Source organism: Sporosarcina sp. P1, from assembly GCF_002743155.1.
GTDB classification, from domain to species: domain Bacteria; phylum Bacillota; class Bacilli; order Bacillales_A; family Planococcaceae; genus Sporosarcina; species Sporosarcina ureae_B.
The window spans coordinates 346,029-388,042 of sequence record NZ_PDYS01000002.1; the positions used below are offsets into that span (position 1 = coordinate 346,029).

Annotated in this window: 46 protein-coding genes (1 of these 46 only partly in view); 32 read left to right on the top strand and 14 right to left on the bottom strand. The window is 41.5% G+C overall.

The window, feature by feature from the left end; genetic code table 11:
- The 4 genes in view from CSV73_RS04635 to CSV73_RS04650 are tightly spaced (at most 51 nt apart) and all read left to right on the top strand, a layout consistent with a single transcriptional unit that may run on beyond the window.
- On the top strand, nucleotides 1–251 hold the final stretch of the coding sequence (locus CSV73_RS04635) for a uracil-DNA glycosylase (RefSeq protein ID WP_099626751.1). It extends 412 nt beyond the left edge of the window; 251 of the gene's 663 nt are visible here — the last part of the coding sequence; its start codon lies off the left edge, out of view; it ends in the stop codon at nucleotides 249–251.
- 20 nt (nucleotides 252–271) lie between these two features.
- Entirely contained in the window at nucleotides 272–2,008 is a 1,737-nt protein-coding gene (locus CSV73_RS04640; RefSeq protein ID WP_099626752.1) for an ABC transporter ATP-binding protein, read from the top strand.
- 21 nt (nucleotides 2,009–2,029) lie between these two features.
- Nucleotides 2,030–2,626 (top strand): DNA-3-methyladenine glycosylase, encoded by a 597-nt coding sequence (locus CSV73_RS04645; protein ID WP_085131947.1) that lies wholly within the window; start codon nucleotides 2,030–2,032, stop codon nucleotides 2,624–2,626.
- Between the two features lie 51 nt (nucleotides 2,627–2,677).
- Nucleotides 2,678–3,727, top strand: a complete 1,050-nt coding sequence (locus CSV73_RS04650) for a YkvI family membrane protein (protein WP_085131946.1) — start codon at nucleotides 2,678–2,680, stop codon at nucleotides 3,725–3,727.
- 43 nt (nucleotides 3,728–3,770) lie between these two features.
- On the opposite strand, the gene hmpA is transcribed toward CSV73_RS04650, so the two are convergent.
- Complete coding sequence (gene hmpA, locus CSV73_RS04655; protein ID WP_332308459.1) at nucleotides 3,771–4,982, bottom strand: NO-inducible flavohemoprotein; 1,212 nt, start codon at nucleotides 4,980–4,982, stop codon at nucleotides 3,771–3,773.
- 190 nt (nucleotides 4,983–5,172) lie between these two features.
- Between hmpA and CSV73_RS04660 the strand changes: the two genes are divergently transcribed.
- The gene (locus CSV73_RS04660) at nucleotides 5,173–5,619 is read left to right on the top strand and encodes an RrF2 family transcriptional regulator (RefSeq protein ID WP_085131944.1); all 447 of its coding nucleotides are present in this window, start codon (nucleotides 5,173–5,175) and stop codon (nucleotides 5,617–5,619) included.
- A gap of 52 nt (nucleotides 5,620–5,671) precedes the next feature.
- Nucleotides 5,672–6,598 (top strand): manganese-dependent inorganic pyrophosphatase, encoded by a 927-nt coding sequence (locus CSV73_RS04665; protein ID WP_085131943.1) that lies wholly within the window; start codon nucleotides 5,672–5,674, stop codon nucleotides 6,596–6,598.
- 50 nt (nucleotides 6,599–6,648) lie between these two features.
- Here the strand turns inward: CSV73_RS04665 and CSV73_RS04670 are convergent, their stop codons facing one another.
- Nucleotides 6,649–8,028, bottom strand: coding sequence for an FAD-dependent oxidoreductase (locus CSV73_RS04670; RefSeq protein WP_085131942.1), 1,380 nt, complete (start codon nucleotides 8,026–8,028; stop codon nucleotides 6,649–6,651).
- 98 nt (nucleotides 8,029–8,126) lie between these two features.
- Between CSV73_RS04670 and CSV73_RS04675 the strand changes: the two genes are divergently transcribed.
- A complete protein-coding gene (locus tag CSV73_RS04675) occupies nucleotides 8,127–8,837 on the top strand; it encodes a DsbA family oxidoreductase (RefSeq protein WP_099626753.1) in 711 nt (236 codons plus the stop codon).
- 168 nt (nucleotides 8,838–9,005) lie between these two features.
- On the opposite strand, the gene CSV73_RS04680 is transcribed toward CSV73_RS04675, so the two are convergent.
- On the bottom strand, nucleotides 9,006–9,524 hold the full coding sequence (locus CSV73_RS04680; protein ID WP_099626754.1) for a YceI family protein: 519 nt from the start codon (nucleotides 9,522–9,524) through the stop codon (nucleotides 9,006–9,008).
- A gap of 166 nt (nucleotides 9,525–9,690) precedes the next feature.
- Here CSV73_RS04680 and murB point away from each other — a divergent pair, with 166 nt between their 5' ends.
- A complete protein-coding gene (gene murB / locus CSV73_RS04685; RefSeq protein ID WP_085131939.1) occupies nucleotides 9,691–10,611 on the top strand; it encodes a UDP-N-acetylmuramate dehydrogenase in 921 nt (306 codons plus the stop codon).
- A 215-nt stretch (nucleotides 10,612–10,826) separates the two neighbouring features.
- On the opposite strand, the gene CSV73_RS04690 is transcribed toward murB, so the two are convergent.
- Nucleotides 10,827–11,501 carry an adenine nucleotide alpha hydrolase family protein gene (locus CSV73_RS04690; RefSeq protein WP_099626755.1) on the bottom strand — a complete coding sequence of 225 codons (675 nt, stop codon included), beginning with the start codon at nucleotides 11,499–11,501 and terminating at the stop codon, nucleotides 10,827–10,829.
- Nucleotides 11,502–11,796: 295 nt separating this feature from the next.
- Here CSV73_RS04690 and CSV73_RS04695 point away from each other — a divergent pair, with 295 nt between their 5' ends.
- The 9 genes from CSV73_RS04695 (at nucleotide 11,797) to CSV73_RS04735 (ending at nucleotide 19,158) form a co-directional block, all read left to right on the top strand.
- Complete coding sequence (locus CSV73_RS04695) at nucleotides 11,797–14,211, top strand: Na+/H+ antiporter subunit A (RefSeq protein ID WP_199092940.1); 2,415 nt, start codon at nucleotides 11,797–11,799, stop codon at nucleotides 14,209–14,211.
- On the top strand, nucleotides 14,198–14,623 hold the full coding sequence (locus CSV73_RS04700; RefSeq protein ID WP_099626756.1) for a Na(+)/H(+) antiporter subunit B: 426 nt from the start codon (nucleotides 14,198–14,200) through the stop codon (nucleotides 14,621–14,623). Before CSV73_RS04695 ends, CSV73_RS04700 begins: the two co-directional genes overlap by 14 nt.
- A complete protein-coding gene (locus tag CSV73_RS04705; RefSeq protein WP_085131936.1) occupies nucleotides 14,623–14,949 on the top strand; it encodes a Na(+)/H(+) antiporter subunit C in 327 nt (108 codons plus the stop codon). Before CSV73_RS04700 ends, CSV73_RS04705 begins: the two co-directional genes overlap by 1 nt.
- On the top strand, nucleotides 14,942–16,426 hold the full coding sequence (locus tag CSV73_RS04710; RefSeq protein ID WP_099626757.1) for a Na+/H+ antiporter subunit D: 1,485 nt from the start codon (nucleotides 14,942–14,944) through the stop codon (nucleotides 16,424–16,426). The genes CSV73_RS04705 and CSV73_RS04710 overlap by 8 nt, the downstream gene beginning before the upstream one ends.
- Before the next feature lie 15 nt (nucleotides 16,427–16,441).
- Complete coding sequence (locus tag CSV73_RS04715) at nucleotides 16,442–16,924, top strand: Na+/H+ antiporter subunit E (protein WP_085131934.1); 483 nt, start codon at nucleotides 16,442–16,444, stop codon at nucleotides 16,922–16,924.
- Entirely contained in the window at nucleotides 16,921–17,205 is a 285-nt protein-coding gene (locus tag CSV73_RS04720; RefSeq protein WP_029054753.1) for a Na(+)/H(+) antiporter subunit F1, read from the top strand. The genes CSV73_RS04715 and CSV73_RS04720 overlap by 4 nt, the downstream gene beginning before the upstream one ends.
- Nucleotides 17,183–17,554 (top strand): Na+/H+ antiporter subunit G, encoded by a 372-nt coding sequence (locus CSV73_RS04725; protein WP_085131933.1) that lies wholly within the window; start codon nucleotides 17,183–17,185, stop codon nucleotides 17,552–17,554. Before CSV73_RS04720 ends, CSV73_RS04725 begins: the two co-directional genes overlap by 23 nt.
- A gap of 95 nt (nucleotides 17,555–17,649) precedes the next feature.
- Complete coding sequence (locus CSV73_RS04730) at nucleotides 17,650–18,012, top strand: ArsR/SmtB family transcription factor (RefSeq protein ID WP_085131932.1); 363 nt, start codon at nucleotides 17,650–17,652, stop codon at nucleotides 18,010–18,012.
- Nucleotides 18,013–18,060: 48 nt separating this feature from the next.
- Complete coding sequence (locus tag CSV73_RS04735) at nucleotides 18,061–19,158, top strand: GNAT family N-acetyltransferase (RefSeq protein ID WP_099626758.1); 1,098 nt, start codon at nucleotides 18,061–18,063, stop codon at nucleotides 19,156–19,158.
- A gap of 26 nt (nucleotides 19,159–19,184) precedes the next feature.
- Here the strand turns inward: CSV73_RS04735 and CSV73_RS16325 are convergent, their stop codons facing one another.
- Nucleotides 19,185–19,340 carry a lmo0937 family membrane protein gene (locus CSV73_RS16325; RefSeq protein ID WP_143560424.1) on the bottom strand — a complete coding sequence of 52 codons (156 nt, stop codon included), beginning with the start codon at nucleotides 19,338–19,340 and terminating at the stop codon, nucleotides 19,185–19,187.
- A 119-nt stretch (nucleotides 19,341–19,459) separates the two neighbouring features.
- On the opposite strand from CSV73_RS16325, the gene mntR reads away from it, so the two are divergent.
- From mntR to CSV73_RS04760, 5 genes are all read left to right on the top strand, one after another.
- Nucleotides 19,460–19,867 carry a transcriptional regulator MntR gene (gene mntR, locus CSV73_RS04740; protein WP_029054749.1) on the top strand — a complete coding sequence of 136 codons (408 nt, stop codon included), beginning with the start codon at nucleotides 19,460–19,462 and terminating at the stop codon, nucleotides 19,865–19,867.
- Between the two features lie 15 nt (nucleotides 19,868–19,882).
- A complete protein-coding gene (locus CSV73_RS04745; RefSeq protein WP_099626759.1) occupies nucleotides 19,883–20,737 on the top strand; it encodes a CvfB family protein in 855 nt (284 codons plus the stop codon).
- A gap of 63 nt (nucleotides 20,738–20,800) precedes the next feature.
- Complete coding sequence (locus CSV73_RS04750) at nucleotides 20,801–21,688, top strand: DUF1002 domain-containing protein (protein ID WP_099626760.1); 888 nt, start codon at nucleotides 20,801–20,803, stop codon at nucleotides 21,686–21,688.
- Between the two features lie 91 nt (nucleotides 21,689–21,779).
- Nucleotides 21,780–22,061 carry a GNAT family N-acetyltransferase gene (locus CSV73_RS04755; protein ID WP_085133586.1) on the top strand — a complete coding sequence of 94 codons (282 nt, stop codon included), beginning with the start codon at nucleotides 21,780–21,782 and terminating at the stop codon, nucleotides 22,059–22,061.
- 116 nt (nucleotides 22,062–22,177) lie between these two features.
- On the top strand, nucleotides 22,178–22,651 hold the full coding sequence (locus CSV73_RS04760) for a DUF4064 domain-containing protein (RefSeq protein WP_099626761.1): 474 nt from the start codon (nucleotides 22,178–22,180) through the stop codon (nucleotides 22,649–22,651).
- A 188-nt stretch (nucleotides 22,652–22,839) separates the two neighbouring features.
- Here CSV73_RS04760 and CSV73_RS04765 read toward each other — a convergent pair whose 3' ends face one another.
- Complete coding sequence (locus tag CSV73_RS04765) at nucleotides 22,840–23,337, bottom strand: GNAT family N-acetyltransferase (RefSeq protein WP_085131927.1); 498 nt, start codon at nucleotides 23,335–23,337, stop codon at nucleotides 22,840–22,842.
- A gap of 268 nt (nucleotides 23,338–23,605) precedes the next feature.
- Between CSV73_RS04765 and CSV73_RS04770 the strand changes: the two genes are divergently transcribed.
- From CSV73_RS04770 to CSV73_RS04785, 4 genes are all read left to right on the top strand, one after another.
- Entirely contained in the window at nucleotides 23,606–23,998 is a 393-nt protein-coding gene (locus CSV73_RS04770; RefSeq protein WP_232319232.1) for a hypothetical protein, read from the top strand.
- A gap of 169 nt (nucleotides 23,999–24,167) precedes the next feature.
- Nucleotides 24,168–24,950, top strand: coding sequence for a helix-turn-helix transcriptional regulator (locus tag CSV73_RS04775; RefSeq protein ID WP_158232279.1), 783 nt, complete (start codon nucleotides 24,168–24,170; stop codon nucleotides 24,948–24,950).
- A 57-nt stretch (nucleotides 24,951–25,007) separates the two neighbouring features.
- Nucleotides 25,008–25,790, top strand: a complete 783-nt coding sequence (yidC, locus tag CSV73_RS04780) for a membrane protein insertase YidC (RefSeq protein WP_085131924.1) — start codon at nucleotides 25,008–25,010, stop codon at nucleotides 25,788–25,790.
- 63 nt (nucleotides 25,791–25,853) lie between these two features.
- Nucleotides 25,854–26,102 (top strand): hypothetical protein, encoded by a 249-nt coding sequence (locus tag CSV73_RS04785; RefSeq protein ID WP_085131923.1) that lies wholly within the window; start codon nucleotides 25,854–25,856, stop codon nucleotides 26,100–26,102.
- A 39-nt stretch (nucleotides 26,103–26,141) separates the two neighbouring features.
- Here the strand turns inward: CSV73_RS04785 and CSV73_RS04790 are convergent, their stop codons facing one another.
- Nucleotides 26,142–27,302 carry an MFS transporter gene (locus CSV73_RS04790; protein ID WP_099626762.1) on the bottom strand — a complete coding sequence of 387 codons (1,161 nt, stop codon included), beginning with the start codon at nucleotides 27,300–27,302 and terminating at the stop codon, nucleotides 26,142–26,144.
- Nucleotides 27,303–27,474: 172 nt separating this feature from the next.
- On the opposite strand from CSV73_RS04790, the gene CSV73_RS04795 reads away from it, so the two are divergent.
- Entirely contained in the window at nucleotides 27,475–28,425 is a 951-nt protein-coding gene (locus CSV73_RS04795) for a M15 family metallopeptidase (RefSeq protein ID WP_085131921.1), read from the top strand.
- A gap of 45 nt (nucleotides 28,426–28,470) precedes the next feature.
- Here CSV73_RS04795 and cls read toward each other — a convergent pair whose 3' ends face one another.
- From cls to CSV73_RS04820, 5 genes are all read right to left on the bottom strand, one after another.
- Complete coding sequence (gene cls / locus CSV73_RS04800; RefSeq protein ID WP_085131920.1) at nucleotides 28,471–29,922, bottom strand: cardiolipin synthase; 1,452 nt, start codon at nucleotides 29,920–29,922, stop codon at nucleotides 28,471–28,473.
- Between the two features lie 99 nt (nucleotides 29,923–30,021).
- Nucleotides 30,022–31,197 carry an MFS transporter gene (locus CSV73_RS04805; RefSeq protein WP_099626763.1) on the bottom strand — a complete coding sequence of 392 codons (1,176 nt, stop codon included), beginning with the start codon at nucleotides 31,195–31,197 and terminating at the stop codon, nucleotides 30,022–30,024.
- Nucleotides 31,198–31,520: 323 nt separating this feature from the next.
- A complete protein-coding gene (locus tag CSV73_RS04810) occupies nucleotides 31,521–33,926 on the bottom strand; it encodes a heavy metal translocating P-type ATPase (RefSeq protein ID WP_085131918.1) in 2,406 nt (801 codons plus the stop codon).
- A 20-nt stretch (nucleotides 33,927–33,946) separates the two neighbouring features.
- Nucleotides 33,947–34,156, bottom strand: coding sequence for a copper chaperone CopZ (gene copZ, locus CSV73_RS04815; protein ID WP_085131917.1), 210 nt, complete (start codon nucleotides 34,154–34,156; stop codon nucleotides 33,947–33,949).
- A gap of 12 nt (nucleotides 34,157–34,168) precedes the next feature.
- On the bottom strand, nucleotides 34,169–34,498 hold the full coding sequence (locus CSV73_RS04820) for a metal-sensitive transcriptional regulator (RefSeq protein ID WP_085131916.1): 330 nt from the start codon (nucleotides 34,496–34,498) through the stop codon (nucleotides 34,169–34,171).
- Nucleotides 34,499–34,738: 240 nt separating this feature from the next.
- Between CSV73_RS04820 and CSV73_RS16560 the strand changes: the two genes are divergently transcribed.
- Nucleotides 34,739–34,879: an Lmo0850 family protein gene (locus CSV73_RS16560; protein ID WP_198166092.1), complete on the top strand. Its 141-nt coding sequence runs from the start codon at nucleotides 34,739–34,741 to the stop codon at nucleotides 34,877–34,879.
- A gap of 69 nt (nucleotides 34,880–34,948) precedes the next feature.
- Here the strand turns inward: CSV73_RS16560 and CSV73_RS04825 are convergent, their stop codons facing one another.
- Together CSV73_RS04825 and CSV73_RS04830 are read right to left on the bottom strand one after the other, a co-directional pair.
- Nucleotides 34,949–35,293 carry a zinc ribbon domain-containing protein YjdM gene (locus tag CSV73_RS04825; RefSeq protein WP_085131915.1) on the bottom strand — a complete coding sequence of 115 codons (345 nt, stop codon included), beginning with the start codon at nucleotides 35,291–35,293 and terminating at the stop codon, nucleotides 34,949–34,951.
- Nucleotides 35,294–35,367: 74 nt separating this feature from the next.
- On the bottom strand, nucleotides 35,368–36,552 hold the full coding sequence (locus CSV73_RS04830; protein WP_085131914.1) for an FtsW/RodA/SpoVE family cell cycle protein: 1,185 nt from the start codon (nucleotides 36,550–36,552) through the stop codon (nucleotides 35,368–35,370).
- 217 nt (nucleotides 36,553–36,769) lie between these two features.
- Here CSV73_RS04830 and CSV73_RS04835 point away from each other — a divergent pair, with 217 nt between their 5' ends.
- From CSV73_RS04835 to cshA, 4 genes are all read left to right on the top strand, one after another.
- The gene (locus CSV73_RS04835) at nucleotides 36,770–37,831 is read left to right on the top strand and encodes a D-alanine--D-alanine ligase (protein ID WP_085131913.1); all 1,062 of its coding nucleotides are present in this window, start codon (nucleotides 36,770–36,772) and stop codon (nucleotides 37,829–37,831) included.
- A 14-nt stretch (nucleotides 37,832–37,845) separates the two neighbouring features.
- Nucleotides 37,846–39,216: a UDP-N-acetylmuramoyl-tripeptide--D-alanyl-D-alanine ligase gene (locus CSV73_RS04840; protein WP_099626764.1), complete on the top strand. Its 1,371-nt coding sequence runs from the start codon at nucleotides 37,846–37,848 to the stop codon at nucleotides 39,214–39,216.
- Nucleotides 39,213–39,905: an alpha/beta hydrolase gene (locus tag CSV73_RS04845; protein WP_099626765.1), complete on the top strand. Its 693-nt coding sequence runs from the start codon at nucleotides 39,213–39,215 to the stop codon at nucleotides 39,903–39,905. Before CSV73_RS04840 ends, CSV73_RS04845 begins: the two co-directional genes overlap by 4 nt.
- A gap of 429 nt (nucleotides 39,906–40,334) precedes the next feature.
- On the top strand, nucleotides 40,335–41,855 hold the full coding sequence (gene cshA, locus CSV73_RS04850) for a degradosome RNA helicase CshA (RefSeq protein WP_085131910.1): 1,521 nt from the start codon (nucleotides 40,335–40,337) through the stop codon (nucleotides 41,853–41,855).
- The last annotated feature ends 159 nt before the right edge of the window (nucleotides 41,856–42,014 follow it).

Consider the following 42,014-nt stretch of genomic DNA (forward strand, 5'->3'; position numbering starts at 1 on the left):
GCTTGCAGCGATTGCTAGGTAAACATGCGAAGGTCACGGTTCTTCATGGACAAGTACTGACGCAACCAGTGCAATATTTAGCAAAATTAGAAGATAAACAATATAGCCTAACAGATGAATCGTACACTATAATACCGACATTCCATCCGGCTTCAGTGTTTTATCGCCCATCCCTTAGACCTGAACTGGAAGCCGATTGGCGTCGCATTGGTGAATATCTTCAAGGGGAAATGAACTATTCGTTTGAATGAAGTAGAAAAGAGGATACATCATGAATGCACAAGTAAAACCTAAAGGATCCGTTAAAAACTTTATGAGTCTAGTCAAGACATTGCATTGGCCAGTAGCCGTAACCATCGTTGCCCTAGTGCTATCTCTCGTTGAAACGGCTGCAGGACTTGCTGTGCCATTAATAACCAAAGATTTAGTAGACTCATTCACCAGTGAGCTATTGAACTGGAAGACCGGCATTTTCCTGCTCGTTTTATTCGTGGTACAAGCAATTGCCGGAGGTTTCTCCTACTATATGCTTGCCTTTATTGGCGAGACAGTAGTTGCGGACTTGCGTAATCAGTTATGGCAAAAAGTACTGCGTTTACCTGTGCCGTATTTTGATCAAAATGAAACGGGCGAAACGATGAGTCGGATTACACAAGATACAACCATATTAAAATCACTTGTCTCAGAGCACTTAGTCTCGTTCATCTCGGGTATGATCTCGATTATCGGAGCGGTCATTATTTTACTGGTGCTCGATTGGAAAATGACGATCATCATGTTGATCAGTGTGCCTGTTAGTATGGCAATTTTATTTCCGCTTGGACGCTTAATGCACAAAGTAGCGAAAGCGACACAGGCTGAAATGGCAAAGTTTTCGGGACATCTCGGCCGTGTGCTTGGGGATATTCGGTTAGTGAAAGCATACCGCGCGGAACCTATTGAAGGAGAGAAAGGCAAAAATGCAATTCAATCCCTATTTCGTTATGGGTTGAAAGAAGCGAAAATCCAAGCTGTTATTTCACCTATCATGATGTTGACGATGATGGGCATCCTAGTAGTGATTCTCGGGTATGGAGGAGCGCAAGTTGCAAAAGGAGCATTATCAGCTGGAACATTGGTTGCAATTATTTTCTTGCTGTTTCAGATTATCATTCCGTTCGCACGAATGGCTCAATTTTTCACTTCATTCCAAAAGGCGATAGGGGCGACAGAAAGAATTCAAGGGATTCTACGAATGGATTCAGAACCGGCAGATGGTGTACGTACATCGAAAATGGAAGGTGCCATTACATTTTCAAATGTTCATTTTTCATATGAAGATGGAAAAGGTGTAGTGAACGGAATTTCATTCACTGCAGAGCGAGGAACAGTAACGGCATTCGTCGGACCAAGCGGTGGAGGGAAGACGACGATTTTTTCATTGATGGAGAGATTCTATCAACCGACTTCGGGGGAAATACGGCTTGGAGAAGATCCGATCCAAACGATTCCGTTATCCGACTGGCGTCGGCGTATAGGCTATGTGTCGCAGGAAAGCCCTTTATTAAGCGGAACTATCTTAGATAACATTGCGTATGGTCTTGAAAAGAGACCGCCTCTTGAACAAGTCATTGAAGCTGCAAAAGCTGCCAATGCGTATACATTCATAAAAGGTATGCCGGATCAATTCGATACGATGGTTGGGGAGCGCGGTATGAAGTTGTCTGGCGGTCAGCGCCAACGTATTGCAATCGCGCGTGCTTTATTGCATAACCCTGAGATTCTATTGTTGGATGAAGCTACGTCGAATTTGGATAGCGGTTCGGAAACACATGTACAAGAAGCATTGCACCATTTGATGCACGGTAGAACTACGCTTATTATTGCACATCGGTTGGCTACCGTACTGCATGCAAACCAGTTACTGTTTTTAGAGAATGGCCAGATTACAGGTAGAGGAAATCATGCAGAACTATTGGAAACACATGAGCTCTATCGTGAATTCGCAGAAGGACAAGGATTGGCATAAGAACTGAAAGGAGAAGATCATATGTATGAACCAATTGATTCATCTTTCTTCAATGTACCTGTACTAGAGCTTGCCCGTAATCTAGTCGGACAATATATTGTACATGAGCAACCCGAAGGACTGTCAGTGGTCAGAATTGTGGAAACTGAAGCGTATCACGGAGCTGAAGACCGTGCTGCGCATAGTTATGGTAACCGTAGAACGAAGCGAACGGAAGTCATGTTCGGTAAGCCGGGATCCGTATATACATATCAGATGCATACCCACACGCTAATGAATGTCGTCTGTGCTCAAGAGGGGACGCCGCATGCCGTGTTACTACGGGCAGGTGAACCAATAGAAGGAGTAAGTCATATGCAACAACGCCGTGGCATACACATTAAGAGAGAAACCGATCTTACAAATGGACCCGGGAAACTTTCCAAGGCTCTCGGGGTGACGATGTCATACTACGGACATCATTGGACACAGAAGCCTCTCTACATAGCTGAAGGCTTTCCTCAGGCTGAAATAGAAGCAGGTCCGCGGGTAGGGATTGGCAACACGGGTGAAGCCGTGCATTACCCTTGGCGTTTCTATGAAAAGGACAACCCGTTCGTCTCAAAGTATAGAAAATAAATTAATGAACATCTCGAATATATTTGGTTACAGAGAAGAATAGGGGAAATTATGAAAAAAATATTGAGAATGGGCAGTGCATTTATTGGAATTATCGTAGGGGCGGGATTTGCTTCCGGTAATGAAATCATGACGTATTTTACGAGTTTCGGTTATTTAGGTATGATTGGCGCAGTGATTTGTACGGCACTCTTCGCTTACTTAGGAATGACATTAACGCGTCTTGGAAGTCGATTGCGAACAACTTCACATAAAGACGTGATCTACAAAATCAGTGGACGCTATTTAGGTGTAATAGTAGATGGTATTATCATCTTTACACTATTTGGCGTAGGTGTAGTTATGCTAGCGGGTGCGGGGGCTAATTTACATCAGCAATTTGGCTTGCCGACATTTGTAGGTAGTTTGCTTATGATAGTTTTGGTGTTCTTGACGATATTATTAAACGTAGATAAAGTAGTCGCTGTAATCGGCAGTGTAACACCGTTTTTAATTATTATGGTAGTTGTTGTCTCTGTTTACAGTATCATCACGATGGATACAACCTTCGCAGTTCTTGATCCTGTTGCCAAAGCATTGCCGACGACATTGCCTAACTGGTTCATATCTGCAATTAACTATGTGTCATTTAATATTGCGGTTGGTGCTTCGATGGCTATTGTCATGGGAGGTGCGGAAGAGGATGAAAAGATTGCGGCGCGAGGTGGATTTGTAGGTGGTCTTGGATTAGGTATTTTAATTCTGTTAAGTCATTTGGCACTTTTTTCACAAGTGGAAAACGTGGCGGGGGCAGATTTACCGATGCTTGCCATCATCAATAATATTTCACCGATCTTTGCAATTTTCATGGCGGTTATTTTATACGGTATGATCTTTAATACAGCAGTCAGTATGTTTTATGCGTTTGGTGCTCGATTCATCCAAAGTGGTACGATGAAGTTTAAGCTATTCGTAGCCTGTTCATTAGTAATTGGCTATGCACTGAGTTTTTTTGGATTCACAAATTTGGTCAGTACACTGTATCCGGTTGTCGGCTATTTAGGTCTGTTTTTAGTAGTTGCACTCATTATGGCTTCGATCCGTATGCCGAATAAAATATAAAAACAACCCCCGCGAATTTAAAATTCGTGGGGGTTGTTTCTGCTTAAACAGATTGTAACTGAAGGGCTACAGCTGGGCCGAAGAACTCGAAGTGAATTTTCTCTTCTGGAATACCCATTGCGTGAAGTTGTTGAAGTACGAACTCCATGAAGCCAGTTGGTCCGCATACATAGACATCACTGCCTGCAATCACGTTGTCTTCTAAGAATTCACGTGTGAACATGCCGTCTCCCTCTTCTGAATAAAGCGTTTTGTACGTAGAGTTTGGCAATTTAGCATTTAATTGCTCTAGTTTATTCGCAAATGCTTGTTGGCTGCGTGTACGTGCAGAGTGCAAGAATGTCACTTCACGTTCAGGAGACAAGTCTGCAATAGTTGAATACATAGCTTTCATTGGTGTAATACCCACTCCACCGCTGATTAATGTGACAGGTGCTGTACCAGTAGGATCCAAATAGAAGTCGCCTGCTGGTGCGCTGACTTCGACGATGTCGCCTACACTTGCATTTTCATGCAAGTAGCAAGATACTACGCCATTAGGTGATAATGTATCTTCACGTTTAACCGAGATACGGAAAGTCTCATCGTTTGATTTTTGAGACAAGCTGTACTGACGGTTGACAATATTTTTCGCACCTGGGATTTCCAATCGAATCGTAATGTATTGTCCTGGTAAATAGTATGGCAACTTTTTGCCGTCAACAGGTTTTAAGTAAAACGACGTAATGACGTCACTTTCTTCCACTTTGTCGATAATTTCGAAGTCTTTAAATAAATGCCATCCGCCATCAGCTTGTTCTGTATTCTCATACATATCTTTTTCTACGCCGATGAAAGCGTCAGCGATTACGCCATAAGCGGCTTCCCACGCATCCATAATTTCAGGTGTTGCTGCATCGCCAAGCACTTCTTTGATCGCTTTCAATAAATACTCTCCGACAATTGGATAATGTTCTGGCAAAATTCCCAGAGATACGTGCTTGTGCGCGATTTGGACAACCACCGGTAAAATGGCTTCTAGGTTATCGATATGTTGCGCTGCTGCGTATACTGTGTTTGCAAGAGCTGTCTGTTGACGACCTTGAGATTGGTTAGCATGGTTAAATATATCTAGTAATTCGGGATGAGCCACAAACATGTTTTTATAAAAAGCCGTAGTAATCGCGGTGCCGTGCTCTTCTAATACTGGTACTGTGGATTTGATAACGTCGATAGTTTTTTGATCTAACATTGATAATGCACAACCTCTCCGTATTTGATATCTCTATCATAAATCATTTAGAATTCAAAAGCTATATATTAAATACATGTTTAAAAATATAATGTGAATATTGTCACATTCTATTCAAAAATTAGTTATTCTTTTACGTGTAACGCCTGGTGTCAATCCATGATTTTTCAATTGAAAATGGTATAATGATGAAAGAGTAGAAAGTGGTGATATTATGCGTTTAACGATGTATACAGATTATTCGCTGCGTGTTCTGATTTTTTTAGCTTCCAAGCAATCGGATGAACTGTCCACAGTTCAAGAAATCTCGGATGCTTATCAAATATCGAAAAATCACCTCACCAAGATAGTCCATGAGTTAGGAAAACTGGAACTCATCGAAACCACTCGTGGGCGGGGTGGCGGAATCCGTCTCAGTGTAAATCCAAATAGCATTAATGTAGGCGAACTAGTTCGAAAAACAGAAGATGATTTCCACTTAGTCGAATGTTTTGATCCCAGTAAAAATATGTGCGTATTGTCTCAAGCCTGTCAGCTAAGGGGTGTCTTATACGAAGCACTTCAAGCTTACTTTGCTGTGCTAGATCGTTACACGATTGCAGATTTCCTTCATAACAAGGAAGAAATACAATCTTTACTATTTCCTACTAGTCAATCCTGAATAGTGTGATAGAATATAGTTAGTAAACATAGTGAAATAGGAGGAATTAAACATGTCAAAAGTGTTAGTCATTGGACATAAAAACCCGGATACAGATTCCATCGCATCAGCGATTACGTATGCATATCTTAAACAACAAATCGGTATGGACGCAGAAGCTGTTCGTCTAGGGACTATTACGAAAGAAACAGCGTATGCGCTTGAAACTTTCGGTTTTGAAGCACCACGCTTAATTGAAAGAGCAGCACCTGAAACATCTCAAGTCATCTTAGTCGATCATAACGAAAGACAACAAAGTGTCGATGACTTGGATGAAGTACAAGTGTTAGAAGTAATTGATCATCACCGTATTGCGAACTTCCAGACAAACGATCCATTGTATTATCGCGCAGAGCCAGTAGGCTGTACGGCAACTATATTGAATAAATTATTCAAAGAGCATGGCGTTGAAATTCCGAAGAACATTGCAGGCTTAATGCTTTCTGCGATCGTATCGGATTCGTTATTATTCAAATCGCCAACATTCACAGATCAAGATCAGGTAGCAGCCAAAGAACTAGCTGCCATTGCAGAAGTAGATGCTGCTGTTTACGGTTTGGACATGTTGAAAGCTGGAGCAGACTTAAGCTCTGTACCTGTAAAGGATTTGGCTAGTCTGGATTCGAAAGAATTTATATTCGGCGATGTGAAAATGGAAATCGCACAAGTAAATGCAGTAGACTTGCAAGATATTCTTGGTCGACAAGATGAACTGGAAGCGGAATTAAATGAAGTAATCGAACAAAAAGGGCTAGATTTATTCCTGTTTGTTGTGACGGATATCATCAATAGCGATTCCGTAATCATTGCGCTAGGAAAAGAAGCCGAACGTGCAGGTTCTGCATTTAATGTAGCATTCAATAATAATACGGCTTTGTTAAAAGGTATCGTTTCACGTAAGAAGCAAATTGTACCTGTATTGACTGAAGCACTTTCATAATAACCAGACTGTCATGGAAATCGGTAGCCCGATCTTCCGTGACAGTTTTTTTATCCTAAATCGAGGGGCTGTGTGGCAGGACCTTCCAATACGGTTCCATCCGCACGAAAACGTGATCCGTGACATGGACAGTCCCACGTTTGGTCTCCTTTATTCCAACGGGTACGACATCCCATATGCGTACAAATTGGGGAGTCAGTCCGGGCGATATGTCCACCGGCAAATTCCTTTACGGTACGCCCGGCTAATAGTAAAGCCCGGCTGGATAAAGAGCCGAAATCGGTTCTACTAGGAGAAAATAATTCGCTTGCGGCATTCGGTCGACCGATAATCGCATCCGAGATAATTTCTGCACAGGCTAAGGAATTAGATAATCCCCATTTTCGATAGCCTGTACTAATGTAGACATCCGGCGAAGAGTTTGAAATAGCTCCTGCATAAGGCACTAAATCAGGTGTGGACGGATCCTGAGCCGACCATTTGTAGACAACTTCAGGATGCCCCAATGTCGTTTTTATATCCTCTGTCAAGCTGTCATAATGTAGTTGGGTTTCTTTTTCCGAACCAGCAGGATGAGATTGAGCGGCTAGCAACAAGTAAGACTGGTCATCGATCGTCACTGTCCGTATCGAGCGTTTCGGCTCATCTACCGAGATATATTGATGATCAAATACAGTATCGGTTTTAGCCGCAGCAATATAGGAACGCTGGACGTCCAGTTTAAGAATTTGCATGCCTTCGAGTGCTTCAATGGGATAATGTGAGCAGATAACTAGTTGTCGATAACTCACTATTTTAGATGAAGAGAGTTTGACGAAATGACGATCAGTATCCAGAGCGGCTACTTGTGCATGTTCAAAAATTCGTGCACCTTCTTTTACAGCGAGCTCTGCCAATTGTTGTCCAAAACGCACTGGATGAATTTGTGCTTCGTCTTCAATCAGTAAAGTGTGAGCTGTTTCAAAAGGTAAGTAGGGTGCATTGCTCGCAAGTATAAATGGAATCCCAATCGCTTCATACGCTTTCTTCTCCGCAAGTAATCGTTCCGTACCTTCAGTTGTTTGAGAATATAGTACGGAGTGTGCATTTTGCAGTTGATCTGCTTCCGCAATGGATCGCGCAAAATCAACAGCTTGTTCATTTGCATTAAAATATTGTTTTGCGCTTTCCACACCAAACTGTTCAATCATGTCTGCATAGACTACATCATGTTGTGCGGTTAGTTTACCTGTAGAATTTCCCGTTGCCCCATGCAGCAAACTGTTTTTTTCGAGCAACACAACGTCCTTTCCTTGCTTAGACAAAAAATAGGCATTTGCTATGCCGCTCAGTCCGCCTCCGATGATTAACACATCACAAGTTAAATCATCATCTACAGTTGGATAGGTAGATTTCGGATAAGCAGTGGCGAGCCATAAAGATTGATTCATTCTGACACCTCATTCTATAAAATTATATAACCCAAGCATTAACATTGTTGCCAACTTTACTTGAATCTAAAATAGAGAATAGAAAGGTGGGGGAAAAAATGAAAATTGAAGTATGGTCAGATTATGTTTGTCCGTTTTGCTATATTGGAAAAAGACGTTTGGAGCATGCATTGAAGCAATTAGGGCTCGAGGGGGAATCGGAAGTTGTATTCAAGGCGTTTCAATTAGATCCGAATACACCCGTGGCTTCAGAGCAATCATTATTGGACGGATTAGCTAGTAAATTTAAAGTCACCAAACAAGAAGCAGAAAACATGATGAGTAATATAGAAGAGCAAGCAAAAACCGTTGATCTTCACTATCAAGTAGATCGAATGAAAACATCTAACACGCTTGATGCACACCGTTTAGTGAAATTTGCAGAGAAGCACAATGTAGAGAAGGAAGTGACAGAGCGTCTCATGCACGGTTATTTCGTGGAAGGGGAGCGTATCGATACGGAAGAAGTACTTGTAGGGATTGCAACAGAAGCTGGATTGGACGCAAAGGAAACCAAAGACATGCTTCATAGTAATGATTACGAGGATGAAGTAAAAAAAGATATCGAAGAAGCGCGGGAAATTGGTGTTCAAGGTGTACCATTCTTTGTAATTAATCGTAAATTTGCTATAAGTGGAGCGCAGCCTACTGAAGCATTTGTCGAAGCGTTTAAAAAGATTGTTGAGGAAGAGAAGGGTACAAAACCTAAGTTGCAAGTACTTGGCACAGATAATGGCGGGCAGTGTGATGATGGAGCTTGTGACATCTGAAGAAAAGTTAAATAACTGAATGGTTTTTCAGACTGAAGAAAACTCTAGAAAATTAAGAGGAGTTTTGTCTTCAGTCTTTTTTGATAGGTTTCTAGTCCGTTTGAAGTAGTGCAATAGTTGAATGAAAATGGAATGGGTCCCAGTGAAATATCAATCAATGGTGCTTTTCTATTGTCTTTTTTCCTTGCAAATTACAACGGACATCTTGATATCAATAATATCGCCAACCATTACACCACCAGCTTCAATTGCACGGTTCCACATTAATCCGAAATCTTTTCGTTTGATTTTACCCTCGACGAGATACGTAGCACCGAAGACGGTGACTTCTTGGGGAGTGATGCAGAATAGGGCTCTTTTGGTCGTATTTTTAACAGTCAAGTCACCGGACGTTTGATATCTACCATCTGTATCGTTGTAAATTGTGCGGGAAGAGAATGTCATTTCGGGGAAAGTTTCGGCATTAAAAAAGTCCGCGGAGCATAGATGTAGATCACGGTCTCTATTCTTCGTCTGGATTGAAGAAACGATTACTTGAAAACTAATCTTTGTTTTAGTCAAGTCCGCAATGTTTCCTTGTAATTCTCCTGAAAACTCTTCAAACGTTCCCGTGACAGTTGATACCATCATATGTGGAACAGAAAAGCCAACAGTGGACGCCGTAGGATCTACCTTCCAAGTATTCACTTTCACTCCTCCTTACGGATATTTAGTTAGCTAAACTGTAATTGAAAAAACATAAAAAGTCAAAATGAAAAACCTTGTCAAAAGGACTGATTGCAAGCATACTAATAGATGGATAAGATTGTTTCCGTAAAACTGGAGACACGTATAGTGAAAGGACTTGATGTAGATGTCAAAACATCGATGGTTTGAAGATCTTCAAAATAACATAAAAAGCGGTTGGTTATTACTTGATGAGCCATTAAACAAATATACGAAAACACGTCTAGGTGGTAAAGCGGATGTCTTCGCGGCACCTGGCACAATAGAAGAAGTGCAAGCGGTTGTTAGCTATGCTTATCAGCATGAAATTCCTATTTTGTTGCTAGGAAACGGTTCTAATATGGTCGTTCGTGACGGTGGTGTTCGTGGAATCGTAATGTATATGGCAAACCTAAACCATATTGAGATTGTTGGTACTCGAATGATTGCGGAAGCTGGAGCAAATATTATCGATGCCTCTAAAGAAGCAGCGATAGCTTGTTTAACTGGTCTGGAGTTTGCTTGTGGAATACCGGGTTCAATCGGTGGTGCAATGGCAATGAATGCAGGCGCATACGGTGGAGAAATCAAAGATATTATTCATCAAGCGACTGTAATGGATGACAAAGGAAGAATTTTCGTACTTTCAAAAGATGAGTTGGAGCTAGGGTATCGTAAAAGCATCATTACTACAGAAGGTTATTACGTCCTATCAGCAGAGTTCTGGCTCACACAAGGTGAACAGTGTGAAATTGATGCGGCAGTTGCCGACTTAACGTTTCAACGTGAATCAAAACAACCGCTTGAATATCCATCAGCAGGAAGTGTGTTCAAGCGTCCACCCGGTTACTTCGCTGGAAAGTTGATCCAAGATAGCGGCTTGCAAGGTAAAGGTTTTGGTGGAGCGGAAGTGTCTACTAAACACGCGGGGTTCATCGTCAATAAAAGTAATGCCACTGCGGCAGATTATATTCAGACGATTGAGATGGTCAAAGCGGAAGTGAAGAAGAACTTCGGGATTGATCTGGAAATGGAAGTGAAGATCGTAGGGGAAGAACTTTCTGAATAATAGAAGTTACAGGAGCTGTCCGCGAAATCATTATTTAATGACTACTCGGGATAGCTCTTTTTGATGTGAAAAGTTGGGGAGAAAGGCCGGCAGGGGGATGGGGGATTGCGTCCCCTCGTACTTACCACTTAACTCCCACTGTATAAATTCTTAGATCTTGTACTTAAATCCATGTAAAAAAAGAGAAGCCCCATTTCAGGACATCTCTCGTGATATTAATTTTGTATCTTGCACTGGATCTTGCTTGAGTCGAGTACTTGGTCATCTTCTATCTGTACCTGGCATATCTTACTGTTTTGCATGAACTTAAAAATCCCGTTATTGAAATCGGTCCCAATTTCCTTAAAGAAGATTCCTTCATACTGCGCATGCTTGGTAAGCGTGAAATTGATGCGGAAGTTGTCGCCATCGGGAATCAAATACGCACGTACGCCTTTTTCAAACGATCCTTCTATCTCACTTTTAATCGCACGATCAACCGATACGACATGGAAATCAACAAATGGAATTTCTCTTAACAAGACGTTCATGAAAGAGCCTTTTGTAATTTCCTCCCAGCGGCTTTGCGCGGTCTGTCCGATGATGATTTGTGTAATGCCAAATTGGTGAGCCACTTCTTTAATGACTTTTGCAGTTGGGCGCTTCTCATCGTCGCGGATAATGAATGCTTCAACATCCAATTCTTTTGCAAGTTCTTTCCAACGATCTACATACTCGGACTTCTCGACATCAAAATCATCGAGTGGTGCAGGGTCGATTGTCAGGATATACAGCGGACAGTCCATGATTGTTGCAATTTTATATCCTCTATTAATGAGACGTTCACCATTTGGACCGTAATACACACAAACGAGAATACTCTCGTCCATACGGCTTTTCATTTTGCCCATAATGACTCATCACCTCTTCAAATTCTATAAACTAATTGTAACCGGTTCACACTTTAGGGGGATGCTTTCCGCTGCAATTCCGCCAGAGAACCTCATCCTGTATAGGATTACGAACGTGGACTTACTGTATACTGACCGCGCTTTTTATGCGGTTTTCGATAAAGTAGTGTATACTTTTGAGTAGAGATTGTACACTTTGCTTAGAGTCCCATTATGCATAACGTACAGTGTTCAGTCAAGAGTCTCTGAGCATTCTATTGACACTAACAATCGATTAATTCTGGGAGGTGTTAGATTGATTACTGTCTTACTGGCAATATTCATTCCATTTATCGCAGCAGGTTTAGTTCCATTTATACATAAATTTTTGACCGGAAGTCGGATCGGTTGGTTTGTAATCACCATTCCATTATTCTTGTTTGCCTTACTAATTCGTCTTGTTCCTTCGCTTTCGGAAGGGGCGTCTTATTTATACACGTTGCCTTGGATACCTTCTGCAGATATCTATTTTTCCACGCATTTAGATGGGCTAAGTATGATTTTTGCTTTATTGATTACAGGAATTGGTAGTCTAGTTGTATTGTATTCCATTTACTATCTTTCTGAACGGGAAGCGATTGGTCGTTTTTATACATATTTGCTATTGTTCATGGGAGCTATGCTAGGTGTCGTGTTATCCGATAACCTGATTGTTCTGTATGTATTTTGGGAATTGACGAGTATTTCTTCTTTCTTATTAATTGCTTTCTGGTATCACCGAAAACAGTCAAGGTACGGAGCAAAGAAATCCATGCTGATTACTGTCACAGGTGGTATTTTCATGTTGGTTGGATTTTTAATGCTTTATACGATTACAGGAACGTTCAATTTACAAGAGTTAATCGCTATGCGAGAAGTGATTGCAGCAGACTCATTGTTCATCCCTGCTATGTTACTTGTTTTAGTTGGTGCGTTCACTAAGTCCGCACAGTTTCCATTCCACATCTGGCTACCTGACGCAATGGAAGCCCCTACGCCTGTTAGTGCCTACCTACACTCCGCTACTATGGTTAAAGCGGGTATTTATTTAGTAGCTCGGTTCACCCCAATCTTCGCAGGTGATACGACATGGTTCTTCGTCGTATCTTGTGTTGGATTATTGACGATGTTGTGGGGATCTGTCAACGCGGTGAAGCAAACGGATCTGAAAGCGTTACTCGCGTTTTCAACAGTGAGTCAGCTGGGTATGATCATGAGTTTGCTTGGTATCGGCTCATTGGCATTCGCTTCCTCTGAAAGCACGCACATCGCGTTATTCACCGCTGCTACATTCGCTGCATTATTTCATATGATTAATCATTCCACCTTTAAAGGTTCTTTATTTATGGTCGTCGGAATTTTAGATCATGAACTGGGAACACGTAATATTCAACGACTGGGTGGCTTGGCAACGATCATGCCCATTACATTTACCATTGCACTGATTGGTAGTTTTTCCATGGCAGGATTGCCACCATTTAACGGTTTCTTAAGTAAGGAATTATTTTTTGAAGCGATGCTGTCATTAAAAGAAGCCAATCTATTATCAATGGATTCGTTGGTTTTGTTGTTCCCAATCGTTGCATGGGTCGGCAGTATATTTACATTTATTTATTGTATGATCATAGTATTTCAGACGTTTTTCGGCAAAGTACATGCACCGGTTCCCGGACAAAGACCTGCTCATGAAGCACCGATCCAGATGTTGATTTCACCTATGGTACTTGGCAGTCTGGTCGTACTCATCTTCATCTTCCCGAATCTGCTCGGAACGTATATTTTAGGGCCAGCAATGAATGCGGTATATCCACAATTTGTGGGGATGCCTGGTCTAGTACCAGAAATACAAGTGTGGCATGGTTGGGGGATGCCGATCTTTATGACGATCGGTGTGGTTATCACAGGGGTTTTATTGTATTGTTTCTTGCGTTACTGGAAAGGGATTTACAGTTTAGGCTTTTTACAATGGACGCTCGATCGCTCATATAATGCATTATTACAACGGATTGAACGAGTGGCTTCTGTGGTGACGAAAACGTATATGACCGGATCGGTACGGGATTACGTTGCATATATCATGCTGTTTTTCCTTGCACTTGTCGGTATAGGTTTGCTAGGTTTTCAGCAATTCATTTTCGACTTTTCAAATGATGCTGTGATTGAAATTAATGAAAGCATCATTATTTTCGTTATGATGTGTTCAAGTGTAGCGATTTTATTTGCCAAATCCAGAATTACTGCCATTATTCTTAACGGTGTGCTGGGCTATTCCATCGCCATTCTATTTGTAGTATTCCGAGCGCCGGATCTGGCGTTGACGCAAATAATTGTCGAGACGGTTACAACGGTGCTGTTCTTATTGTGCTTCTATTATTTACCGGAATGGAAAAACGAGCATAAGTCGATTTCCATGCGAGTACGTAATGGATTGATCGCGGTTGCATCCGGAGTCGCTGTTACCGTTATCGCTTTGCTCGTGCAAGGCCATTCCTTGTATCCGTCTATTTCCATTTACTATGAAACGGCATCACGGCTTGCAGGCGGTTTGAATGTAGTGAATACGATACTCGGTGACTTCCGCGCATTCGATACGATGCTTGAAGTATTAGTATTATTCATCGCAGGTCTTGGTGTCTATTCATTAGTCAAGTTGCGTCGCAAGAAGGGAGTGGATCACCCTGAAGAAAAATGATGTAATCTTACAGACGGTGACGAAGATCGTATTCTTTATCATCTTGACGTTTGGTGTGGAACTTTTTTTATCAGGACATAATAATCCGGGAGGCGGGTTCATTGGTGGACTTGTGCTCTCTTCTGCGTTTGTATTATTGTATTTAGTTTATGACATAGAAACGGTTCACCGAGGCACGCCATTTGATTTTAAGCGAGTGGCGGCGCTTGGTGTGTTGCTTGCGGTAGGTACGGGAATGTTCTCGTTAGTGTTTGGCGAGCCCTTCCTATCACAGGAGACATGGCTCGTGGACTTACCGGTTTTTGGTGAGACAGAACTTGGAACGATGACGATTTTCGAAGCAGGAGTCGCACTGACTGTCCTCGGTGTTGTCGTGACAATTATTTTGGGAATCAGTGAGGATGTGGAGTAATGGAGACATTAATTACCCTTCTGGTAGGTGTGCTAGTGGCAGTAGGCGTTTATTTACTTTTATCAAAAGAGATGTTGCGAATTATTTTAGGGACAGCGATTCTGTCGCATGCCATCCATTTATTATTATTGACAATGGGTGGTTTAAAAAAGGGCGATGTTCCTTTGCTAACAGAGACGGCTGCTGAATATACAGATGCACTGCCGCAAGCGTTGATTCTGACGGCGATTGTTATCAGTTTCGCGGTGACAGCATTTTTACTCGTATTGTCTTACCGTGTGTATCAAGAGTCTGGACCTGGATTGCGAGGGCAAGAAGATGAATAATATATTGGTATTGCCTATGATTTTGCCTATTTTGGTAGGTGTGATTTTAGTATTCTTACGTCCTTATATTCGTGTGCAACGTGTACTTAGTGTACTGACGACGATCGCTTCTGCTGCTGTGGCGGCCTATTGTCTCCAACATATACACCTGAACGGCATCATGCGTTTGGATTTTGGAGATTGGTTACCACCGCATGGTATTTTGTTTGTGGGCGATTCATTCGCAATGTTATTAGTATTGGTTGCGTGCATCGTTTCCAGTATTATTTTGCTGTATGCATTCGCTACGACAGGGATTGAGACAGAGGCGATGTTTTTCTATCCATTCTTCCTGTTTTTAGTGGCGGGAGTCAATGGCTCATTTCTGACTGGCGATTTATTTAATCTGTTTGTTTGTTTTGAAGTCATGTTACTGGCTTCCTATGTGCTGCTGACTCTTGGCGGACGTAAAACACAGTTAAAGGAAGGTATTACTTATGTATTGATCAATGTGCTGGCTTCTTGGTTCTTCTTATTGGGCATCGCGTATTTATACGGTGTACTCGGTACGTTAAACATGGCACATATCGCTGCGCGCGTAGCAGAAACGGGACAAGGACCTCTACTGACATTGATCGCAATTATTTTCTTAATTGTCTTTAGTTTGAAAGCGGGCTTGCTACTTTATTTCTGGCTGCCGGGTTCTTATTCCGCACCCCCTATTGCGGTCGCGGCACTGTTTGGTGCGTTACTGACAAAGGTCGGTATTTATGCGCTGTACCGCATGTTCACATTAATATTCATACATGATCCGATTATTTATAAAATCATTGGCGTGCTAGCCATTGTCACAATGGTTGCGGGTTGTCTCGGAGCGATTGCCTATTCAGATATACGTCAGATCGTCTCGTATAACGTCATCATTTCCGTTGGTTTTGTGTTGACGGGTCTTGCGGTTGCTACGAATACTGCATTTCAAGGTGCGAGCTATTATTTGATTCATGACATGGTCAGTAAAGCATTGCTGTTTTTATTGGCAGGTACTGTCGTGTATTTGACAGGACGTTCAAAGTTCAATGAAATCAGCGGCCTAATCCGAAACTATCCGCTAGTCGGTTGGTTATTTTTCTTGACGATGCTAGCGATTGCCGGAATACCACCATTTAGCGGATTTATCGGTAAAGTGTACATAGGATTAGGTGCAATTGAAACAGGATCTTACGTGTTACTTGCAGTGGCGTTTTTATCGAGTATCGGTGTATTGTATTCACTTCTTCGTATTTTCCTCAATAGTTTTTGGGGGGAAACGACAATTAGTGAAGATGATCAGAAGCCGTTTCAAAAGAAGGTCGGCTTGCCGCTCGTATTGCTTGCAATACTCGTAGTTGGATTAGGTATAGGTGCAGAACTGCTGTCGCCTTATATCCAGGACGCAGCCGATGCATTAGCAAATCCGGAACAGTATATACGTGCTGTGATGGGTGACGATTTAGAGTAGGGAGGGGGAGACGACATGCCGTTACAGCTTCTGCTGAATTTATTCATCGCATTTTTGTGGATGACGCTGATGGATGAAGATGAACTGAGATTTACGACATTTTTCATGGGGTTTTTAGTCGGGCTTGGCATTATCTTTGTCATGAGCCGTTTTTTCGATACGCATTTCTATTTGCGCAGAGTATATGCTGCCTGCAAGCTCTTGTTAATCTTTATAAGGGAACTGACGCAGTCAAGTATTGTGGTCATCTCCCAAATCATGAGACCTACACTGCGTATTAAGCCTGGTATCTTTAAATATAAAACTATTTTGACGAGTGATGTGGAAGTGACTATGCTGTCTATGCTTCTCACCTTAACGCCAGGCTCGGTTGTGATGGAAGTATCCTCTGAGGGCAATGAGTTATATATTCACGCAATGGACGTTGAAGAGTCACGCGACGGATTGATTAAGCAACTGAAGAATTTCGAGAAAGCGATTATGGAGGTGACACGATGATAGCAGGTATGCTGACAATATCGGTCATACTATTCGCGCTGACCATTTTGGTGGCAGTCATCCGGATTATCTTAGGTCCTTCACTACCGGACCGTGTGGTGGCACTCGATGTAATCGGTGTGAATTTGATTGCTACAATTGCCGTCGTGTCGGTGATTTTAAATACAAAAGCATTTTTGGAAGCCATCTTGATCCTAGGGATTCTTTCCTTTATCGGAACGATCGCATTTTCCAAATTTATTGAGAGGGGGAAAATAGTTGAACGTAAGCGAGATCGGTGAATTTATAGGGGCTTTATTGATTTTGACAGGGGCTGTTGCCAGTATGTTAAGTGTCTTTGGGTTGATCCGTTTACCGGATGTCTATACTCGGTCACACGCCGCAACGAAAAGTTCGACATTGGCAGTATTATTGACATTATCCGGCGCATTCGTCTATTTCCTCTTCTCTGAAAACTTTATCAGCGTACGGTTGCTTCTTGGTATCGGCTTTGTGTTTTTGACAGCACCGGTGGCGGGGCATGTAATCATCCGTGCTGCTTATCGATCGAAAGTTAAGCTAGCGGATATTTCTACGGAAGATGAATTATATGAAAAAATCCATGGACAAAACAAAGACGATATCCAGTAAGTGTTGATTGAAATGAACAGAAGAGTCAATTGATTTTTTACTATCATATCTATTATAATTGCCGTAATCTATAGTCGACTGAATGGGGTGAAAATGTGGTAAATCAAGATGCTTGTGAAGTAACGATTGTGCATGAGGATGTCGTTCGTAAAATTCGAAAAGAGCTCCCTGATGTAACGAAGATGGTACAAATATTCAAAGCACTGGCTGATGAAACACGTTTGCGAATTGCTTATTCACTGACATTGGAATCGGAAATGTGCGTCTGTGATGTAGCGGCAGTGATTCAATCTTCATCCGCTACCGCTTCCCATCATTTACGTTATTTACGGGATCATTCATTGGCTAAATCAGAAAGACGTGGAAAAATGGTATACTACTCTTTGGCAGACGAGCATGTCGCGGACTTAGTGAAAATTGCATATGAACATGCAATTGAAGCAAAGCAAACGTTATAATGTCATGTGAGGCGCCTGCATACAGGCAGTCATGATGGAGGAATTTTAATGCGCTTACAAGAATGGACGATAGAAGAACAAGATTTACTTATTCAGTTTATGACGACAAACTCATGGCCTTATCATGATAGTAGTCAGCCAGGTCGCGAGTTGCTTGAAAAGTCGATAGAAGAGGGCGGCTATGCATCTGATGACGTAAAGACCTTCTGGATTGAAAATAATGAAAACGAAAAAGTGGGAATCGTAAAAGTCTATGACTTACAGGAAGACGTTCCATTATTCGACTTGCGGATTGCTGATCATTTTCGAGGGTATGGTTATGGTTCGCGAGCGCTAAAAAAACTCACACAATACGTCTTCGAATTACCGGAGCATAAGATTCGTATAGAAGGACATACACGCCATGATAATGCAGCTATGCGTAAAGCGTTTGAGCGGGCCGGCTTTGTAAAAGAAGCACACTTGCGTCAAGCATGGTTCCTTCCGAAAGAGAACACGTATTATGATGCGGTAACATATGGAATGACGAGAGAAGATTATGAGGCCGGTACGACAACGCCTGTCCGTTGGGAAGACCGGGAACGTGATGTTAAGAGCATACCCGGTTTCAAAGAACAGCTACAATCTGAGCGGCTACATATTCGAGCACCTGAATTACACGATGTGATGGATGTTTGGGGTGCGGTGTCACATTCAATGCCTACGTTGCGTAAATGGACTGGATGGGCGCAGAAAGACATGACGATTGAAACGACAGAGGAATATGTACGTCAATCAGTTTCTGAATTCATCGGTAGAAAATCTTTGAACTTTCATCTGTTTTTAAGAGAAACGGGTGAATTCATTGGTTGCGCAGGTTTCCATCGTATCGATTGGAGCATTCGCAAATTTGAAGTAGAGTATTGGCTGGATACGAAGTTTGAAGGCGAAGGCTATATGACAGAAGCGATCAAAGAGCTTGTGGAGTTTGCATTTACAGATTTATCGGCTGTACGGATAGAATTTGTTTGTGACGAGAACCACAGTAAAGGCCGTGCAGTAGCCAAACGAACAAATTTTGAACTGGAAGGAATTTTACGCAAAAATGCTCCTTCTGCGAATGGGCAAGGCTTACGCAACACATGTGTGTATGCGATAGTTACCTGATCACAGAAAGAGCACTATAAGCGTCACTATATCGAACGTCTTCCAGTTATTAATTGAATGACAAAGATAATGCCGGCAATTACTAAAAGTGTGTGGATTAAGCCACCGCCAATATTTGCTACTAAACCAATTACCCATAATGCTATTAGAACTACGATAACAAGCCATAATATACGACCCATAGTGAATCAACTCCTTTTCATTGTTATTTGCTATGTAAGTATTTTACCCACGATTTACTATCTTAAACTTTTAAGATAGTAAATCGTGGATGTGGACAGTCAAATGAGGAGGCGATAGTTTGGCTACACCGAGTATGGAAGACTATATTGAACAAATTTATTTACAACTAGAAGCAAGGGGTGAAGCGCGTGTGTCCGACGTGGCAGAGGCGCTTTCTGTGCTCCCTTCATCTGTAACCAAAATGGCCCAGCGGCTAGATCGTGAAGGCTATGTACACTATGAGCGCTACCGGGGTTTGGCATTGACGGACCGCGGCTTACGCTTTGGTAAAAAACTTGTGCATCGTCATGAATTACTGGAACAATTCCTGCGTATCATAGGTGTGGAAGAAGAAAATATCTATGGAGACGTAGAAGGAATTGAACATCACTTAAGTTGGAATGCGATGGATCGTATTACAGATCTAGTGGAGACGCTCGAGTCTGATCCCGAATTCGTTAAAAAATTAAAAAGTAAAGCACTCTAGAGAGGATTATCTTATATGACATTATTACAACCAGGTACACTTGCAACACTCGAAATACTTCGCAAAGAAGGGTCACGCTTTGTATTGAATGCTGCCGGAGAAGAAATCTATATGAATGAATCCGAAGCACCGGATGCACAAGAACAATCGACGATAGAAGTTTTTCTTTACATCAATAGAAGAGGTGAACTGACAGGTACTGCGCAAATTCCGTCAGTCACAGTTCATTCATTCGGGTGGGCAAAAGTTATTCGCTTGGATAGAAGTGAAGGAGTTTATGTAGATATTGGTGCATCGTTTGAAGTGCTGATCAATCGAGCAGACTTTCCACAAATTAAAGAACTATGGCCACAACCAGGTGATGAGTTATATATGACGCTTCGTTCAGATCCAGGGGGCAACTTGTTTGGACGACTAGTGACTGAAGAAAGAATTCAGGAGCACTATACAATGGCGGAAGCAGATATGTACAATCAAAATGTCAAAGCAAGAGCGTACCGCTTGCTACCAATCGGTACATTCCTATTGACAGAAGATATTCAACGTATTTTCGTTCACGAAACAGAGCGTAAAGCAGAGCCAAGATTAGGTGAAGAAGTAGATGTTCGTATTATTGAAGTCCATGAAGACGGCACGATGAACGGCTCATTATTGCCGAGGAAGCAAGACCGTTTACAAACAGATGGCGAACAAATTTTAGCCTATTTGCAACAGTCAGGCGGTAAAATGCCATTTACCGATAAATCGACTCCTGAAGAGATTGATGAGATGTTCCAGATGAGTAAGGGGGCCTTCAAGCGGGCACTAGGCACGTTGATGAGAGAACGAAGAATTACACAACAAGACGGTTGGACAACTCTTATATTATAATAAATGCAACTTTTTTATGAACCTCAACGTATCTATACATGTAGAACAAGGAGGAGTGACTGTATGAAAAAAGGATTAGCCTCTCTATTGGCTTTCATGATGATGGTCGCAGTCATAGCGCCATCTGCAGTATCAGCAGATAAAGCCATCAATGAAAAGCTTGGAGTTCCGATTGTAGTCTATGGTTCAAATTTATCGGATAGTGAAAAAGCGAGTGTTAAAGAAAGTCTAAAAGTTGCCGAGGAAGCTGAAGTGGAAGAATTATCAGTAGACGGCAATGATTTGATCAAATATATTCCTGGTGGCGACCGAAATGCACGAATGTATTCTTCTGCCAAAATTACTAGACAAGAAGCAGGAGAAGGTCTCGTCATCAATATTGTAACACCAGATAATATCACGCAAGTAACTGAGGACATGTATGCTACTGCCATGTTGACAGCAGGTATTGAAGACGCCCTTGTAGAAGTGGCGGCACCAAAAAAGGTAACGGGTCACTCAGCTCTCGTTGGAATTTACAAAGCGTATGAAGTGTCAGGAGAGGTTCTCGATACTGAACGTACGGATGTAGCAAATGATGAATTGAGCTTGGCAACGAAGCTATCAGAAAAAGCAGGCGTCGATCAAGATGAAGTAGCTAATTTGCTAACAGAAATCAAAAAACAGATTTCAGAACAAAAGCCCGCGACAAAGGAAGACGTAGAACAGATCGTCCATGATCAATTGCAGAAATTTAATATCCAGTTGAATGAGGCGGATCGTCAATTATTAATTGACTTAATGGATCGGATCTCGAAACTTGATATCGATTTCACGAAGCTTAACGAGCAACTGTCCGATATGGCATCGAAAATTAAAGATAAATTAGGCGACATAGATCCAAGTTTCTGGGAAAAAGTAAAAGAGTTTTTCAGAAATATGGCAGATTCTCTTAAAACTTTGTTTAGTTAAGTTGTCATTGTGGTACGTTATATTGTAGAAGTATAACTACAAAGGAGAGATATGCATGAGTGAAAATAAAGACAACGAACAGCGTGAAGGAATGGATTTTGAGCTTGCGGAGCTAGGCGGTACGAAGTATGCGTATCAGTATAAAGTGGCCGGTGATGTAAAAGCAGAAATCGAATGGACTGAAGAAAACGGTGTCATGACGATGACACATACCTATACAGACGATTCATTGCGTGGTCAAGGTGTTGCCAAGAAATTACTTGACCAAGCTGCTGATAATGCACGTGAAAAAGGATTGAAGATGAAAGCGGTCTGTTCATACGTAGTGAATGCGTTCGACCGAAGTGATGAATATAACGACGTAAAAGCATAAGTTGTATTTTGGAATGGCTACGCGATAGATGTTCCGCATCATTTTTTTGAAACTTTTCTCATTTCATTGCGTATAAATAATAAGGAAACAAACTAGCAGAAAAAGGATGATGTGGAATGATTAATCGTACAGCAGAGCGCGTACTCGGTATCATATCAGCTGTTTTATTGACACTGAGTGTTTTAGGTGCTGCATTAGTAGCATTCATTTGGAATATGGCAAGCACGGATCCAACCTTCATGGATGAATTCCGCGGAGAAATTGTGAGTGAGGGAGTATTAAATACTGAAGAAGTGGATATGTTCATGTCGTTTATGAGCTCTTTTTCTACTATCATATGGGTTTTGGTTGCTGTAGCATTCATAGGCTTGGTATTGAATATTATCGGTCTGGTAAAAGTCTGGAATAATAAGAGTCCAAAAACAGCCGGTATATTATTCATCATCGCAGGTTTACTAGGTGGGTTTCTATCGTTACCATCCATCTTGCTCTACATTGCGGCAATCCTGTGCTTCACAAAGAAGCCTCCAATGACAACAGGACCTTCACCTGATGAATACGTCTCCACTCAATCTAACTGGATGAACTAAATACTTACTGACACGTAAAGACCCTTTTCTTTTAGAAAAGGGTCTTTAGTATACGTTCTGGTAGTCGCACTGGACTCAAAGAAAACACGCTAGTTTATCGTAAGTAAATGGCGACCAAACTCAATAGAAAGCGTCCGCTTGCGATAGTATTCAACGGCGTCTACCTATTTAACACATCTACACTTTGGTTACGTATGTGCAGGTTGCGTGATAGGCAATGAATAATGAAGAATATTTACGGAAATGCCTTCAAATAACTCAGGGAACGACTCAACGAAATTAAATCCTTGTTTCGCATAAAAATCTTGAAGTGCTATATCATTTTGATCGACATACACATCAACATTTACAGCTTCCTGTAACGTTCCTAGTGCTTCTTTTAACAATGCTTCCTCGTATCCGCTATTCAAATACTCAGGAAGCATGTGCAGGGCCGTCAATTCACTCTCACCATCCACATCAATCGGGGTATAACTTAAATACCCGATAGAATGCCCTTGCTCGTCTATCGCGAGCAAAACCATCGTCTTTTCCAATTGCTTTTTTAGCATTAAATCAGAATACGTACGTTCAATATATTCTTCGATCACTTCTTCAGGTATATGTTGTTGAAATGTATGTTGCCAAGACGTATGAGCAATTTGTTGAACATCTGGAATGTCTTCTACTGTCATTTTACGAATCATAGTGATCTCACCTCTAGTTATCTTTCTACATAGTATAACAAATTAGGCTTTGCAAAACTACTATGCGATAAAACGGTAACGACTACTAAACTAAAAACTATAACCTATACGTCAAATATGAACAACATCATAAAAAGACATTTACATCCTAAGTTTACAATTGCTAAGTAACTAACCAAGCTGTAGACGTTTGAAAGTAAGAGTGCGGGGTATATTAAGCAGTAGGTAGAAAATCACCACAATTACATTACGACGGAGGATGGTAAATATGGCTAAAAAATCAAATGGGTTATTATTTGCAACACTTGCAGCAGGAGCTTACGCTTTCTTTAGTAAAAAGGAAAATCGTGATAAGGCAATGGAAACTGTAGGTGTTTTGAAGGGAAAAGTAGACACATTTGTGAACAACAATAAATTAGTTGACCAAGCAACTGAAAAAGTTGGACATTCTGATCCGACAGATTTAAGAGATAATAACATGGTATCTGAGGGAGCTCAGACAAGTGTTCATTATTACAACCAAGAAGTACAAGATCCAGATAAAAATGCTGCAAAAAAAGATGGTCTTTACAAGAAAAATGAAGATACGAGCGATAATAAGCCACTATATAATAAAGATGAATCAACTAAGCAAGCGGAAAAAGACAATAAATCTAACTAAATTTAATCACATTAAAATACTAAAAGCGCCCATTTTTAAAGGGCGCTTTAATACATATATAGCGTTAACCACATAAGGGGTAGATAATATTGGGGTATGAGGTAAAATAATGTACATATAGTAATATATCTTGCGTAGTCATATATATAAGATGAGTGGGGTGAAACTCATGACGGGCAAGGAAACAGAAGTATCTAAGTTGGATTTGATCAGTGTTATTGAGAAAGAGGGAAATACAGATACAGCAAAATTATTTTTTCGTTTAGAAAAAGAATTTCTTACACATGTCTTCAATTTGGAGAAAGACGAAGCACGTTCCAAGCTTAGGGAAATTGAAAAAATTTTGTATGAGTATAAACCTACACATTCATTTGAAGTTGTAAAATATTATTTGATTATCCTCTCTTCCGTTATGACAAGACAATTACAAAAAGAATCTATATTTACTGAAGAAAATGCCTTTATATTTAATACGGCTTGTATAAAAATGATCGAAGCCAATCTCCATAGAGGAAACGTAGTAGAAATTGGAGACGAATTAGTCGAGTTCTTTTGTTACGTCCTCAAAGGGAAAATAAAACCTTCCCTGTCGCATGATACGGTCAATGAAGTGATTCAGTACATAAATGAAAATGTTGAAAATCAATTAATCGTTGAAGAAATTGCAAAATATTTCAATGTAAGTACTAGTCATCTTTCTCGCATATTCCGAGAACATACATCTGTTACGTTAGTAGAATATATTACAATCCGTAAAATAGAAGATATCCAGTTTTATTTACGATTCTCTGATATAAAAATAGCGGAAATTGCAGAGAGATTTCATTTTTGTAATCAAAGTTATTTCACCCGTGTCTTTAAAAAGTATACTGGGCTAACGCCGCGACGCTTTCGGATGGACTTGGATAGAAATTACTTTCAATTTACATTAAAAAAAGGTGATTCGCTGTAAATTTACTGCTGTTTGCTGTATACTTTTCTTTAGTTTGAGATAGCGTAGGTGAAACCATTGAAGAAGAGAATAGGGCTCGTAAGTTTATTAGCAATTACTGCTGTGTTTTTAAGTGGTTGTTCTGGTGTGGAAAACAAAACAGGTATCTTCTACAGTACATTTGTTAGACCGATGGATTGGCTACTCCATTATCTAGGGGAAGCTTTCAATGGAAATTATGGTTTTGCGATCGTACTAATTACTGTAGCGATTCGGGTAGTATTGATGCCGTTGATGTTAAAGAACTATAAATCTCAACAAGAGATGAAAGTAAAGATGGATGGACTACGACCGGAAATGGAAGATATCCAAAAGCGTATGAAAGCATCTAAGGAATCTGGGGATAAAGAAGAGCAAATGAAGCTTCAGCAGGAAATGATGGGACTGTATTCTAAGCATGGAGTCAATCCATTAAATATGGGTTGTTTACCACTTGTGATTCAAATGCCAATCATCATGGGCTTATACTTTGCTATACTTTACGCTCCACCTGAAGTGAAAAATCATGAATTCTTATGGTTTAAACTAGGTGAACCGGATATTATTATGATGTTAGTAGCCGGAGCTGTCTACTTTGTCCAAGCGCGCGTGTCATTGTGGACGATGCCTGAACAGCAACAAAAACAAATGAAGTTATTCATTTACATGTCACCTATAATGATTATGTTCATTTCGTATACTGTAATGGCTGCATTGCCACTATATTGGGCAGTCGGAGGATTACTGTTAATCTTCCAAACGTATCTTGGGCGTAAATTTTACTTTAAACATGTTGAACCACCAGTTGCGGAAGAAAAGTAAGGTACTTAGAAAGCTGGTGCATACCAGCTTTTTTTGTTGCCAACAATGGAGAGGAAGAGTCGCATGAAATTGAAATGGATCATGGGCTTGGCAATTACAGCATCTGCTGCCGCAGCACTGTATTTTATCATCAAGTTAAATTTGGAATTCGCCATTTTGTTCATGCTAATCATGTTTACCTTTACCAATGCCGCGCGAACCATTATGTATAGAAATCAAGGTCTGATGCGTGAGGCGAAATGGATGCTTTGGATGGCATTATTTTTCGGATTAGGTTCACTTGGAACATTAGCGTACGTCTTACTATTTTAACAAAAGGAAAGGCCGCAATTAATTCAGCGGCCTTTCCTTTTATTCAATTACACGAGAAATACGCTGCTTTGTCGCGAAAGTTAAAATTAATGCACCCATGGAACAAATCGCCATACTTAGGAATGCCAAGCGAGGTGACTGGTCATACAAATATCCAGCGGGGAAAGTAAGAATCGCAATACTGAGACTTAACGCCACTGCCGCGTAGACACCTTGCGCAGAAGCGATGAGATGATTTGGTACATTCTTCGAAATGTATTGAATGAATGCAAAATGTGCCATGCCAAATGAAACAGAGTGGAGAACCTGCGTGGCAATAAATACACTAGTTATAGGAAAGAGGAAGATGGCAATCCAACGAATGGTAGAACCGGTTGCGGCTAATAAGAAAATAGTCGACGTCTTGACTTTAGCAAGCGAACGATCTGCCTGCGTGAAAAATATGATTTCAAACAGCACTGCGATATTGAGAATCAGCCCGATATAAAACCCGTTGATTCCCATATCATCCAAAAAGATAAAACCATAATTATAATAAGAGGCATGCGAGCCTTGCAGTAAAACCGCAATACATAGCACGATTACAAACGATTTATTGGCAAACAAAGCCTGCAATTGGCCTTTTTGTACTGCTGTATTTGCAACGGGATGGCGTTGTAATACACCCGGGGCAGGTTGAAAAGAAAATATCAAGCCTATACCAAGGCCGATGATCATCATATACAAAATGGCGTGTACATTCCAGATTGCTGTTACCGTACCAATCAAGAGCAATGCGATAGTGTAGCCGATTGAACCGAATGAGCGACTCTTGCCATAATGGATTCGTTCATGTTGCATCAATAATGATGCACCACTTTCAACGCTTGGTAGGATAATAGGATAGATGGAGCTGAATAATACGGTCAATCCGAATAAGATTGCAAAAGGACTTTCCGGAAGATAAGCAAGCGTGAGAATGAAGGACAAAAAAATAGTCCAACGTATAACACGCAGAAGTGACATATTTCGTGTAGCGTACGGAAATAGAAAGAACGTGGAAAAAGACCTAGCGATCATACCAATACCCATCATGACGCTAGCCTGTGTTACTGATAGACCTTTTGCTGAAGTCAGCCAGCCAGTCCAATAAGGTAAAAAGATACCCCATGTAAAGAAAAATATGAAAAAGCTCATCGAGAGCCAACGTTGATTATTCACATGTATGACCTCACAATAATAGCTGAATCTAAAGTTATGTAAATACTAGCATAGACAGACGAAAAAGAAAAATGGTGATACACTAGAATACGTGGTTTGAAACAGAGCATAATTTGTATAAAAAAGAGAGTGGTAATTTGATAAGCGATTTAGAAAGAAAGCAGGGTATAGCATGAGAAATAAAAACGATGAATTTTCCTCTAGAAAGCGTAGGCGGAAAAACAGATGGGTAGATGGGGGGATCGTTCTACTCTTTATTATCCTAACTAGTAGCGTGATATGGATAGGGACGAACGGATGGAGTATAAAAGAGGCGGTTGACAGTATTCAAAATGGGTCGGAACCAACAGCAGACTTTCTCGAAATAGAAGAGCCTGCGGATTCAGAAAGTAACGATATGACAGGAAGTAGCAAAGAAAACACATCTTCATCAGACGTGCCGAGTGAAGCAATTCTTCGAGAGGTAGAAGAACCAATAACTGAAGAGGAACCGAATGAAGGGGAAGTCCGAGAAGAAAACTCTAAAGGGAAAGCAGTGCCGCAAAATCCAGTAAAACCTTCCAATCCCACTGGCTATATAACAGGACAGATATTACCTAAAGAACCGAAACGTATTAAAGGTGTATTGCTTGCCAATAAACAATATCCTTTACCGAAGGACTATGCACCGGGAGAAAGCGCAGAAGCGAGAGAAGCATTCAATGAATTAGCAGCAGCAGCCGTTACATCGGGCATAAATCTGCAGGCCTTCAGTACGTATCGTTCGTATGATTATCAAGTCACTTTATACAACCGTTACGTGGAAAGAGACGGACAAGAGGCAGCTGATCGTTATAGTGCGCGTCCTGGCTATTCGGAGCATCAGACAGGGCTTGCGTTTGATATCGGTGAAGTCAATCATGAAAAACATTGGGCGTCGAATTCATTCGGTGATACAGAAGCGGCTAAGTGGCTTGCTGCCAATGCCCATCAATACGGATTTATTCTCCGCTATCCTGAAGGAAAAGAAGAAATTACCGGTTACATGCATGAATCTTGGCATTATCGATATGTTGGAAAAGATAAAGCGGAACAAATATTTAAACGGAGTATCACTTTAGAGGAATATTTAGGTATACGATAAAAAACAGCTGACAGAAGATCATGATCTTCTGCCAGCTGTTTTTGTTTATAAAATAGGGGAAAGTAAGCGAGAGATGGATTCCTTCACTTTAATCAATCGCTCACGCTCCAAATAAGCATCTAGTGTCAGCTCGGTTGAATTTTGAATATCTTCCTCAAAAATCTCTGCTAATTCATGTGATTTTTCTCGATCATAAATGAATGCATTCACTTCGAAGTTCAAGCGGAAACTACGGACGTCTATATTTGCTGTTCCAACTGACGACACTTGATCATCCACTACGATTTGCTTGGCATGGATGAAACCATTTTCATAAATATATATTCTTGCTCCAGCTTTTAATAAAATACCGACATTCGAATAGGTAGCCCAGTAAACAAACATATGATCCGGCTTATTAGGAATCATAATTCGGACGTCTACGCCAGACAGACACGCGATCCGAAGTGCATCAAGCATACTTGTATCAGGAATAAAATAAGGCGTCTGAATATAGATGTAATCTTTGGCCAGAAATATCATTTTCAAGTAGCCATCTTTAATATCTTCCCACTCCGAATCAGGTCCGCTAGACACAATCTGCAAGCCGACATCCCCTTTACGAGGAATCGCCGGGAAAAATCGTTCATTGTATTGGATGTTCGTTTTAGGAGAAGCTTGATTCCAATCGAGTATAAAGCGCGTTTGTAATGGATGAACTGCACTTCCCTCGATTCGGAGATGGGTATCGCGCCAGTAACCGAATTTCTTGCTGAGACCCAAATATTCATCCCCAACGTTAAATCCACCGATATAACCAATTCGCCCGTCGATAATGACGATCTTCCGATGATTCCGGTAATTTAAACGAGGATTGATCAATGGTAGCAAGGCGGGGAAGAACGCTGCCACCTCACCACCGCTTTCAATCAATTCATGAAAATTCTTCACATGCAATCCACGTGAACCAATATCATCAAACAGCATCCGTATTTTCACACCTGATTTCGCTTTATTGATTAGAATCTCTTCAATCTGCTTTCCTATTCCATCTAGTCGAAAAATATAATACTGAATATGGATGTGATCACGAGCGTTTTCTAAGTCTTCAATTAAAGCGTCGAATTTATCGCGACCATCCGTATATACTTGCACATCATTATCTTGTGTTAGTACGGAATGATTATTACGCAAATGCAAATAAATCATATCGTCATATTCTTCTGTATCAGTCTTTAGAAACTCAAACGTTTCATTTTCTATGGCCTCGAGTTGATAATTAATTAGCTTTTCAATACCAATTTTACTTCTACCTTCCCAGCGGAATAAGTGCTTTTGACGCAATTGGCGACCGAGTAGTAAATAGATAATGAAACCTAAAATTGGAATAAAGAATAGTACGAGGAGCCATGCCCAAGTACTTGTAGGATCTCGGCGCTCTAAAAATATCAAAGCAATCGCGAGAAATATGTTAATAATCAACGTGCTTGTGATAATCAAACTAATAACTTGCGTCATATGCTTCCTCCCGTAGGATATATACTATTCCTTTAGTATAACGGAGTTGCGAATAAATAGCCTATTAATAAAATAAAGTGAAGCTTTTTCCTTTTTATATTAAACAATTGGATCTTCTGTGTTTCGCAAAGAGCGAGTAGATTTCCGGAAAATAAATACGAGTCCTATAGATAGTAGCGCTATGATAGCAGAAATGAAGTACATATTTCCTGCTTGCATTGTGAATATCCACGTAAATAACAACGGCCCAATAATCCGCCCCATATTATCCATCGAGTATGAGAGACCTGCCGCAGTACCGTACATACCGCCTGATTCTTTCGTTGTAAGAGATACGAGTACTGTTCGAACAAGTGCGTTACCGGCGGTGAATACGCTCATCGCAAAACCTGCCCAAAGCAAACTTGTGGAAAATGGAATGAGTATTAGACCAATTGCCGTAACGACTTGCGCAACGATGATCCATGAAGTTTCCGTTCCGTTTTTCACACGTCGTACCACGCCGCCTTGAATAGCTGCATCTACTAAACCGCTAGCCATAAACAAATAGCCTAGTTGCAATGGTGTGATTTGAATCTTATCTATTTGGAAGAGTTGGAATGTTGCTTCCACACCGGCAAGTAAAAAAGTAATAATGAATGAAGTGATAAATAGATAACGAATACGATACGTCCATAACACAGAGGCGCCTTTAGGAATAATCGCCCGTTTATTTCCTTCGCTATGACGTGTAGGCTCTCTCAGAATAATCATAGCGTACACTGCTAATAATAACGTTAAAGTACCCGAAGCGATGAATGGTAATTGCAAATGAACGTCACCAAGAATACCACCAATCGCTGGTCCGAAAATAAAGCCAAGACCGATTGACATGCCGAGCAGGCCCATATATTTATTACGATTCTCCTCGGTTGTGAGATCAGCAACGAAACCTGTTACGGCTGTATACAGTGCACCTGAGAAAATACCACCCACTACACGTGAAATATAGAGCAATACAATATGGTGCATGAATGCCGCAAATAAAAAGAAACTGACGCTAAAGCCAAGCAGTCCGATCATAATCAGTTTCTTTCTACCAGTGCGGTCAGACAGCGCACCCCATAAAGGTGCAGTGAAAAATGAAGACAAGGCATAAACCGTCAACAAACCACCGACGTGCACTTGCGAAAAGCCTTCGGCGAGTATAACTTCAGGTAAAATAGGGATAATGATGCCGAAGCCAAGATAAACGAAGAACTGGACGGACATTAATAATAAGATCGTTTTCTTCATATGTAACCCGCTTTCTGAATGAATAGTTTCTTTCTTATCGTACGATGAATAGGAGTAGTATTCAAGTAGCAGTGAAGGGATGGAAGCTCAAGTTGGCGGACGCTTTTCCCATGGGCTCTCGGTGAGCCAACCAGGTCGCGAGGTCCCTTGTGGTTGTCTCACCGCGGACCCATAAGACACGCGTCCCCTCCGAAACGCAAATCCCCAACCCAACAACCTTGCCAGCCTATCTATTTAGCTTATTTAATCCTCCACTTTAGAAGCGAAAAAGACTACCCCAGAAAATCGCATGTTACGACTTCTAGGGTAGCCTAATACTTTTCTTAATGCAATTTCACACGCTGTAAACGTAAAGCGTTCAATACGACAGATACCGAACTAAACGCCATCGCCGCACCGGCTAACCAAGGTGCTAACAGACCGGCCGCTGCAATAGGAATACCAATCGAGTTATATGCCAACGCCCAGAACAAGTTTTGCTTAATATTCCGGACCGTCAATTCGCTCATTTTCAGCGTATCTACTACACGCAACAAATCGCCATGCATGAGTGTGACGTCAGCCGCATCCATCGCGACCGCTGTTCCAGTACCCATCGCCATCCCAATATCAGCTACCGCAAGAGCGGGCGCATCGTTAATACCATCACCGACCATAGCTACGCGCTTTCCTTCGGCTTGCAAAGAGCGGATGACTTCTGCTTTACGCTCTGGCAACACACCTGCGATGACATGATCGATGCCCGCGGTATTTGCAATCGCTTGCGCCGTCATATGTTGATCTCCTGTTAACATGATGACATCGAGGTTCATCGCACGCAGCTCAGCAATTGCTTGCTTCGATGTATCTTTAATCGTATCTGCAACCGCGATGATTGCTTCGTGTACTCCATCCACTGCCATGAACATGACGGTTTTGCCGTCACCTTCCATTTGTTCTACAGAAGCAATCGTAGAATCAAAATCCACATCATGGTGAGAAAGCAGATTCTTTGTTCCGAGTAAAATGTTTTGTCCGTCAATTAAGGTTTGAATTCCGTAACCTGGAATTGCTTCAAATGACTCAACAATGGGCAGCGTAGAAATCTGCTGCAATCCATAAGACGTAATGGCTTTTGCAACGGGGTGCTCAGAGTCACTTTCGGCTGCTGCAGCAAGTGAAAGCAAAGACATGCGCTGTTTTTCATTGCGAACATGGAAATCTGTTAATTCTGGATGACCTTTTGTGATTGTCCCCGTCTTGTCCAAAACAATGGTATCGATCAAACGAGTTTGTTCCATTGCTTCAGCAGTTTTAAACAATACGCCTTCTTCGGCTGCCCGTCCCGAGCCTGCCATGATGGAAGTAGGGGTAGCTAGACCAAGTGCGCATGGACACGCAATGACTAGAACTGCAATCAAGCTTGTTAAAGAAGCTTCGAAATCACCAGGTGCGACTACGAAATACCAGATGAGGAACGTAATTATCGCAATCCCGACGACGATAGGCACAAACACACCGGAAATCCGATCAGCTAGTCTCTGGATCGGCGCTTTTGAACCTTGTGCTTCCTCTACGACGCGAATGATATTGGAAATCATCGTGTCTTTACCGACATTCGATGCTTTTATCCGTAATGAACCATTGGCGTTTACGGTGGCGGCAAACACTTCATTACCTTGTTGTTTGTCTACAGGTAAGCTTTCACCCGTTAGCATGGATTCATCCACTGCAGAAGATCCGGATAGCACCACTCCGTCTACAGGAACAGAAGCTCCCGGTCGAATGACTAGAATATCTCCGTGCGCTACTTCGTGGATGGGTATTTCCACCGTTTCGCCGTCGCGCTCTAGAATGGCCACTTGCGGTTGCAACTTCATGAGATTTTTGATTGCATCTGAAGACCGACCTTTTGCACGTGCCTCGAATAATTTACCTAATAAAATCAATGTAATTAAAACTGCGCTTGTTTCGAAATATAAGCCATGATTCAGTGCGTCACCGGTCAACACAAGGTAGACCGAATAGAAATAGGCAGCAGATGTACCGAGAACAACGAGTACGTCCATATTGGCACCACCGTTACGTAATGCTGCATAAGCACCTTTATAGAACGTGGCACCAATCCAAAACTGAACAGGTGTTGCTAATACCCACTGGAAATAAGGATTCATGAAAATTGCTGGCACATACATCCAAGAAGTGAAGGAAAAGTGTGCAAACATGGTCCACAAGAGTGGTAATGAAAGGATTGAAGAAATAATTAGCTTGCGCGTTTTTTCATCAATATCTTTCTGTCGATAATCTGTTTGATGATCTGATTCTTCTGTACGAGGTGATGCTTCATAACCAATTTTTTTGATCTTCTGCAAAATGTCTGCCAATTCCAAAGCGGCTGGATCGTAGCTTATATGCGCGGTTTCAAGTGCTAAGTTAACGGTGGCGGATCGAATGCCGGACATTCGAGACAATACTTTTTCAATTCGCGCGGAACAAGCAGCACACGTCATACCGCTAATATTGAGGTTCATTTCTTCCGTCAGTACGTCGTAACCTAGCTTTCTAATTCGGTCTTCCACTTCAGTTAATCCGATTTGGTTGGAATCAAATGTAACAGCCGCTTTTTCCGTAGCGAAATTGACAGTAGCCGTCGATACGCCTTCCATTCGTTGCAACCCTTTTTCAATCCGGTTAGCACAAGCGGCACACGTCATACCTATTATAGCAATTTCTTTTTTTTGCTCACTCATAGTGCTGGTCACCTTTCTTGTCACGCTTCGACGTCATAACCTTGATCTTCAATGGCATCTTTCATTTTTTCAACGGTTACAAGAGAATCGTCAAACTGCACGGTTACGCTATTCGCTTTTAAATCAACCAAAGCACGTTCTACACCCGATAATTCCGTTAATGCACCTTCTACTGCTTGTACGCAATGATTACATGTCATACCTTTTACGTTCAATGTAGTTGTATTCATCTATAATTCCTCCTATTTTCTAATTAATTTAGCTATAGTTTTCGCCAGTTCGTCTAAGACTTCTTCGTCGCCTTCAGCCAATCGATTTTTGACGCAACCTTTTAAGTGTCCGTCCAACAAAACATTTGCCACGCTGTTTAAAGCAGATTGTGTAGCGGATAGTTGAGTAATAACATCATCACAATAAACATCGCGCTCTATCATACCTTTAATGCCTCGTATCTGACCTTCTATGCGGTTAAGACGATGAGTCAAGTTCGTCTTAATTTCTTCCGGATGATGACTCTTGCGGCAAGAATTTTCTACTTCATCTAGAGAAGGTTCTTCAGGAAGTAACGTCACTCCATATCCACCACCTTTCGTATATATTCATTCTAATATACGTATAGGGGGTATGTCAAAATATCCATTTTTACATATTAGGGTTTAATATTGGCAAAAAAGGTGAAAATGTAACAGAAATGAAAGATTTAAAAGGTGGTTAGCGTGGTATAATAAGAGCAATAAGAAATTTTGAAAATATAGAACTTCATGAGCGATCAAACGTCTATATAACTGACTAGGAAGGTTGAGGTGGAAGAAGTGGCTAAAGAAATGGATTTCAAGAAAATTATTTCTAATTTGGCGAAGCTTGGTGTTTCCGCAAAACTCACAAAATCCAGAAGTGATATGTTGCAAGCATTGACGCCTGCCGTACAAGCACCACCCGTTCAAGCTAACTAAATAAGAGACCATACGAAAAGCTCACCCCCTAATATATTGGAGGGTGAGCTTTTCGCGTTAGTTTATGCCTTAAATTTTCTTCACAAACTCGGATTTTAGCTGCATAGCGCCAAATCCATCAATCTTACAATCAATATTATGGTCACCGTCTACTAAGCGAATACTCTTCACTTTCGTCCCCATTTTCAATGCATTGGAACTGCCTTTTACTTTTAAATCTTTAATGACCGTCACAGAATCTCCATCTTGCAACACATTGCCATTGGCGTCCTTGATCTCGGGCATCCCTGTTTGATCGGATTCTTCCGTCGTTCCAGGCGTCCACTCGTAGGCACATTCAGGACAAACGAGAAGGTTCCCATCTTCATATGTATATTCGGATTGGCATTTCGGACAATTTGGTAAACTTGACATAAAAAAACCTCCCTTTCCTATACAGTCTACACAATTTGTGCCTGCTCGGAAAGGGAGTGAGTATTCATTTACGGTTAGTCATTGTCATTCGCATCGAATAAATATGTTCGCTGATGGAACTTCATACTGAAAATCAAGCCGATTGCTAGCATATTACTGAATAAGGAACTTCCCCCATAACTGATAAACGGTAGAGGGATACCTGTAATAGGAAGCAGCTGGATATTCATGCCGATGTTTTCGAATACGTGGAACGCGATCATCGCAATGACGCCCGTGCAAATGTATACGCTGAACGGATCGTGCAAAGAAAGAGCAACTTTCGTTAAATGGTAAATTAAAATAAAATACAGTGTGATAACTAAACAAGCACCGATAAAACCGTACTCTTCTCCAATTACACTGAAGATAAAGTCCGTATGATTCTCGGGGATGTATACAACGCGCTCCAGAAAACCTTTACCCGTCAGTTGTCCGGATCCTATTGCGGTCATTGCCGTAATCAAGTTGTACCCTTCATCTGTTGGATAAGAGTAAGGATCTAACCAAGAATAGACACGTTTAAACTGATAAGGTGAAAACCCGAACTTATCGAGCAAGTCTTGTGCGAAGAGTGACATCCACAGCACAGCACCTGCGGCTACAGCTCCTAATGAAAAGATAGGTACGAGTAACTTCCATGAAATACCTGAAACGATGACGACGGCGGCAGTGATCGAAATGAATACGAGTGCAGTTCCTAGATCGGGTTGTTTCATAATGAGAACCAATGGAACGAACAGCATCAACGCTATTTTACCGAGCAATCGTAAATCTGTCGTATACGTCCTGTGTAACGAGCGTTCGTTATGCGTGCTGACCAACTTGGCAAGCCCGATAATAAAGAATGTCTTAATGAACTCAGCAGGCTGAATCGTCCCAATGACGGGTAAATGCAACCATCGCTTTGCGCTGTAGCGCATTTCTGCAATTTGCCCTGGACCTCCTGGCGCCAACATCAGAAAAACCAACAAGAAAATACCAAAGCCATAGAAATACCAAGCGAACTTTTTATATTGATCAGGTTCAAAATACATGACCATTGCTACGATGAATGAACCGAGTATATACCATCTCACTTGTTTTAAAACGAAGTTCTGTGTATATTGCTCAGAGGTTTGAGCGGATCCGATGACGAAAAAACTGACAATCGCGAAAAGTAAAATGATAAAGGCAAGTGTCCAGTCAAATCGTTCACCTAGCCTGTTTGATTGTTTCAATTATGAAATCACCTTTTCTTAAGCTAGTATTCTATTACTATAATCACCTATTATATCGCAAAACTTTTTAAGAAGTACACCCATTAATAGACGAGTTGTGAAATGATTGGTTTCTATGTGAAGTAAAAAGAATGGAGAACGTTGGTTTTTCATTCATGAATTGGCTCCGTTCATGGTAAACTGTATGAATGAAAACTACGGAATGTGAGGAGATTACATGAAAAGACGGTTAGGTTTAGTATATGGCGGGAAATCCGCGGAGCATGAAGTGTCACTTTCTACAGCGCGGGCAGTAACAGAGGCGCTTGATTTAAGTAAATATGAAGTATTGCCAATCTATATTACGATGCAAGGCGAATGGCTTAAAGGGGAACCATTGACTGGACCCGTCACGGAGATTGAGACATTACGTCTGAGAAGTGAACAACCAAAGCCCGATCATATTGAAAGTTTTTTGCAAGGAGATATGCCCGACGTCATTTTGCCACTTCTACACGGAACGAACGGGGAAGACGGAACAGTACAGGGATTATTTGAAGTCTTGAATATTCCATACGCGGGTAACGGAGTACTCGCTTCTTCAGCAGGTATGGATAAAGTCGTAATGAAACAATTATTCGCACAAGCGGGATTAGCGCAAGTTGCATATGTCCACTTCATTCGCAGTACGTGGAAAGAACATGCCGAGCAATTACTAGATCAAGCGGAACAAGAACTTAGCTACCCAATGTTCGTCAAACCAGCCAATCTTGGATCAAGCGTGGGCATCAGCAAAGCGGATGATCGCGAGTCGCTCGAAAAAGCGATTGAGTTAGCATTGAAATTTGACCGCAAAATCATTGTAGAACAAGGAATTGTGGCTCGTGAGATTGAAATGGCTGTTCTTGGTAATGATCATCCTAACGTATCGGTAGCAGGAGAAATCCGCCCGGTTGCTGACTTTTATGACTATGAAGCGAAATATAAAGACCAAAGCACGGAGTTGTCTATTCCGGCTGAAGTGCCTGATGCAGTTGCTAAGCGTATGAAGGACATGGCAATTCGGGCATTTAAAGTTCTAGACTGTTCAGGACTTGTGCGGGCAGACTTTTTCGTTACGGCAGACGACGAAGTATTGATCAATGAAGTAAATACATTACCTGGCTTTACACCGACAAGCATGTTCCCATTATTATGGCAGAAGTCTGGATTGACCTATCCAGAATTAATTGATCAGCTAATTGAACTGGCAGTAGAACGTCATACAGAAAAACAACAACTACAATATACAATGGACTGAGTGGAGGAAGTAACGTGAAACGAAATCTAATAACGATCCAGCAATGGCTTCAGGCGGAAGGACAGCATATCGCAGAGCAACAAGTGACAGGTGTCTGCATCGATTCACGGAAAGTGCAAGCGGGGGACTTGTTCATCCCTTTTAGAGGGGAACAAGTAAATGGCCATCAATACGTCAAGGCAGCAATTGAGCAAGGTGCAATCGTAGCACTTTGGCTGAAAGATGAACCTAATCCACCGACAGATCTACCTCTTCTATTCGTCGAGGATGCAGAACTCGCCTTGCAGCAAATGGCCCGTAGCTACCGAAGTGAATTGACATGTACTGTCATCGGAGTCACAGGGTCGAATGGCAAAACGTCGACGAAGGATCTAATTGCAGGGGTATTGTCACCTTATCTAAAGGTTAAGAAAACGGAAGGCAACTTCAATAATGAACTGGGCTTGCCACTGACATTATTAGCTGTTGAAGATGATACAGAAGTTGCTATCCTTGAGATGGGGATGAGCGGCTTTGGAGAAATTTCATTCTTATCAACGCTTGCTAAACCACAGTTTGCAGTCATAACTAATATTGGTGAGGCACACATGCAAGATCTGGGCTCTCGTGAAGGGATTGCAAAGGCGAAGTTTGAAATCATCGACGGTCTAGAGGGTAACGGTATGTTGCTCTACGATGGTGACGAACCGTTATTAAAAGGATTAGTATATCAAAAGTCCAATTTGCGCAGTGTGTCATTCGGTTATGAACAAGATGATTTGATTGCGCAACAAATTATATCTACAGATAAAGGTAGTTCATTTACTATAACTGGTAAGCATGAGGGGCAGTATACCATTCCTGTTTACGGTTCGCATCAAGTGAAGAATGCACTGGCTGCGATTATAATCGCAAAAGAGCTGGGTCTGACAGAAAAACAAATTGAAGAGTCATTAAGTGAAACAACATTAACAGATATGCGTATGCAACCTATAGCGGGTAAAAATGGTTCATTACTTATTAATGATGCATATAATGCAGCGCCTACTTCCATGCGTGCAGCGTTCCGTTTTATCGATGAAACGTCCGTCAAACAAAACAAGTGGCTTGTCCTTGGGGATATGCTGGAGCTTGGTCCCGATGAACAGCGCTATCACGAAGAGCTTGCGGACGAACTGAATAAAATGAACGTAAATGGGATTGCGCTATTTGGACCACGTATGAAGTGGTTATCGGAGCAGTTGAAGGATTACCGTGGTGATATTATGTGGACCGCGAATGACATGGTATTACTTGCGGAGGCATTGCGCCCGAAACTAACGGATCAGACAGTGGTGCTATTCAAAGGGTCTAGAGGAATGAAACTAGAACGTATCATAGAGATGCTCGCAGAGGAAGAGTTGTGACGACAGGCGTTCTTATCATTCACGGATTCACAGGTGGTCCTTTTGAAATCGCTCCGTTTAAAAGATTTCTACAGAATTATACCGATTGGAAAATAGCGGTACCAGTTTTACCGGGACATGAAATGGATCTTGGCGTACAGAAAGGCACCGCCAAGTCATGGATGATGGTTGCGGAATTAGAATTAAGAAAACTACAAAAAGAAGTGGATGACGTCATAATCGTTGGCTTCTCTATGGGCGGCTTGATCGCCATGTACTTGGCGCTACGCTATCCGATAAAAAAGCTTGTCCTATTAAGTGCTGCGGCGAAATATATTAGTCCGCGTATTTTATTGGGAGATGCAAGAATCATGATGAGGCCTTTTAGACGTAAGAATTATCCTCCCGATTCGTTTTATCATCTGTATAACTATAAACTGACAAAGACACCTGTTCGTGTAGCGATAGAGTTTTTACGCGTCGTTCGCTTAGTGCGACCGTATCATTATCAAGTCAAAACACCTGTTTGTATCGTGCAAGGGAAGCAAGATGGTATCGTTCCTGCATTCACGGCCGAGTTATTGTATGAACAACTCGGATCAAAAGAAAAACATCTGATTTATTCTGAACATGGTAAACATCATATTTGTTATAGCGAAGATCGCCACGTATGGTTCGCGAAAGTACTGAAGTTCATGGGCAAAGACTGATTAATGGAACTTAAGCGGATTCGTTGCAGTCTTGTGTAAGCCATGGTAGAATGATGAAAGGAATTGGATACATTTACACGGCACTCTTCCGTTATACTATACGGAGAGTACTTTTTTTTGAATAAAACGGTGATTATTAGGCAGACTAGCAATGATTTGCTGTTTTCACCGCTCGGCAAGGACCGAGCTTTCCTTGTATGTCACGGGTTTTACATTGTGCTGTATAAAAATCTGGACGCAATTACGATCGGTGTAATTGATATGACCCCTCTCAACCACAAGAATCCTTCTAGAAGATTCTTTTTATAAACCAGAGATGGATATATCGGAAACGCTCCCAACTTTCAAAGTACATGGCTCGAATTTGCCGCGCTTTCATTTGCAGATGTAACCAATTGTCAAATGAAGAAATAAAGGAGAATGAATATTTTGACGAAGTTTTCAGAATTGAATATTAGTGAAGCAACACAAAACGCTTTGCTACGCATGGGGTTTGAAGAGGCAACACCAATCCAAGAGGGGACAATCACTTTTGGTATGGAAGGCCGCGACGTAATCGGGCAAGCACAAACAGGTACTGGTAAAACAGCAGCATTCGGTATTCCAATCATTGAAAAGTTGGATCCGAAGAGTACTGCAGTTCAAGCGTTGGTCATCGCACCAACTCGTGAATTGGCAATCCAAGTATCAGAAGAAATTTATAAAGTCGGCTACGGTAGCCGTGCGAAAGTTCTTTCCGTTTATGGCGGACAAGAAATCGGACGTCAAATCCGTGCCCTTCGTAATAATCCAAATATCGTAGTCGGTACACCGGGACGTATTTTGGATCATATTAACCGTAAAACATTGAAGCTTGATAATGTTCAAACACTTGTTTTGGATGAAGCGGATGAAATGTTGAACATGGGATTCATCGAAGATATCAACACAATTCTTGCAAGCGTACCGGCTGAGCGTCAGACGTTGCTATTCTCAGCGACTATGCCTGCTCCGATTCGTAAGATTGCAGAAACTTTCATGAAAAACCCAGAAGTAGTAAAAATCAAATCAAAAGAAATGACTGTTGAGAACATTGAACAGTTCTTCGTAAAGTCTCACGAACGTGAGAAGTTTGATGTATTATCAAGATTGTTGAATGTTCAACAGCCTGAATTGGCTATCGTATTCGGACGCACGAAGCGCCGGGTAGATGAGTTGGCTCATGCACTAAGTATCCGTGGCTATATTGCTGAAGGAATCCACGGTGACTTGACACAAGCAAAACGTATGTCAGTTTTGCGTCAGTTCAAAGACAATAAAATTGATGTACTTGTAGCAACAGACGTAGCTGCACGTGGATTGGATATCTCAGGCGTAACACACGTTTACAACTTCGACATTCCACAAGATCCAGAGAGCTATGTTCACCGTATCGGTCGTACTGGCCGTGCTGGTAAAAGCGGAGTGGCTGTTACATTCGTAACACCACGTGAAATGGGTTACCTTCGTATCGTTGAGGAAACGACTAAGAAGCGTATGACTCCATTACGTCCACCGACTTCTGATGAGGCATTGCTTGAACAGAAGAAAAATGCAGTGGATTCCTTGGTAGAAATAATTGAACAGAATAATTCAGAGGATTATGCTGGATTAGCAGCACAATTGCTTGAGAAACATGATGCAAAAGAAATTGTGGCGGCAGCACTTAAGTCATTGACTAAAAGTGTTGATGAGACACCTGTAAGTATTTCAGAAGAGCGTCCATTACCTTCACGCAGACCATCTTCATCACGTTCTGGTGGCTATAAAGGCGGCAATCGCAGCGGCGGTGGACGTTCACAAGGCGGACGCGGCAGAAGTGGTGGCGGTTCATCAGCTGGCGGATCAACTAGACGTAGTAGTGGACCACGCGATGGTGCAAGAAGAGATGGCGCATCACGACGCAACAGTAGCGCTCGTTCAGAACGCTAAGAAAAAATATAAAATCCGGGCCTGCATAAAATGTACCCTATAAGATAGACACTTTGAAAAAAGTCTATCCTATAGGGTACTTTTGTTTATAATGAATAAAAAGATGTGGGAGCGGATGAATGTGACTGAACGATTGTTTACCTTAAAAGAACAAGCACG

Bases quoted from the DNA above. Each gene is read 5' to 3' on its own strand.
- CSV73_RS04640 (WP_099626752.1), top strand. From the start codon at position 272: ATGAATGCACAAGTAAAACCTAAAGGATCCGTTAAAAACTTTATGAGT.
- CSV73_RS04645 (WP_085131947.1), top strand. From the start codon at position 2,030: ATGTATGAACCAATTGATTCATCTTTCTTCAATGTACCTGTACTAGAG.
- CSV73_RS04650 (WP_085131946.1), top strand. From the start codon at position 2,678: ATGAAAAAAATATTGAGAATGGGCAGTGCATTTATTGGAATTATCGTA.
- CSV73_RS04660 (WP_085131944.1), top strand. From the start codon at position 5,173: ATGCGTTTAACGATGTATACAGATTATTCGCTGCGTGTTCTGATTTTT.
- CSV73_RS04665 (WP_085131943.1), top strand. From the start codon at position 5,672: ATGTCAAAAGTGTTAGTCATTGGACATAAAAACCCGGATACAGATTCC.
- CSV73_RS04670 (WP_085131942.1), bottom strand. From the start codon at position 8,028: ATGAATCAATCTTTATGGCTCGCCACTGCTTATCCGAAATCTACCTAT.
- CSV73_RS04675 (WP_099626753.1), top strand. From the start codon at position 8,127: ATGAAAATTGAAGTATGGTCAGATTATGTTTGTCCGTTTTGCTATATT.
- murB (WP_085131939.1), top strand. From the start codon at position 9,691: ATGTCAAAACATCGATGGTTTGAAGATCTTCAAAATAACATAAAAAGC.
- CSV73_RS04690 (WP_099626755.1), bottom strand. From the start codon at position 11,501: ATGGGCAAAATGAAAAGCCGTATGGACGAGAGTATTCTCGTTTGTGTG.
- CSV73_RS04705 (WP_085131936.1), top strand. From the start codon at position 14,623: ATGGAGACATTAATTACCCTTCTGGTAGGTGTGCTAGTGGCAGTAGGC.
- CSV73_RS04710 (WP_099626757.1), top strand. From the start codon at position 14,942: ATGAATAATATATTGGTATTGCCTATGATTTTGCCTATTTTGGTAGGT.
- CSV73_RS04715 (WP_085131934.1), top strand. From the start codon at position 16,442: ATGCCGTTACAGCTTCTGCTGAATTTATTCATCGCATTTTTGTGGATG.
- CSV73_RS04720 (WP_029054753.1), top strand. From the start codon at position 16,921: ATGATAGCAGGTATGCTGACAATATCGGTCATACTATTCGCGCTGACC.
- CSV73_RS04735 (WP_099626758.1), top strand. From the start codon at position 18,061: ATGCGCTTACAAGAATGGACGATAGAAGAACAAGATTTACTTATTCAG.
- CSV73_RS16325 (WP_143560424.1), bottom strand. From the start codon at position 19,340: ATGGGTCGTATATTATGGCTTGTTATCGTAGTTCTAATAGCATTATGG.
- CSV73_RS04745 (WP_099626759.1), top strand. From the start codon at position 19,883: ATGACATTATTACAACCAGGTACACTTGCAACACTCGAAATACTTCGC.
- CSV73_RS04750 (WP_099626760.1), top strand. From the start codon at position 20,801: ATGAAAAAAGGATTAGCCTCTCTATTGGCTTTCATGATGATGGTCGCA.
- CSV73_RS04755 (WP_085133586.1), top strand. From the start codon at position 21,780: ATGGATTTTGAGCTTGCGGAGCTAGGCGGTACGAAGTATGCGTATCAG.
- CSV73_RS04760 (WP_099626761.1), top strand. From the start codon at position 22,178: ATGATTAATCGTACAGCAGAGCGCGTACTCGGTATCATATCAGCTGTT.
- CSV73_RS04765 (WP_085131927.1), bottom strand. From the start codon at position 23,337: ATGATTCGTAAAATGACAGTAGAAGACATTCCAGATGTTCAACAAATT.
- CSV73_RS04770 (WP_232319232.1), top strand. From the start codon at position 23,606: ATGGCTAAAAAATCAAATGGGTTATTATTTGCAACACTTGCAGCAGGA.
- CSV73_RS04775 (WP_158232279.1), top strand. From the start codon at position 24,168: ATGACGGGCAAGGAAACAGAAGTATCTAAGTTGGATTTGATCAGTGTT.
- CSV73_RS04785 (WP_085131923.1), top strand. From the start codon at position 25,854: ATGAAATTGAAATGGATCATGGGCTTGGCAATTACAGCATCTGCTGCC.
- CSV73_RS04795 (WP_085131921.1), top strand. From the start codon at position 27,475: ATGAGAAATAAAAACGATGAATTTTCCTCTAGAAAGCGTAGGCGGAAA.
- cls (WP_085131920.1), bottom strand. From the start codon at position 29,922: ATGACGCAAGTTATTAGTTTGATTATCACAAGCACGTTGATTATTAAC.
- CSV73_RS04805 (WP_099626763.1), bottom strand. From the start codon at position 31,197: ATGAAGAAAACGATCTTATTATTAATGTCCGTCCAGTTCTTCGTTTAT.
- CSV73_RS04810 (WP_085131918.1), bottom strand. From the start codon at position 33,926: ATGAGTGAGCAAAAAAAAGAAATTGCTATAATAGGTATGACGTGTGCC.
- copZ (WP_085131917.1), bottom strand. From the start codon at position 34,156: ATGAATACAACTACATTGAACGTAAAAGGTATGACATGTAATCATTGC.
- CSV73_RS04825 (WP_085131915.1), bottom strand. From the start codon at position 35,293: ATGTCAAGTTTACCAAATTGTCCGAAATGCCAATCCGAATATACATAT.
- CSV73_RS04835 (WP_085131913.1), top strand. From the start codon at position 36,770: ATGAAAAGACGGTTAGGTTTAGTATATGGCGGGAAATCCGCGGAGCAT.